This window comes from Kitasatospora sp. NPDC091207 (assembly GCF_044768625.1).
GTDB lineage: Bacteria > Actinomycetota > Actinomycetes > Streptomycetales > Streptomycetaceae > Kitasatospora.
This window is the reverse complement of the sequence record NZ_JBIVVS010000003.1, coordinates 146224-203894: the sequence shown is the minus strand read 5'-3', so window position 1 is coordinate 203894 and position 57671 is coordinate 146224. Positions and strand designations below refer to the sequence as shown.

General features: G+C 74.7%; 48 protein-coding genes (1 of these 48 running past the window's edge). 20 read left to right on the top strand and 28 right to left on the bottom strand.

Going from position 1 to position 57671, the window contains the following annotated elements; translation table 11 throughout:
• The 4 genes from ACIQTO_RS08545 to ACIQTO_RS08530 all read right to left on the bottom strand — a co-directional run.
• Nucleotides 1–650, bottom strand: the 5' portion of a protein-coding gene (locus ACIQTO_RS08545; RefSeq protein WP_402384689.1) for a PDZ domain-containing protein. It extends 433 nt beyond the left edge of the window; 650 of the gene's 1083 nt are visible here — the first part of the coding sequence; the start codon lies at nt 648–650; its stop codon lies beyond the left edge, outside the window.
• A gap of 42 nt (nt 651–692) precedes the next feature.
• Nucleotides 693–881: a hypothetical protein gene (locus ACIQTO_RS08540; RefSeq protein ID WP_380582055.1), complete on the bottom strand. Its 189-nt coding sequence runs from the start codon at nt 879–881 to the stop codon at nt 693–695.
• 184 nt (nt 882–1065) lie between these two features.
• Entirely contained in the window at nt 1066–1506 is a 441-nt protein-coding gene (locus ACIQTO_RS08535) for a molybdenum cofactor biosynthesis protein MoaE (RefSeq protein WP_402384686.1), read from the bottom strand.
• 179 nt (nt 1507–1685) lie between these two features.
• Complete coding sequence (locus ACIQTO_RS08530) at nt 1686–2834, bottom strand: NAD-dependent epimerase/dehydratase family protein (protein WP_402384683.1); 1149 nt, start codon at nt 2832–2834, stop codon at nt 1686–1688.
• Between the two features lie 207 nt (nt 2835–3041).
• Between ACIQTO_RS08530 and ACIQTO_RS08525 the strand changes: the two genes are divergently transcribed.
• Both ACIQTO_RS08525 and ACIQTO_RS08520 read left to right on the top strand, forming a co-directional pair.
• The gene (locus ACIQTO_RS08525) at nt 3042–4637 is read left to right on the top strand and encodes a zinc-dependent metalloprotease (protein WP_402384680.1); all 1596 of its coding nucleotides are present in this window, start codon (nt 3042–3044) and stop codon (nt 4635–4637) included.
• A complete protein-coding gene (locus ACIQTO_RS08520) occupies nt 4634–5221 on the top strand; it encodes an NUDIX hydrolase (protein ID WP_402384677.1) in 588 nt (195 codons plus the stop codon). The genes ACIQTO_RS08525 and ACIQTO_RS08520 overlap by 4 nt, the downstream gene beginning before the upstream one ends.
• Nucleotides 5222–5306: 85 nt before the next feature.
• Here ACIQTO_RS08520 and ACIQTO_RS08515 read toward each other — a convergent pair whose 3' ends face one another.
• Entirely contained in the window at nt 5307–5888 is a 582-nt protein-coding gene (locus ACIQTO_RS08515; protein ID WP_402385229.1) for a M48 family metallopeptidase, read from the bottom strand.
• A 402-nt stretch (nt 5889–6290) separates the two neighbouring features.
• On the opposite strand from ACIQTO_RS08515, the gene ACIQTO_RS08510 reads away from it, so the two are divergent.
• Together ACIQTO_RS08510 and ACIQTO_RS08505 are read left to right on the top strand one after the other, a co-directional pair.
• On the top strand, nt 6291–7376 hold the full coding sequence (locus tag ACIQTO_RS08510; RefSeq protein ID WP_402384675.1) for a ThiF family adenylyltransferase: 1086 nt from the start codon (nt 6291–6293) through the stop codon (nt 7374–7376).
• A gap of 162 nt (nt 7377–7538) precedes the next feature.
• Entirely contained in the window at nt 7539–8912 is a 1374-nt protein-coding gene (locus ACIQTO_RS08505; protein ID WP_402384672.1) for an ABC1 kinase family protein, read from the top strand.
• A gap of 82 nt (nt 8913–8994) precedes the next feature.
• Here ACIQTO_RS08505 and ACIQTO_RS08500 read toward each other — a convergent pair whose 3' ends face one another.
• The 4 genes from ACIQTO_RS08500 to ACIQTO_RS08485 form a co-directional block, all read right to left on the bottom strand.
• Complete coding sequence (locus ACIQTO_RS08500) at nt 8995–9393, bottom strand: hypothetical protein (protein WP_380582071.1); 399 nt, start codon at nt 9391–9393, stop codon at nt 8995–8997.
• The gene (locus ACIQTO_RS08495; RefSeq protein ID WP_360633045.1) at nt 9390–9707 is read right to left on the bottom strand and encodes a WhiB family transcriptional regulator; all 318 of its coding nucleotides are present in this window, start codon (nt 9705–9707) and stop codon (nt 9390–9392) included. The genes ACIQTO_RS08500 and ACIQTO_RS08495 overlap by 4 nt, the downstream gene beginning before the upstream one ends.
• A 219-nt stretch (nt 9708–9926) precedes the next feature.
• Entirely contained in the window at nt 9927–10406 is a 480-nt protein-coding gene (locus ACIQTO_RS08490) for a hypothetical protein (RefSeq protein WP_402384669.1), read from the bottom strand.
• A 291-nt stretch (nt 10407–10697) separates the two neighbouring features.
• A complete protein-coding gene (locus ACIQTO_RS08485) occupies nt 10698–12932 on the bottom strand; it encodes an ATP-dependent DNA helicase UvrD2 (protein ID WP_402384667.1) in 2235 nt (744 codons plus the stop codon).
• A gap of 189 nt (nt 12933–13121) precedes the next feature.
• Between ACIQTO_RS08485 and ACIQTO_RS08480 the strand changes: the two genes are divergently transcribed.
• Nucleotides 13122–13379: a mycoredoxin gene (locus ACIQTO_RS08480; protein ID WP_402384665.1), complete on the top strand. Its 258-nt coding sequence runs from the start codon at nt 13122–13124 to the stop codon at nt 13377–13379.
• Nucleotides 13380–13412: 33 nt separating this feature from the next.
• Here the strand turns inward: ACIQTO_RS08480 and ACIQTO_RS08475 are convergent, their stop codons facing one another.
• The 6 genes from ACIQTO_RS08475 to ACIQTO_RS08450 all read right to left on the bottom strand — a co-directional run bounded on the left by ACIQTO_RS08475 (nt 13413) and on the right by ACIQTO_RS08450 (nt 21491).
• Entirely contained in the window at nt 13413–14276 is an 864-nt protein-coding gene (locus tag ACIQTO_RS08475) for a GntR family transcriptional regulator (protein ID WP_402384662.1), read from the bottom strand.
• 276 nt (nt 14277–14552) lie between these two features.
• Nucleotides 14553–15494, bottom strand: coding sequence for an NAD(+) diphosphatase (nudC, locus tag ACIQTO_RS08470; protein WP_402384659.1), 942 nt, complete (start codon nt 15492–15494; stop codon nt 14553–14555).
• Between the two features lie 81 nt (nt 15495–15575).
• Nucleotides 15576–16988: a dipeptidase gene (locus ACIQTO_RS08465; protein WP_402384656.1), complete on the bottom strand. Its 1413-nt coding sequence runs from the start codon at nt 16986–16988 to the stop codon at nt 15576–15578.
• Nucleotides 16989–17123: 135 nt separating this feature from the next.
• A complete protein-coding gene (locus ACIQTO_RS08460) occupies nt 17124–20012 on the bottom strand; it encodes an FtsX-like permease family protein (RefSeq protein WP_402384653.1) in 2889 nt (962 codons plus the stop codon).
• Nucleotides 20009–20782, bottom strand: coding sequence for an ABC transporter ATP-binding protein (locus ACIQTO_RS08455; protein ID WP_402384650.1), 774 nt, complete (start codon nt 20780–20782; stop codon nt 20009–20011). Before ACIQTO_RS08455 ends, ACIQTO_RS08460 begins: the two co-directional genes overlap by 4 nt.
• A 70-nt stretch (nt 20783–20852) precedes the next feature.
• Nucleotides 20853–21491 (bottom strand): PadR family transcriptional regulator, encoded by a 639-nt coding sequence (locus ACIQTO_RS08450; RefSeq protein WP_402384647.1) that lies wholly within the window; start codon nt 21489–21491, stop codon nt 20853–20855.
• Nucleotides 21492–21569: 78 nt separating this feature from the next.
• Between ACIQTO_RS08450 and ACIQTO_RS08445 the strand changes: the two genes are divergently transcribed.
• Entirely contained in the window at nt 21570–22541 is a 972-nt protein-coding gene (locus tag ACIQTO_RS08445) for an endonuclease/exonuclease/phosphatase family protein (protein WP_402384644.1), read from the top strand.
• A 47-nt stretch (nt 22542–22588) separates the two neighbouring features.
• Here ACIQTO_RS08445 and ACIQTO_RS08440 read toward each other — a convergent pair whose 3' ends face one another.
• The 4 genes from ACIQTO_RS08440 to ACIQTO_RS08425 form a co-directional block, all read right to left on the bottom strand.
• A complete protein-coding gene (locus tag ACIQTO_RS08440) occupies nt 22589–23779 on the bottom strand; it encodes a PP2C family protein-serine/threonine phosphatase (protein WP_402384641.1) in 1191 nt (396 codons plus the stop codon).
• 191 nt (nt 23780–23970) lie between these two features.
• Complete coding sequence (locus ACIQTO_RS08435) at nt 23971–27198, bottom strand: UvrD-helicase domain-containing protein (protein ID WP_402384639.1); 3228 nt, start codon at nt 27196–27198, stop codon at nt 23971–23973.
• 77 nt (nt 27199–27275) lie between these two features.
• The gene (locus ACIQTO_RS08430; RefSeq protein WP_402384636.1) at nt 27276–30593 is read right to left on the bottom strand and encodes an ATP-dependent helicase; all 3318 of its coding nucleotides are present in this window, start codon (nt 30591–30593) and stop codon (nt 27276–27278) included.
• Between the two features lie 114 nt (nt 30594–30707).
• Nucleotides 30708–31052 carry an MGMT family protein gene (locus ACIQTO_RS08425; RefSeq protein WP_380580262.1) on the bottom strand — a complete coding sequence of 115 codons (345 nt, stop codon included), beginning with the start codon at nt 31050–31052 and terminating at the stop codon, nt 30708–30710.
• Between the two features lie 134 nt (nt 31053–31186).
• Here ACIQTO_RS08425 and ACIQTO_RS08420 point away from each other — a divergent pair, with 134 nt between their 5' ends.
• Nucleotides 31187–33976: a flippase-like domain-containing protein gene (locus tag ACIQTO_RS08420; protein WP_402384633.1), complete on the top strand. Its 2790-nt coding sequence runs from the start codon at nt 31187–31189 to the stop codon at nt 33974–33976.
• A 60-nt stretch (nt 33977–34036) separates the two neighbouring features.
• Here ACIQTO_RS08420 and moeZ read toward each other — a convergent pair whose 3' ends face one another.
• From moeZ to ACIQTO_RS08395, 5 genes are all read right to left on the bottom strand, one after another.
• Nucleotides 34037–35215, bottom strand: coding sequence for an adenylyltransferase/sulfurtransferase MoeZ (moeZ, locus tag ACIQTO_RS08415; protein ID WP_402384630.1), 1179 nt, complete (start codon nt 35213–35215; stop codon nt 34037–34039).
• A gap of 251 nt (nt 35216–35466) precedes the next feature.
• Nucleotides 35467–36501: an NAD-dependent epimerase/dehydratase family protein gene (locus ACIQTO_RS08410; RefSeq protein WP_402384627.1), complete on the bottom strand. Its 1035-nt coding sequence runs from the start codon at nt 36499–36501 to the stop codon at nt 35467–35469.
• A gap of 122 nt (nt 36502–36623) precedes the next feature.
• Nucleotides 36624–37811 (bottom strand): hypothetical protein, encoded by a 1188-nt coding sequence (locus tag ACIQTO_RS08405; RefSeq protein ID WP_402384625.1) that lies wholly within the window; start codon nt 37809–37811, stop codon nt 36624–36626.
• Entirely contained in the window at nt 37811–39436 is a 1626-nt protein-coding gene (locus ACIQTO_RS08400) for a DUF3492 domain-containing protein (RefSeq protein WP_402384622.1), read from the bottom strand. Before ACIQTO_RS08400 ends, ACIQTO_RS08405 begins: the two co-directional genes overlap by 1 nt.
• Nucleotides 39437–39822: 386 nt before the next feature.
• A complete protein-coding gene (locus ACIQTO_RS08395; RefSeq protein ID WP_402384619.1) occupies nt 39823–40746 on the bottom strand; it encodes an alpha/beta fold hydrolase in 924 nt (307 codons plus the stop codon).
• Between the two features lie 208 nt (nt 40747–40954).
• Between ACIQTO_RS08395 and ACIQTO_RS08390 the strand changes: the two genes are divergently transcribed.
• The 3 genes from ACIQTO_RS08390 (at nt 40955) to ACIQTO_RS08380 (ending at nt 42422) form a co-directional block, all read left to right on the top strand.
• Nucleotides 40955–41617 carry a TetR/AcrR family transcriptional regulator gene (locus tag ACIQTO_RS08390; protein ID WP_402384616.1) on the top strand — a complete coding sequence of 221 codons (663 nt, stop codon included), beginning with the start codon at nt 40955–40957 and terminating at the stop codon, nt 41615–41617.
• Nucleotides 41618–41748: 131 nt separating this feature from the next.
• Nucleotides 41749–41976: a DUF3107 domain-containing protein gene (locus tag ACIQTO_RS08385; RefSeq protein WP_380580247.1), complete on the top strand. Its 228-nt coding sequence runs from the start codon at nt 41749–41751 to the stop codon at nt 41974–41976.
• A gap of 128 nt (nt 41977–42104) precedes the next feature.
• Nucleotides 42105–42422 (top strand): hypothetical protein, encoded by a 318-nt coding sequence (locus ACIQTO_RS08380; protein WP_402384613.1) that lies wholly within the window; start codon nt 42105–42107, stop codon nt 42420–42422.
• A 24-nt stretch (nt 42423–42446) separates the two neighbouring features.
• Here the strand turns inward: ACIQTO_RS08380 and ACIQTO_RS08375 are convergent, their stop codons facing one another.
• Nucleotides 42447–43175 (bottom strand): ferritin-like fold-containing protein, encoded by a 729-nt coding sequence (locus ACIQTO_RS08375; protein WP_402384610.1) that lies wholly within the window; start codon nt 43173–43175, stop codon nt 42447–42449.
• 496 nt (nt 43176–43671) lie between these two features.
• Between ACIQTO_RS08375 and ACIQTO_RS08370 the strand changes: the two genes are divergently transcribed.
• The 5 genes from ACIQTO_RS08370 (at nt 43672) to ACIQTO_RS08350 (ending at nt 49094) form a co-directional block, all read left to right on the top strand.
• On the top strand, nt 43672–45642 hold the full coding sequence (locus tag ACIQTO_RS08370) for a DEAD/DEAH box helicase (RefSeq protein ID WP_402384607.1): 1971 nt from the start codon (nt 43672–43674) through the stop codon (nt 45640–45642).
• 131 nt (nt 45643–45773) lie between these two features.
• Nucleotides 45774–46661 carry an alpha/beta fold hydrolase gene (locus ACIQTO_RS08365; protein WP_402384604.1) on the top strand — a complete coding sequence of 296 codons (888 nt, stop codon included), beginning with the start codon at nt 45774–45776 and terminating at the stop codon, nt 46659–46661.
• A gap of 404 nt (nt 46662–47065) precedes the next feature.
• On the top strand, nt 47066–47212 hold the full coding sequence (locus ACIQTO_RS08360) for a hypothetical protein (RefSeq protein ID WP_360632886.1): 147 nt from the start codon (nt 47066–47068) through the stop codon (nt 47210–47212).
• 319 nt (nt 47213–47531) lie between these two features.
• Nucleotides 47532–48170: a DUF6758 family protein gene (locus ACIQTO_RS08355; RefSeq protein WP_387885107.1), complete on the top strand. Its 639-nt coding sequence runs from the start codon at nt 47532–47534 to the stop codon at nt 48168–48170.
• 63 nt (nt 48171–48233) lie between these two features.
• On the top strand, nt 48234–49094 hold the full coding sequence (locus ACIQTO_RS08350; protein WP_402384601.1) for a PHP domain-containing protein: 861 nt from the start codon (nt 48234–48236) through the stop codon (nt 49092–49094).
• A 100-nt stretch (nt 49095–49194) separates the two neighbouring features.
• On the opposite strand, the gene ACIQTO_RS08345 is transcribed toward ACIQTO_RS08350, so the two are convergent.
• The gene (locus ACIQTO_RS08345) at nt 49195–49842 is read right to left on the bottom strand and encodes a suppressor of fused domain protein (RefSeq protein WP_402384598.1); all 648 of its coding nucleotides are present in this window, start codon (nt 49840–49842) and stop codon (nt 49195–49197) included.
• A gap of 453 nt (nt 49843–50295) precedes the next feature.
• Between ACIQTO_RS08345 and corA the strand changes: the two genes are divergently transcribed.
• On the top strand, nt 50296–51420 hold the full coding sequence (gene corA, locus ACIQTO_RS08340; protein WP_402384595.1) for a magnesium/cobalt transporter CorA: 1125 nt from the start codon (nt 50296–50298) through the stop codon (nt 51418–51420).
• Nucleotides 51421–51427: 7 nt separating this feature from the next.
• Here corA and ACIQTO_RS08335 read toward each other — a convergent pair whose 3' ends face one another.
• Nucleotides 51428–52360, bottom strand: coding sequence for a DMT family transporter (locus ACIQTO_RS08335; protein WP_402384592.1), 933 nt, complete (start codon nt 52358–52360; stop codon nt 51428–51430).
• Nucleotides 52361–52484: 124 nt separating this feature from the next.
• On the opposite strand from ACIQTO_RS08335, the gene ACIQTO_RS08330 reads away from it, so the two are divergent.
• The 4 genes from ACIQTO_RS08330 (at nt 52485) to ACIQTO_RS08315 (ending at nt 56340) form a co-directional block, all read left to right on the top strand.
• Nucleotides 52485–53045, top strand: coding sequence for a hypothetical protein (locus ACIQTO_RS08330; RefSeq protein ID WP_402384590.1), 561 nt, complete (start codon nt 52485–52487; stop codon nt 53043–53045).
• Nucleotides 53046–53196: 151 nt separating this feature from the next.
• The gene (locus tag ACIQTO_RS08325) at nt 53197–54480 is read left to right on the top strand and encodes a magnesium transporter MgtE N-terminal domain-containing protein (RefSeq protein WP_402384587.1); all 1284 of its coding nucleotides are present in this window, start codon (nt 53197–53199) and stop codon (nt 54478–54480) included.
• A gap of 49 nt (nt 54481–54529) precedes the next feature.
• Nucleotides 54530–55123, top strand: coding sequence for a DUF1003 domain-containing protein (locus ACIQTO_RS08320; protein ID WP_402385226.1), 594 nt, complete (start codon nt 54530–54532; stop codon nt 55121–55123).
• Nucleotides 55124–55179: 56 nt separating this feature from the next.
• On the top strand, nt 55180–56340 hold the full coding sequence (locus ACIQTO_RS08315; RefSeq protein WP_402384585.1) for an Mrp/NBP35 family ATP-binding protein: 1161 nt from the start codon (nt 55180–55182) through the stop codon (nt 56338–56340).
• Between the two features lie 75 nt (nt 56341–56415).
• On the opposite strand, the gene ACIQTO_RS08310 is transcribed toward ACIQTO_RS08315, so the two are convergent.
• Nucleotides 56416–57090: a hypothetical protein gene (locus ACIQTO_RS08310; RefSeq protein WP_402384582.1), complete on the bottom strand. Its 675-nt coding sequence runs from the start codon at nt 57088–57090 to the stop codon at nt 56416–56418.
• Nucleotides 57091–57671: the final 581 nt, after the last annotated feature.

The following is a 57671-nucleotide window of genomic DNA, read 5'->3' as shown; positions in this document are numbered from 1 at the left end:
GGCACGGCGATGTCGGTACGGACCGCCGCCGGGTCCGCCTTGCCGCCGTCCTTGATCATCGGCACCACGGTGAAGACGGCCGTCTCCCCGGGCTGGTGCTTGGTGACGGCCTTCGCCACGCTCTCCGCGTCGGTGACCGGGGTGCCGTCGACCGCGATGATCCGGTCGCCGGCGTGCAGCTTGCCCTCCGCCGGGGCGCCGGCCGTGACCGACTGGACGATCAGCTCGTTCCCGATCGGGATGCCGAGCTGGTTCAGCGCCGCCGTCCGCGCGTGGTCCTCGGAGAGCGCGAACTCCTCGGCGTTCTGCCGCTTGGCGTCGGCGTCCGTCTGACCCTTCGGGTAGACGTTGTCGTGCGGCACCACCAGCACGTCGTCCCGGAGCCAGCCGACCACCGCGTTGACCAGGCTGGGCTCGTACTTGGCGCCGGTGACCTGGACGGTGGTCATGTTGAGGTGCCCGCTCACCGGGTACGACTCGTGGCCGGTGATGGTGATCACCGGCGTGCCCGTCTTGTCCTGCACCCCGAGCGTGTTGTACGTCGGCCCCGGGCTCATCTCCGTGTACGGCACCTTCATCAGCACCGACGCGCAGAGCAGCGCTATGAGCAGCAGGGTGGCGGCGAGCATCGTCGCAGAGCGGCGTGGCATGCCTCGACAGTACGGGACGCGGCCGACGGAACGCCCGCCGGGCTACCGGCCGGGATCCTCGCCCGGACCGGTGCCGGTGGTGGTGCGTTCCATCGCGGCCATGAAGCGCCGGTGCTCGGCGAGGGAGGCGGGGTCACCGGTGGCCCTGGGGGCCCGCTGGGCCCAGCCCGCCCACACGGCGGCGAGCAGTGCGGCGACTACCGGAATGATCAACCAGGCGAGCGCAGCCATGTCAGTACTCCCAGCTCGTCGTGTCTATGAGCAGATTAACCACCCCGGCGGACAACGCGGGTGGCGCCGTCCGGGTTACGGCACGGCCGATCGGCTCACTGCCAGGGAGTATCCGGCGCACCGCCCAGGACCCGTTCGGGTGAGGGTCCGGCGCGCCTGCGCGGCAGCGGCGGGGAGGAGTGGGTCAGCAGCCGCCGGCTCCGACCCACTCCTCCTCACCGTCGGAGAACACCTGGTGCTTCCAGATCGGCACCTCGTGCTTGAGGTCGTCGATCAACCGGCGGGCGGCGGCGAACGCCTCGCCCCGGTGGGCGCAGGAGACGGCGACGATGACGGCCTTGTCGGTGATCTCCAGCCGGCCGACCCGGTGCACCGCGGCGAGCGCCCGGACCGGGAACTCCGCGACGATCTTCTCCGCGATCCGGCGCATCTCCTGCTCGGCCGTGGGGTGGCAGCTGTACTCCAGCGCGGCGACCGACTTGCCGCCGTCATGGTCCCGGACCGTACCGACGAAGACGGTCGTACCGCCGGCGGCGTCGTCGCCGACCGCCGCGTAGACCTCGTCGAGCGAGAGCGGGGTGTCGCGGACGGCGAGCAGGCGGATGGGGTCGTGGTTCTCGGACATGACCCCATGATTCCCCATCGCGGGCGACTTCGGGCAAGAGGCTTCCGTATCACGATTGGGGAATTTCGCATCGTGAGAAGCGGGGCCTCAGTGGGCACGCCCAGGGGCACGCGGGACCGGCCGGCGGGACCGGTGGACTCCCGGGCCGGCCGGTCCCGCCGACCGCGGCCGGCGCAGGATCAGAAGCGGCGCCGCTTGCGCGCGCGCCGGACCAGCGCGGCCGTACCGACCAGCGCCACCGTCGCCCCGGCCGCGCCCAGACTGGTGGCGGCCTCCTTGCCGCCGAGCCGCCGCCCGGCCACCGCGTGCTTGCCCGCCACCTGCGCCAGCAGCTCCGCCAGCACCTGCTCGTTGGTGAACGCCGGACGCCAGCCCGCCTCGTGCAGCCGGCTGCCGGAGACCACCCACGGGTACATCGTGTACGCGAGGTCCCCGGCCGGGGCCGGGGTCAGCCCGAGCCGGTGCAGCCGGGCGGCGGTGCCCAGCGCCAGCGAGGCCGGCAGCTCCATCCGCCGGATGCCCGACAGCCGCTCCACGTCCTCCTGCTCCAGCCAGCCGTCGCAGCCGACCGTGACCTCGCCCTCGACCAGCCCCAGCGCGGCGTACTCCAGCGCCGCCGCCAGGTCGTCCACGTGACAGAACTGCCAGCACGGCCGGGACCCGGCCACCACCAGCAGCCGGGGCGCCTCGAAGTGCCGGGTCAGCACGGTGTCGACACCCGGCCCGACCACCACGGCCGGCCGCAGCACGGTCACCTGCAGCCCGGGGTGGGCCCGCGGCGCCCGCCGGGCCAGCCGCTCGATCTCCAACAGGTCCCCGACCAGCGAGGCCTCCTCGGTGGCCCGCAGCTCGGAGTCCTCGGCCAGCGGCACCTCGTTGTCGGCGAGCGCGCCGTAGACCATCGCGGAGGTGCAGAGCACCACCCGGTGCACCCCCGCCGCCGCGGCGGCGGTCAGCACGGTCTGCGCGCCGCGCACGTTGTAGGCGCTGCGGGCCCGCGGGTCGGACTCCATCCCGAGGTCCATCGCCAGGTGGACGACCACGTCCACGCCGGCCAGCCGCTCGGCGACCGCCGGGTCACGGACGTCCAGGACGCGCCACTGCACGCCCGGCACCTCACCCCGCCGGTCGTCCACGGCGAGGACCTTCCTCACCCCCGGCGAGGCGACCAGCCGGGCGGCGACGCGCTCGCCGAGCACGCCGGCCGCGCCGGTGACGGCCACGGTCAGCGGCCTTCCGCCGTAGGCTGGAGGCGGCGACGCCGTGATGTCCGGGGCGTCCTCTTCTCCGGTCAGCCCAGAGCGAACGTCCGAAGGCGGGGAACTCACCGGCCATCCTCCACGGTTAGCTTATGTGCGTACGTACGTGTGTCAGTACGTCCATCCTGCCCGAGGCGGAGGCCCGGCGGTGCACCCGGCGCGGGCCAGCCGCGCGGGAGCCGCCCACCGGCCGCGAGTCCCCCACTCCGCCGACCGCCCCGGGCGGGCCGAAATTCCGCCACCACCCGCATGACGGCCGACCGGATCGAGGACCCCGTGAGCGACCTTCCCTTCGGATTCGGCGTTCCGCCAGAGGAGCCCGAGGACGGCAAGGCCAAGCCCGAGGACGGCAAGGGCCGGCCCGGCGACGAGCAGAAGAAGAAGGACCAGGGCGGCGCGGAGAGCGGCCCCCAGCCGTTCGGCTTCGGCGGGAACCCGTTCGGCGCGCTCTTCGGTATGGGCATGCCCGGCGCTCCCGGCGCCCCCGGGACCCCGGGCGGGCCGGGCGGTGGCGACAACCCGTTCGCCGCGATGTTCGGCGGCCTCAACCCCAACGACCTCGGCGCCGCCTTCCAGCAGCTCGGCCAGATGCTCTCCTTCGAGGGCGGCCCGGTGAACTGGGACCTCGCCAAGGACATCGCCCGCCAGACCGTGGTCGCCGAGCCCGCCGAGGGCAAGTCCAAGGACCGGTCGGTCAACGCCTCCGAGCGCTCCGCCGTCGCCGAGGCCGTCCGGCTCGCCGACCTCTGGCTGGACGGCGCCACCGAGTTCCCCTCCGGGGCCGGCACCGCCGTCGCCTGGAGCCGGGCCGAGTGGATCGAGGCCACCCTGCCGGTCTGGAAGGACCTCGTCGACCCGGTCGCCGAACGGGTCGGCACCGCCATGGGCGGCGTCCTGCCCGAGGAGATGCAGGCCATGGCGGGCCCGCTGATGGGCATGATGCGCTCGATGGGCGGCGCCATGTTCGGCAGCCAGATCGGCCAGGCGCTCGGCGCGCTCGCCGCCGAGGTGGTCGGCTCCACCGACGTCGGCCTGCCGCTCGCCCCGGCCGGCAAGGCCGCCCTGCTGCCGCAGAACATCGCCGAGTTCGGCGAGGGCCTGAACGTGCCCGCCGAGGAGGTCCGGCTCTACCTCGCCCTGCGCGAAGCCGCCCACCAGCGTCTCTTCGCCCATGTGCCGTGGCTGCGCGCCCACCTGTTCGGCGCCGTCGAGGCCTATGCGCGCGGCATCAAGGTCGACACCTCCCGGATGGAGGAGCTCGTCGGCCAGCTCGACCCGAGCAACCCCGAGGCGCTCCAGGAGGCGCTGGCCGGCGGCCTGCTCCAGCCCGAGGACACCCCCGAGCAGAAGGCCGCGCTCGCCCGTCTGGAGACGGCGCTGGCGCTGGTCGAGGGCTGGGTCGACGCCGTCGTGCACGCCGCCGCCGAGCCGCACCTGCCGCAGGCCGGCGCACTGCGCGAGACGGTCCGCCGCCGCCGCGCGGCCGGCGGCCCCGCCGAGCAGACCTTCGCCACCCTGGTCGGCCTGGAGCTGCGCCCGCGCCGGCTGCGCGACGCCGCCCGGCTCTGGGCGCTGCTCGCCGACGCCCGGGGCATCGAGGGCCGCGACGACCTCTGGCAGCACCCCGACATGCTCCCCACCGCCGCCGACCTGGACGACCCGGACGCCTTCGTGCACCGGGACAGCGCCGACGGCCTGGAGGGCGGTCTCGACTTCTCCGCGATCGACAAGCTGCTCGGCGAGGCCGCCGCGGGCGGGGCGTCCGCGAAGCCCGACCTGGCGAAGCCCGCCCCGGAGCAGCCCTCCTCCGAGAAGCCCGCCTCCGAGACGAAGGACGAGGACGAGGACGGAAAGGGCGAGCCCACCGCATGACGCCCACCGAGACGGGCGCGTCCGCCCTGCACGCGGACGCCGTCCGCGCCCTGAGCGGCTGGCGGCCCGCCGACCCGGGCCAGGAGAAGCTGCGCCGCGCCTACCTGGACCACCTGGCCGGGCAGCCCGAGGGGCTGTTCCGCTCCTGCGTGCCGGCCCACATCACGGCCAGCGCGGCCGTGGTCGACCCGGCCGCCGGGCGGGTGCTGCTCACCCTGCACCCCAAGGTCGGCCGCTGGCTGCAGATGGGCGGGCACTGCGAGCCGGACGACCGCGACCTGGCCTCCGCCGCGCTGCGCGAGGCCACCGAGGAGTCGGGCATCCCGGACCTCGTCCTGCTGGCCGCCGACGGCGTGCCCACCCCGGCCAAGCTGGACCGGCACCGGGTCCGCTGCACGGGCAAGGACCGGCCGGAGAACACCCACCTGGACGTCCAGTACATCGCGGTGGCCCCGCCGGGCGCGCGGGCCCTGATCAGCGAGGAGTCGCTGGACCTGCGCTGGTTCGACTTCGACCGGCTGCCCGAGCTGACCGACGACTCGGTGCGCGACCTGGTGGCGCGCGCCCGGGAGCTGACCGGCTGAAGCGCGGCGGATATGAGGGGGCGCGGGCCACTGTGGCCCGCGCCCCCTCATATCCGCCCTTCGCCGTAACGGCCGCGCGCTCCGGTCAGCCGCAGGAGCCGGCCGGGTCGGCCTCCGGCGGGCCCGCGTGCCGGGCACCCGGGATGTGCGGCAGCCGGGCCGCCGAGACGACGCCCTCCAGATAGCCGCGTGCCCGCTCCGTCCGCGGATACGCCTCCAGCAGTGCCCAGAACGAAGGTCCGTGGTCCGGCACCAGCAGGTGGGCCAACTCGTGCAGCAGCACGTAGTCGACGACGTACTCCGGCATGCCCTGCAGCCGGTGCGAGAGCCGGATCGTCCGCTCGCTGGGGGTGCAGGAGCCCCAGCGCGAGTTCTGGTTGGTGACCCAGCGGACCTGGACCGGCCGGGCGCGGTCGCCCAGGTAGGCGGCGGACAGCTCACGCGCCCGGGCCGCCAGCGCGTCGTCGCCGAGCACCCGGCGGCTCTCCTGGGCGGCGAGCTTCTCCAGCATCTGCGCGACCCAGCGCTGCTCCTCGGCGTGCGACATCCGGGCCGGGATCAGCACGACCGTGCGGTCGCCCTCACGGTAGGCCGAGACGGTGCGGCTGCGCCGGGCACTGCGGCGGACCTCCACCCGGGAGCGGTCGAACGGCAGCTCGACGTGGATCTCGGGTGGCGGAGGGGGCTGCGGCGGCGCCGAGCCGGGCTGTTGATCCGGGCGCCCGCGCGTGCTCGGCGTCGCGACCTGAGACCCGGACGCTGCACGGGCACGCCGACGCGACGCCGGGGGATGGGAGTCCCGTTCGGCTGCCATGGCACACGACGTTACCCGGTACCGCTGACAGAAGTCCGCTGCCATGGCCGAAATCTTTCGTGGAGTGATCGGGAACGAAAGGCCGACGGAAGGTGTCCGGAATCCGACCTCGGACCGGACGACAAGTTATCCCCAGGGTGTACGAACGGATCATTCGATCATGTGCCCGCACCTGTGGACAACGCGGAGCACGCGGTCGCGCCGATCGGGCAGGCTGGCGTCGGCCGTCCGGAAACGATCGGAAGGAAGACCGCCGTGCTCCTCCAGCTGAAGCCCGCTCTCTCCCGCAGCTGGCGGGACTCCGAGACCCTGCAGTTCGGCACCGTCCGCCAGTACGCCGGGGTGCTCGAACGCGCCGACCGGACCCGCTGCGACTTCCTCGGCCTGCTCGACGGGACGCGGGACCGGCCCGCGCTGCTGGACGCCGGGGAGCGGGCCGGCCTCGGGCGCGAGCCGACCGGCGCGCTGCTGGACGAACTGGAGCGGGCCGGGCTGCTCGACGACGCCGACGCCGCGGGCAGCGCGCTGGCCCGCTTCCCGCAGCCGCACCGGGAGCTGCTCGGCCCGGACCTCGCCTCGCTGTCCCTGGTGCACTCCGGCCCCGGCGCCGCCCCCGCCGTCCTGGCCCGCCGCGCCGACCGCCGGATCGAGGTGCGCGGCGCCGGCCGGATCGGGGCCGCGCTCGCCGCCGTCCTGGCGGCGGGCGGCACGGGGGCGGTCACGGTGACCGACACCGGCCGGGTCCGGCCCGAGGACTGCTCGCCCGCCGGCCTGCCGCCCGGCGAGGTCGGACGGCTGCGGTCCACCGCCGCCCGCGAGGCCGTCCACCGGGCCTCGGCCCGCCGCCCTGCCCCGGACACCCGGCGCCGGCCGGGGCAGGACCCCGACCTGGTGGTGCTGGCCCCCCGGGACGGCAGCGGCGCCTTCGCCGGCGGCGCGGCCGAGGCCAGGGAGCTGCTCCGGGCCGGGGTGCCGCACCTCTACGTCGGGGTGGTGGAGGAGTTCGGGGTGGTCGGGCCGCTCGTCCTCCCGGGGGTCTCGGCCTGCGGCCACTGCCTGGTCCTGGCCCGCGAGGACGAGGATCCGGCCTGGCCGCGGATCCTGGCCCAGCTCGCCGACGAAGGCCCCGGCCGGGCCCGCACCCCCGCCTGCGACACCGGCCTGGCGACGGCGGTGGCGGGCCTCGCCGCCCTGCACGCCCAGGTCTACCTGGACGGCGGCCGCCCGCCGAGCGTCGACGGCTGGTGCGAGCTCTCCGCCGTCGACGGCATGCCCCGCCGGCTGCGGCTGAGGGGTCACCCCGACTGCGGCTGTCTCTGGCAACCGCAGTCGCCGGGCTGACCCGCGCCGCCCGGCCCGGTGCCGCCCGGCCCGGCCGCGCCGGACCGGCGTGCGACAGGTGGGAAAAGGGGGCCGGGACCGGGGCGGCGAACGGGCACAATGGCGTAGTGATGGTCGGCCCCCGGTCGTGGGGTGCCGGGGGCGTGTGGAGTGGAGGCCCGGGTGAGCGATCTACCGCGCAAGGCAATGACCCGCACGGCACGGCTCGCCGCCCTGCCGCTGGGAATCGCCGGCCGGGCCACCCTCGGGCTGGGGAAGCGGATCGGCGGGCGGTCGGCCGAGGTGGTGACGGCCGAGCTCCAGCAGGCCACCGCCGACCAGCTCTTCAAGGTCCTGGGCGAGCTCAAGGGCGGGGCGATGAAGTTCGGGCAGGTGCTGTCCGTCTTCGAGGCCGCGCTGCCCGAAGAGGTCGCCGGCCCCTACCGGGCGGCACTGACCAAACTGCAGGACGCCGCCCCGCCGATGCCCGCCGCCAAGGTCCACACGGCGCTCGTCGAACGGCTCGGCGAGAACTGGCGGGAGCTGTTCCGGGAGTTCGACGACCGGCCGGCCGCCGCCGCCTCGATCGGCCAGGTGCACCGGGCCGTCTGGCACGACGGCCGCGAGGTGGCCGTCAAGGTCCAGTACCCGGGCGCGGGGGACGCGCTGCTGGCGGACCTCTCCCAGCTGAGCCGGGTGGCCTGGCTGCTCGGCCCGCTGATCCCCGGCCTCGACATCAAGCCGCTGATCACCGAGTTGCGCGAGCGGGTCGCGGAGGAGCTGGACTACGAGCTGGAGGCGCAGGCCCAGCGCCGGCACGCCGAGGAGTTCGTGGGCGACCCGGACATCCTGGTGCCCGGCGTGGTCGCGCAGGCCGACCAGGTGCTGGTCACCGAGTGGATGGGCGGCACCCCGCTGGCCGAGGTGATCACGGGCGGCACCCAGGAGGAGCGTGACCGGGCCGGGCACCTGCTGGCCCGGTTCCTGTTCGCCGGCCCGTCCCGGACCGGCCTGCTGCACGCCGACCCGCACCCGGGCAACTTCCGGCTGCTCAAGGACGACGGGCCGGTGGCCGGCTGGCGGCTCGGGGTGCTGGACTTCGGCACCGTCGACCGGCTGCCGGGCGGGTTGCCCGCGCCGATCGGGGCGTCCCTGCGGATGGCGCTGGCCGGCGACGCCGCGGGCGTCCTGGACATGCTGCGCGAGGAGGGCTTCGTCAAGCCCTCGATCGAGCTGGACCCGGACGCGGTGCTGGACTACCTGGTGCCGATCATCGAGCCGGCCGCGGTGGACTCCTTCCACTTCACCCGGGCCTGGATGCGGGCCCAGGCCGCGCGGATCGCCGATCCGCGGTCGCCCGCCTACAACCTGGGCAAGCAGCTCAACCTGCCGCCGGCGTACCTGCTGATCCACCGGGTCACGCTGAGCACCATCGGGGTGCTCTGCCAGCTGGGCGCCAACGCCCCCTTGCGGGCGGAGATGCTGCGTTGGCTCCCGGAGTTCGAGGAGCGTCCCCCCGCCCCGCCGAAGAAGCGGGCAGCCGCGAAGCGGCCCTGACGGGCCCGGCAACGGCCGCAGGCCGCTCCCCGGCACGGGGGGCGGCCTGCGGCACGACGGGGGTGAATCCGGACCGGCGCGCTTACATCAACGCGACGGCGAGGGCCTTGCGGGCCCGCAGCGAGGCCCGTTCGGCCTTCAGCTTGAGCCGGCGGGCCCGGGCGACCCGGGTGACGAGCCGTTCGTGCTCGGCCTCCTGCAAGCGGTCTTGCATATGGGCACGGGCCAGGGATTCGTGGAGGAGTTGCATTTCGAGGGTCCTGTTCTGGATCTGAAGTTCAGTGGTCTGCTCGGCGCGGACGGTCGGGTCAATGGCGGCGGCGGTCATGTCGTGGTCCTGCTCGTGGTGCGACGTGGGGAAGTGGACGGTGCGGGCTGCGTCGGCCTTGGCGGCGGCGATTCGCACGGAGCGGCGAAGGGCGCTGTCCAGCGGGGGCTGCTCTCCCCGGCGGACGGCCTTGGCTCCGAGCGCCGGGTTCACGCCGCGACCTCGGTCTTGCGCGGACGGCCACGCGGCCGCTTGCGGGCCACGACGACACCCTGGACGAAGAGCTCGCCACCCCAGACACCCCACGGCTCGCGCCGCTCCAGCGCGCCGGTCAGACAGGCGTCCTTGACCGGGCAGGTACCACAGAGGGACTTCGCGTACTCGACGTCGGCGGGCGTCTCGGCGAAGAAGACCTCCGGGTCGAAGGCGCGGCACGGGATGGGGAGACCGAGCGCCTCGGCCTGGTCGATGGTGGTGATCTGCATCAGGGAAACCTCCGGAGGGTCGGCCTGGTCGGCCGGGGTGATCTGGCTTGTCTGCGGTACGGACGGGATGGGCGGTGTGATGACCGTGGACACTGTGGGCGTCTTCCTCGTCTTTTCAGTGGGTCCGGCTCAGTTGACTGGTGGGGCTGAGCCGGAGGCCCCAAGGGGCCTGGGTGGTCTTGCGTACCGGACAAAACAGAAGGGCCGCGGATCCCGGTGTGACGGGTTCCGCGGCCCTGGAGGTGCCGACCTGAAGCTTCCTCAGGTTCGTTCTCTCCAGGGTTCAGGCCCGCGGAAGGCCCGCATCCGGACGGCCGTGGCGCCGGTAAAGGCGGCCATGGCCTGCTTGTTGATCTGCTGCTCGTTCTGCTTCTGGGCGTTTCCGGCACCGATGACCCGCGCATAGCCGCCATGCATGGCGGCGGCTACGGCCGCCTTCGGTGCCTGGGTCGGTCGCTCATCGCGCGGGGAGCGCGACGTGCTCACGGAGGCCCAGCCACGGGACAGACCGGTCTCGACAGAGGTGCCGTCAATACCGCCCGTAATATCCGCGCCGCAGAGGCCAGTGTGTCCAAGACCACTGACAACGGGGACGACGGAAGCGGTGACGACGGAGGCACCCATGGCTTCGAGACCCAGACCGGTTCCGCCCAGCTCGGCGAGAGCCCTCAGTCGGGCGGCACGCAGGGAAGCGACGACGACGGTCTGGCCAGTCAGTTTGGTGATCATGATGGTTTCCACTGCCTTCGCCTCCTCTCGGCGTCTCGCGGGGCCTGGTCTCCCGGGCTCCGAACTGTTCGGATGTCTGTCTCGGTGGTGCGGGTGGAGCTGGTGGGGCGGAGAAGCAGCTGTCGGGCCCAGGAGGACATGGCACAGGCGTCACCCCGTGCGTTCGTGTCCCCTTGACCGCTCCGGCAGGCTATTGCGCTCCCGGTACGGCGCGCAAACTATTTTTCCGGCGAGTTTCCCGACGGGTTCCGAAGTGTCCCCGGGCACCGACTCCGGCTGCCCCGGAGACCGCCCGGGATCGGCTCAGGCCGGTTCGCCCGGATCGCCGTCCTCGACGTCGACCGGATCCTCCGCAGGCTCCTCCCCCGCACACAACGAGAGCACGGCGGCCCCGTACTTGTCCAGCTTCATGGCGCCGACCCCCGAGATGACCGCCAGGTCCTGCCGGGTCGCCGGGACGTCCTCGGCGATCGCCATCAGCGTCGCGTCGGTGAACACGACGTAGGCCGGGGCGCCCTGCTTCTTCGCCTGCCCGGCCCGCCACTCGCGCAGCCGCTCGTACAGTGCCTCGTCCATCGTGGAGGGGCAGCTCTCGCAGCGGCGCAGCTTGCGCTCGACCGCCTCGGTGAGCACCCGCTCGCAGACCCGGCAGCGGACCGGGCCGCGCGGCGCCCGGCGCCCGGCGGAGCGCTCACCGGGCTCGGCCCCGCCGCGCCCGCCCCGGCCTCCGGCGCGCGCGCCCGGTGCGCCGGAGCCCGGCCGCAGTCCGTCCAGGAACCGGGTCGGCTTGCGGCTGGCCCGGCCCCCCGGGGCGCGGGAGAGCGACCAGGAGAGCGAGAGGTGCTTGCGGGCCCGGGTGACGCCGACGTAGAGCAGCCGGCGCTCCTCCTCGATCTGCTCGTCCGTCTTGGCGTAGATGATCGGCATGGTGCCCTCGGTGAGGCCGACCAGGAAGACGGCGTCCCACTCCAGGCCCTTGGCGGCGTGCAGCGAGGCCAGGGTGACGCCCTCGACGGCGGGCGCGTGCTGGGCGGCGGCCCGGCCGTCCAGCTCGGCGACGTAGGCGGCCAGGTCGGCCGGCTCGCCGGCCGCCGTGCGGGTGCGCTCGAAGTCCTCGGCGAGCCGGACCAGCGCGGCCAGCGACTCCCAGCGCTCGCGGACCGCGCCGGAGCCGGCCGGCGGTTCGGCCGTGAAGCCCCGGGTCGCCAGCACCGCGCGCACCTGGGGGGCGAGGCCGGGGGTGCCGTCGGTGAGCGGGTCGGAGGCGGCCCGGGCGGCGCCGCGCAGCAGCACCCCGGCGTCCCGGACCTCGGGCCGCTCGAAGAACCGCTCGGCGCCCTTGAGCTGGTAGGAGACGCCGAGGTCGGCGAGCGCCTGCTCGTAGACCTCGGACTGGCCGTTGGTGCGGAACAGCACGGCGACCTCGCTGGCCCGCACCCCGGTCGCCAGCAGCTCCTGGATCCGGCGGGCGGTGGTCTCGGCCTCGGTCGGCTCGTCCTCGTACTCGGTGTAGACCGGCTCGGGGCCGGCCTCGCGCTGCGAGATCAGCTCCAGCCGGTGCCGGGCCGCCTGGCCGCGGGCCTGGGCGAGCAGCCCGTTGGCGAGGTGGACGACCTGCGGGGTGGAGCGGTAGTCGCGGACCAGCTTGACCACCGTCGCCCCGGGGTGGCGGGTGCGGAAGTTCAGCAGGTAGTCGGGGGTGGCGCCGGTGAACGAGTAGATGGTCTGGCTGGCGTCGCCGACCACGCACAGGCTGCCGGCGGCGGGGCCGGTCCACTGGTCGAGCAGCCGCTGCTGGAGCGGCGAGACGTCCTGGTACTCGTCGACGGTGAAGTGCCGGTACTGGGCCCGGACCTGGTCGGCGATGTCCGGGCGGTCCTCCAGGATCGCGGCGGTCAGCAGCAGGACGTCCTCGAAGTCGATGACGCCGCGCCGGCTCTTGGTCTCCTCGTACACCCGGTACACCTGGGCGGTCTCGGCCGGGTCGCGCGGGGCCTCGCGGCTCGACTTCTGCACCGCGGCCGGGTAGTCGTCCGGGCCGATCTGGGAGACCTTGGCCCACTCGATCTCGGCGGTGAGGTCGCGCAGCTCGGTGCGCTGGACCCGCAGCCCGCAGCGCGCCGCGGACTCGGCGACCAGCTGGACCTTGCGCTCCACCAGCTGCGGCACCGCGCCGCCCACGGCGCGCGGCCAGAAGTACTGGAGCTGGCGCAGCGCGGCGGAGTGGAAGGTCCGGGCCTGGACGCCCTCGGCGCCGAGCTGGCGCAGCCGCCCGCGCATCTCGCCCGCCGCGCGGGCGGTGAAGGTGACGGCGAGGACCTGCGCGGGCTGGTAGACCCCGCTGCGCACGCCGTAGGCGATCCGGTGGGTGATGGCCCGCGTCTTGCCGGTGCCGGCGCCGGCGAGCACGCAGACGGGCCCCTGCAGGGCGGTGGCGACGGCCCGCTGCTCGGGGTCGAGCCCGGCGAGCACCGCGTCGGGGCCGGACGCGGCGCGGTAGTCGTCGAACGGGCTGTCGCTCAAGAGGTCTTCCTGCATGCGTTCCATCCTCTCAGCCCGGTGGGACAACCGGGGCGGGCTTGTCCACAGGGCCGGTGCGATCGCAGGATGAGCGGTGCGCGCTCGGGCGTGCGAGGTCGATCTCACGCCGGGCGCACGTGGAATGACCGATGCGTGACGGACGTTCCTCTCTCAGACCGCACGCCCTCTTCCCGAAGGAGCCCCTCGATGTCCGGCAGCGTGACGATGTACAGCACGACCTGGTGTGGGTACTGCAACCGGCTCAAGGGCCAGCTGACCCGTGAGGGCATCGGCTACACCGAGATCAACATCGAGGAGGACCCGAACTCGGCGTCCTTCGTCGAGTCCGTCAACGACGGCAACCAGATCGTGCCGACCGTCCTGGTGACGCCGGAGCGCGGCGGCGAGCAGATCGTGATGACCAACCCGAGCCTGATGCAGGTCAAGAAGGCCCTGGCGGCCTGATCCGCGCGGGCCGCGGGCCCGGGCCGGCGCGCCTCAGGGGGCGTCGGCCCGGGCCGGGTCCACCGGGGCCGCGGGGGCGGGCAGCAGGGCCCGGGCGGCGAGGTCGCCGACGCCGTAGACGAGCCGGCTGCGGTCGGCGGAGTAGCGGGTCTCGATGACCCGGACCGGACCGCGCCGGTCGTACGTCACCCGGGTCTGGACCATCAGCGGCACCCCGGGGCCGCCCTGGAACCACTGCGCCTCCTCGGGGCCGGGCATCCGGGCCACCAGGTGGTCCACGGCGCCGATCTCGGTGCGGCCGAGCAGGGCGAGCACCGCCTCGTCGCCGCCGTCGATCTGGTCGGGTTCCATCAGCGGGGTGCCCGCCGCGAGGCCGGCCCGGTAGTGGCTCTCCTCGATCGAGTACGGCTCGCGGTCCAGCAGCCGCAGCTGGCGGCGGACCACGATGGCCTCACCGGGCCGCAGTCCGAGCCGCTCGGCGATGTCCACCCGGGCCCGCACGATCATCATCTCGAAGTCGACGGTGAGCTCCCGGCCGGCGTCGGCGGCCTCACCGAGGTAGACGGCGGTGGGCACGGCGAGGCAGTCCCGCGGCCCGGCGAGGGGATCGCGGGACAGCGGGCTCGCCGGGGTCGGGCCGTAGGCGCGGTGGTCCAGGACGGGGTGCTCCCGGAGGTAGGTGCCCTTGCCCTGGAGGCGGACCAGCCGGCCCTCGTTGACCAGGACGTCGACGGCCAGCCGGACGGTGTTGCGCGCGACCCCGTACTGGCGCTCCAGTTCGCTCTCGACCGGCAGGGCGGCCTGGGCGGTGAACTCGCCCTCGGCGATCCGGCGGCGCAGATCGGCGGCGAGGCGCTGGTATTTGGGGGATTGGGCGGTGCCCCGTGGGATTGTCACCCGAGTGAATGTAGCGAGGGCGGTGACCCGGTTTCAGGCGATTCCGACAATGTCGCCCCGGATCGGCGACACCGGGCGCGGAGCGGGCGCCCCACCCGGGCCGGGAGGCGCGGGAAGCGGCCCCTCCGGATACGAACATCAGCGCGCCCGACCAGCGGGAAATCGGTTCCGGCCACCCGTTCGGCCGCGCCGGGCACCTGGATGACCGGCGCGACAAGGGCACGAAACGAAATTGGGGGCGCACAGCAATAAGCTGCACGCCCCCAATTGCCGGAATTACCAGCGCGCGGCCGAGGGCAGCGGCTCTCCGTACCAGAGTTCGACCAGGTGACGGGCGATCGAAATCCCGGACGGCGGCAGGATCTCGCCCGCCGCCATGCCGGCCCGCAGCTCCTCCCGGGAGAACCAGCGCGCCTCGGCCAGCTCCTCGCCGTCCACGGTGATCGCCGTCCCGGCCGGATCGGCCTTGCCCAGGAAGCCCAGCATCAGGCTGGACGGGAACGGCCACGGCTGGCTGGCCACGTAGCCGACCTCGGCGACCCGCACCCCGGCCTCCTCGAAGACCTCGCGGACCACCGCCTGCTCGATCGACTCCCCCGGCTCGACGAACCCGGCCAGGGTCGACCAGCGGCCCTCCGGCCAGAGCGCCTGCCGGCCGAGCAGGCAGCGGTCCTGCTCGTCGGTGATCATCATGATCACCGCCGGGTCGGTGCGCGGGTAGTGCTCGGCCGCGCAGGAGGTGCAGCGCCGGACGTGGCCGGCGCCGGCCTTCTCGGTCGGGTGCCCGCAGCGCGAGCAGAAGCTGTGCAGCCGGTGCCAGTGCTCCAGCGCCACGGCGTGCACCAGCAGTCCGGCGTCCCGGTCGGAGAGCATCGCCCCGACCTCGCGCAGCCCGGCCGGGCGGGCGTCGCCGTCGAGCCGCCCGGGCAGGCTCTCGCCGGCCAGCGCGAAGTACGACACCCCGTCCTCGTCGGTGCCGAGGAAGTAGCGGTCCCCGGTCTGCGGCGCCTCGAAGGAGGGCAGCAGGACCAGTTCGGTGCCCTGCCCGGTGTCCACCACGAAGGCCTCGCCGCCGGCGATCGGCAGCACCTTGGTGGCCGGGTGGCTCCAGGCGGCCGCCAGCCAGGGCTCGTCGAACCGGTGCTGGGCCGCCCGGTCCACCCCGGCCCGGGCCAGTGCCAGGTGCAGCGGGCGTTCGGTCTCAGGCACGGTGCTCACTTCGTTCCATCCCCACGTGATGAATCATCCGGATGAGTGGTCTGTCTGCCAGAACGGGCCGCGGGAAACGCCCCGCGGCCGTCACGCTGCCCCGTCGCCCGGCCGCCAGTTCTCGGCCAGGTCGGCCCAGAGGTAGGCGGTCGTCTCCACGCCCTTGGCCAGCAGGTCGAGTTCGACCTTCTCGTCGACCGAGTGCCAGCCGTCCGAGGGCACCGAGACGCCGAGGAAGAGCACCGGCGCGCCGAGCACGTCCTGGAGCTCGGCGGCCGGACCGGAACCACCCTCCCGGGTGAAGAGGATCCGCTGCCCGAAGGCCCGCTCCATCGCCCGGACGGTGGACCGCAGCGCCGGGTGGTCCAGCGGGGTCAGGCACGGCCGGGTGGCGCCCGGGAACTCCAGCTCGTACCGGATGCCCTCGGGCACCCGCTCCGCCACCCAGGACCGGACGGCCTCCCGGACCCGCTCCACCTCCTGGCCGGCCACCAGCCGGAAGGACAGCTTGAGGTGGGCCGAGGACGGCACGATGGTCTTGCCACCGGGGCCGGTGTAGCCGCCCCAGATGCCGTTCACCTCGGCGGTCGGCCGGGCCCAGACCCGCTCCAGGGTGGAGTAGCCGGCCTCGCCGAGGGTGCCGTGCGACTTGGCGACCTTCAGCCACTGCCCCTCGTCGAAGGGCAGCTCCGCGAAGAGCTCGCGCTCGCGCGCGGTCAGCTCGACCACCCCGTCGTAGAAGCCCGGGACGGCCACCCGGCGGTCCTCGTCGTGCAGCGCGGCGGCCAGCTCGGCCGCGACCGCCGCCGGGTTGGGGACGGCGCCGCCGAAGGAACCGGAGTGGATGTCGCTGTCCGGGCCGTGGAGGTCGATCTGGGCGTCGGCCAGGCCCCGCATGCCGGTGCAGACCGTCGGCGTGGTCTCGGACCACATCCCGGTGTCCGAGATGATCACCACGTCGGCGGCCAGCCGGCCGGCCTCCCGGCGGACCAGGGCCGGGAAGTGCGGCGAGCCGGACTCCTCCTCGCCCTCGACCAGCAGCTTGAGGTTGACGGCCGGCGCCGTGCGCCCGGTGGCGGCCAGGTGGGCGCGGACGCCGAGCGTGTGGAAGAACACCTGCCCCTTGTCGTCGGCGGCCCCGCGCGCGAACAGCTGCCGGCCGACCACGGTCGGCTCGAACGGCTCCGTCGCCCAGCCGTCCTCCTTGGCGGCGGGCTGCACGTCGTGGTGACCGTAGACCAGCACGGTCGGCGCGGACGAGTCCCCGGAGGGCCACTCGGCGAACACCGCCGGCAGACCGTCCGTCTCCCAGACCTCCACCACCGGGAACCCGGTCCCGCGCAGGTTCGCGGCCAGCCACTCGGCGGAGCGGCGGACGTCGCCGGCCCGTTCCGGGTCGGCGGAGACCGAGGGGATGCGGAGCCAGTCGGAGAGGTCGGCCAGGAACTCGGCCTGGTGCCGGTCGATGAAGGAGCGGACGACGCTGTCCGGGGTTCTCGTCATACCGACGACTTTAGTTCGCCCGTGCGGGTGCCCGCCCCGGCCGTCCGGCCACCGGGCGCCGCGGGGCCTGTAACGTCCGTCACCCCCGGCCGCACGGGGCGGCGGCCGGGGGTGACGGGACACGGGAACGCGCGGTCAGCCGGAGCGGCGCAGCAGCGAGATCCGCGAGCGGGTGAGCAGCGCGGCCAGCCCCACCGCGAGCAGCGGCAGCACGACCACGGTCACGCCGACGTTGAGCCACGGGAAGACGATCACGGTGTGGTCGGCCACCTCGTCGGCGGGCATGCCCGGGGAGGACATCGCGACGCCCTCCACCTTGCGCAGGGCCACCGCCGGCACCACCCCGGCGACCACCCCGAGCAGGGTGCCCATCGCGGCGATCACCCCGCACTGGAAGCCGGAGAGGCTGCGGCGGATCCGCGGCGCGGCGCCGACCGCCGCCAGGGTGGTCAGGTCGCGCTGCGAGTCGGCGGCGGCGAGGCCGGTGGCGATGCCGGCCGCGCCCAGCGCGACCAGGGCGGCGAAGCCCGTCAGACCGAGGGTGATCAGGTCCCCGTTGGACCGGTAGCCGCGCTCGACCCCGAAGTGGGTGCCGTCGGCGAGCTTCTCGACCGCCCCCATCGCCTTCTGCTCGGCACCGTCGGACGGCGCCTTGACCGGCAGCCAGACCGAGCCGGCGTCGCTGACGGCCAGCCCGAGCCGGCGGACGGTCTCCGGGCTGATCACGGCCTGGCCCCCGGTCGGGGCGGAGGCGGCGACCAGCACCGCGTCGACCCCGATCTCGCGCTTCGGCGCGTCGTGCACCGGCGGGGCGTTGAGCTGGTCCGACTGCGGGGCGGCCGGCTCGGTCACGCTCACGATGAGCTTGCCGTCCTTGACGTACCGCGGGTCGAAGACGACGGCCTTGCCGGCGGCCAGCGCCTGGCCGCCGGCCGGGTCGGTCACCCCGAACAGGTTGTGCAGCAGGGTGGCGTCCCCGGCGGCCAGCGTGCTGAACGGGTTCATCCGGTAGGCGCGGGACTCCTTGCAGCGCTCGTCCTGCGTACGGAGCCGCTTCGCCTCCGCCGCGGGGATGGAATCGCTGCTGTCGTCGAACAGCGGGCAGCGCCGTTCCTTCGGCAGCGCGGTGGTGACGTAGCCGCAGTTGCCGCGGACCGGGTCGCAGTCCGCCTGGAGGCCGACCTTCTGCACGTCGGCGCGGGGGCCGAGGTCGGGGATGTTGCCCTCGACGGCGCCGCGCAGCTGGGGCAGCAGCTTGCCGTCCGCGGCCGAACCCCAGCCGCTGCTCAGCGTGACCGCGCCGGCCGGCGCGGAGGCGATGTACTCCTGGCGGTTCTGCTCCTCACTGCTGGCGGTGTAGATGCCGACCGCGACGGATCCGGCGACGGCGGCCATCACCGCCGCGACGGCGGGGGCGGTGCGGCCGCGGTGGCGGACCGAGTCGCGCAGCGCCAGACGGGGGCCGAGCGGCAGCCAGCGGCCGATCCGGCCGAACAGGCCGACCAGGTAGGGCGTCAGGGCGACCATGCCGAGTTCGGCGACGACCGAGCCACCGAGTACGGCCATGCTGCGGTTGCCGAAGCCGCTGGTCGCGCCGAGCAGGGCGAGCGCGGCACCGCCGGCCAGCATCAGCAGGCCGAGCAGGGCGAGCTTGCGGCTCGGCGGCTTGAGCGAGTCACGGCCGGTGAGCGCGGCGACGACGTCCTGCCGGGAGGCCTGGACGGCCGGGACGACGGCCGCGAGGAGGCCGGTGACCAGGCCGATGGCGAGGACCCCGAGCAGGTCGACCGGCTGGAGGTCGAAGTGGCCGAACCGCTCTCCCGAGTAGTTCTCGGCCTTGGTGCGCAGCACCGCGACCAGACCGACGCCGAGCGCCAGGCCCAGGGCCGCGCCGGTCACGCCGAGGACGACACCGCCGCCGAGGACGACCGCGCGGACGTCGGCCCGGTTACCGCCGCCGGCGGCGAGCAGACCGAGCTGGCGGCGCGAGCGCCTGGCCCCGACGGCGAAGGCGGGGCCCGCGAGCAGCACGATCTCCAGCAGCGCCATGCCGACGACGGTGGCCAGGATGACCACGGAGGTCTTGTCGAGGTACCTGGGCCCGCCGGTCTCCGGCCCCTTCTTGGCGTAGAGCGGCACCTCGGAGCGGGCCGGCGGGTCGAGCAGCACGCCGCGGGAGGCGACGGTGAAGCCGTACTTGTTGAACTCGGTCACCTTGGGCCAGTCCAGGGCGGCCCCGGCCGGGAGCTCGACCAGCCAGCGGCCGCTCTCCCCCCTCGACGAGCGGCCGAAGGCCTGGTCGGCGCCGGGCAGCTTCAGCAGCGGGTCGGCCAGCATGCCGGGCCGGGCGATGAGCCCGGCGGTCCGCAGGTCACCGGGGTACTCGGCGACGGCCGTGATGGTGAAGGGGGTGGCCTCCAGACCGCGCACGGAGGTGCGGTCGCCGAGCTTGAGGCCGGAGCGGTCGAGGAAGTCCCGGGTGGCGGCGACCTCGTGGCCGGCGCTCGGGGCGCGGCCGCCGACCACGTTGATCCGGCCCTTCCAGACCGGGTCGTTGAGGTCGGCCTCGACGGTCTGCACGCTGAGCAGGCCTTCGGCGGTGCTGGTGGGGGTGTACGGGCCCTGTCGCACCGGCACGAGCGTGGCGCCGGCCGGGAGCAGCTGCTTGACCAGTTCGGCGGGCTCGGTGTCGAGACTGCGGCGCTGCTCGGGCGTGTACTGCGGCCGGCCGTTCTCCACCTTGGCCTCGTCGGCGCCGGTGAGGTCGAAGGGCTGGTCGGGGTCGGGTGCCTGCAGGATGACCGAGCCGCGGTCGATGAGCTGGATCTCGGCGTCGGACTGGCCCATGGTGCGGACGACCCGCTCGACGGGGTCGAGTTCGGCGCTGCGGAAGACCACGTCGGCGCCGGCGACGCCGAGCACGGGCAGCGCGACCATGGCGACCACGAGGGCGCTGCGGCCCTTGGCGCGCAGGGCGTCTCGGCGGGCGATCCGCAGGGCGACCCGCCAGGCGCTGAGCCTCACTCCGCCACCGGGCCCTTCGCGTTGGTGGCCGCGGAGACGAGCAGGCTGCCGGCGTCCTGGCTGACGCTCTCGTCGACCATCCGGCCGTCGCGGAGGAAGACGACGCGGTCGGCCCAGGCGGCGTGCCGGGGTTCGTGGGTGACCATCATCGCGGCCGCGCCGGCGTCGCAGCGGGCGCGCAGCACGGCGAGGACGGATTCGCCGGTGGTGGAGTCGAGGGCGCCGGTGGGCTCGTCGGCGAGGACGAGGCGGCGCTCCCCGATCAGCGCGCGGGCGATGGCGACGCGCTGCTGCTGGCCGCCGGACATGTCGTCGGGGAAGCGGTCGGCGAGCTCGGGGATGCCGAGCTCCTCCAGCGCGGCCAGCGCCTCGCGGCGGGCGGCGCGGCCGGAGACGCCGTCCAGCTCACGCGGCAGCGAGATGTTCTCGGCGGCGGTGAGGGCCGGTATCAGGTTGTAGTCCTGGAACACGTAGCCGACCGAGCGGCGGCGGACCTCGGCCAGCTTCTTGCGGCTGAGCCCGCCGAGCGCGACGCCCTCGACCAGGACCTGGCCGGTGCTCGGGGTGTCCAGGCCGCCGGCGAGCGTCAAGAGGGTCGACTTGCCGGACCCGGACGGGCCCATCACGGCGACGAACTCACCGGGGTGCACCTTGAGGTCCACCCCGCGCAGCGCCTGCACCTCGGCCGCGCCCTGGCCGTGCACCCGGGTGATGTTGTCCAGGTGCAGTACCGGTTCGGTACCGCGCCTGATCGGATCGGTGTGGGACACACTTCCCCCTGCTGTTCTGGGCCCGGGGTCGCGGTGGCGGCCGGGCGGTGGTTCTTGAGGTCGTACGGGTTCAGGCCTTGGTGCGGCGCCGCCCGGGCCGGGCGGCCTCGGGCTCGGCCCGGCGGGCCTCGGCGGCCCGGGCCTGTTCGATCTCGGCGTGCTGGGCGAGCCGGGTCTCGCAGTGGTCGAGCCAGCGGATCTCGGCCTCGGTCTGGAAGATCAGCTGTTCGAGGACGAGCAGCCAGGCGAGGTCGGCGCCGGGGCCGGCCGGCTGGCCGGAGCCGCCGGGGCGGGACTCACCGGTCAGCGCGCGGGCCTTGAGCCGGGTGTAGTCCTGGAGCGCCTTGACGCTGTGCCGGCGCTGGCCCTGGACGACCGCAGGCACGTTCACCCCCGGGACGGTGACCGCCATGGCGAGCTTGATCGCCAGCTCGTCGCGCGGCGGGTTGGTCCGGGGCACCGGGGTGTCGAACCAGGCCCGCAGTTCGGTCCGGCCGGCCTCGGTGACGGCGTAGAACTGGTGCCCCTCCGCGTCCTCCCCCGCGGGCTCGACCAGGCCGTCGCGCTCCAGGCGGGACAGCGTGGTGTAGACCTGGCCGACGTTGAGCGGCCAGGTGGCGCCGGTGCGCGCCTCGAACTCGGTGCGCAGCTGGTAGCCGTAGCGGGGGCCCTGGTCGAGCAGGGCGAGCAGACCGTGACGGATGGACATACCGAGTATGTATACCCGGTATGCCCGGTGGGCTCAAGCCGCGCCCCCTCCGCCGGGGAGCGGGTACCGTCGTGCGGTGTGAGCCAGTTGCGCATCGCCACCTTCAATCTGTTGCACGGTCAGCCGCTCGCCCCGGACGGCGCCCCGCGGCCCTATCCCGCCGACGCCGGCGGGCCGTTGGCGGAGGCGGTGGCCGCGCTGGACGCCGACGTGCTCGCGCTCCAGGAGGTGGACCGCCACCAGGCCCGCTCCGGCGGCACCGACCAGGCCGCCGTCGCCGCCAAGGCGATGGGCGCCGCGGACTGGCGGTTCGCCGCCGCGCTGCACGGGCGGCCGGCACCGGTGGCGGGCTGGGTGCCGGAGCCCTCGGCACCCGCCGGCCTGCGGGTCTACGGGCCGAACGAGGTCGGCGACGACGCGCCGCCCTCGTACGGCACCGCGCTGCTGACCCGGCTGCCGGTGCGGCACTGGCGGGCCCGGCGGTTCGCCCCGGCCCCGTTCGGACTGCCGCTGCGGGTGGCCGGCCGGCGCGGGCTCACGCCCGTCCCGGACGAGCCGCGGGCCGCGCTGGCGGCCGTCCTGGAGGGCGAGCACGGGCCGTTCACCGTGGTGGCCGCGCACCTGTCCTTCGTGCCGGGCTGGAACATGGCGCAGCTGGCGGGGATCCGGCGCTGGATCGCCGACCTGCCCCGGCCCTACCTGGTCCTGGGGGACTTCAACCTGATCGGCGCGGTGCCCCGGACGGTGCTGGGCGGGGCCACCGCGCTGGACCGGACCGCGCCCCGGGCGCGGGTCCGTGACCTGCGGGCGGCCCGGCGGGCCCGGCCCGCGCTGATCGAGCCGCGCCGGCGGCGGGTGCGGGAGCCCCGGGCCCGGCTCCAGGGCTGGTACGACCTGGCGCGCACGCCCACCTACCCCGCGCACCGGCCGGCCGTGCAGTTCGACCACGTGCTGGCGGTGGGCGTGCCGCGCACCGCCGTCGGCCCGGCGGCCGCCCCGCGGACCGGGGTCTCGGACCACCGCCCGCTGGTGGTGGAGGTCGGCCTCTAGGCTCCGGCCCGACGGCCCCAACCGGGCCGCCGGGCCACGGGCGGCGGTCAGCTCCGGGGCTGCGCCACCAGCCCGTTCTGGTGCGGCACGTGCGGCCCCGGCCCGAGCGGGTCGTACTGGAGCAGCAGCATCGCCGCGTCGTCGCCGAGCTGGCGGCCGACGTGACGGACCACGTCCTCGTGCAGGCGCTGCAGGACGTCCGCCGGGCGGCCGGCCGAACAGTGCGGCAACCGCTCGGCGAGCGGGTAGAACACACCGGCCCGGTCCCGGGCCTCGATGACACCGTCGGTGAAGAGCAGGACGCGGTCCCCCTCCCGCAGCGGGACCTCGTGCACCGGCGGCCGGACGTCGACCGGGTCGAGGACGCCGAGCGGGGGCACCGTCTCGGCGAGCTCCAGCGGCCGGACCGGCTCGCTCCCGCGCAGCAGCAGCGGCGAGGGGTGACCGCAGTTGACGATCTCGGCGACGCCGTCGGGCCGGACCCCGATCAGCACCAGGGTGACGAACTCCTCCTCCACGCCGGGGTGGTCGTTCTCGTGCAGGGCCCGGTCGAGGCTGACCGCGAGCCACCCGGCCACCCGGTCCAGCGCGGGCTCCTGGTGGGCGGCCTCGCGGAAGGCGCCGAGCACGGCGGCGGCGGTCTCCACCGCGCCGAGCCCCTTGCCGCGGACGTCGCCGACCACGGCCCGGACCCCGTGCCGGGTGTTGACCACCTCGTAGAGGTCGCCGCCGATCCGGGCGTGCGCGGCGGCGGCCTCGTAGTGGACGGCGGCCCGGACGGTGCCGACCCGCTCGGGAACGGGACGCAGCAGCACCCGGCGGGCGATCGAGGCGACCAGCTGGGCGTCGGCGAGCGCCTTCTCCTGCCGCAGCCTCAGGGTGGCGCTGACCCAGCCGATCGCGGCGACCAGCACGACGGCGAAGACGGTGGCGCTGTGCACGGACTCGCCGAGCGAGTCGCTGTAGGCGGCCATCAGGAAGGCCACCGCCTCGGTGCAGAGGCCGATGGCGAGCGGGTACCAGGTGCGGCGGCTGACCACGGCGGCCAGCGCGGGGACGGCGGTGAGGGCCGGCTCGACCGTCACCTCGGTGTTGCTGACGTAGTCGAGGGCGACGACCAGCGCCATGCCGATGAACGGCAGCGCGAGCGCCGTCCTCGGCCAGGTGCCGGTCGCGCCCGGAACGGCCCCCGGGGTCGGCCCGGCGAACCGCTCTCTGATCCATCCGGTCGCGCTCAACTTCGGTCTCTCCAGCAGAAGACGCCGGTGCCCGGGGACACCTGCGGTGATGACTGAGGGTTAGGGAATGCGGGCCTCGCTGGCGGCCGGAGCACGGGGGTTGACCGGTTACCGACCCCACAATAGGCACGAACCGTGCACTACGCACAGGTTTCGCCCGCTGCCGTGATGACTTGAATGCTCTCCGTGACTCATTCTTCACTGTTCCCGATCAGGAGCCGTTCCAACTCTTTTCGGTCGGGAAGTCCTGCGGGTTGTTCGATCCGACCACTGCGGACATACAGGAACGACGCCGTGACCTGCTCCGGCGGAACGCCCAACTGTTCGGCCCAGGCCACCCGGTAGACCGCGAGCTGGAGCGGGTCCGCGGTCTCCTCGCGCTGCGTCTTCCAGTCCACCACTTCGTAGCGTGACGCGCCGCCCGGTCCTGACCGGCCGTCACCCTCGCGGTAGACCGCATCGATCCGGCCGCGCACCACCCGGCCCGCGAGCACCAGCTGGAACGGCGCCTCGACCCGGTAGGGCGTCCGGTTCGCGTACGGCGTGCGCAGGAACGCCTCCTTGAGCCGCTCCAAGTCCCGCTCGTCCTCGATGCCGTCGTCGTCCGCCCCCGGCAGCGCGCCCGGCTCGATCAGCAGCAACGGCTCGATCCGGGACTGCACCCAGGCATGGAAGCGGGTGCCCCGGCGGGCGGCCGGCTGCGGCGGGCGGGGCATCGGACGGGCCAGGTCGTGCGCGAAGCCGTCCGGATCGGCGGCCAGCCGCTGCAGCTGGGTGGCGGAGAGCGCGGCGGGCAGCGGCACCTCCCGCACGCTGCGCCGGGACCGCTCCAACTCACCGACCAGCGCGGTGAGGTCACGGTCCCAGGACTCCACCTGGCGGCGGTCCTCGGCGGCCATCGGCTCCGGCTCGGCGGCGGGCTGTCCGGCGAGGCGGCGGTGCACCACCTCGGCGACCCGGCGGCGGGCGTGCTGGGCCGCCGGGTCCAGCGGCAGCGGCCAGGGCCGCTCGACCGGCGCGGCCAGCGCCGGGTTCTCGGCCCCCTTCGGCGGCTGCTCGGCCCAGTGCTCCAGCTCGCCCGCGCCGGGCTGCTCGCAGTGCGCCCGCAGCGCCTCCAGGAAGTCGGACGGACCGCGCACGGTCTTCTGGCTGGGCCCCCACCAGTGCCCGGAGGCCAGCAGCAGCGAACGCGGCCGGGTGAAGGCGACATAGCCGAGGCGCAGCTCCTCGGTGCCCGAGTGCTCGGAGAGCGCCGCCTTGAAGGCGGCCATGGACTTGCCGTTCCACCCCCCGCGCACGTCGGGCAGGGTGGCCGCGTCGCCGCGCAGGGCGTGCGGGAGCACCCGCTTGGTGCTGGTCCAGCGCTCGCGCGCGGTCGAGGACGGGAAGGCGCCCTTGACCAGACCGGGCACCGCCACGACGTCCCACTCCAGGCCCTTGGACTTGTGCGCGGTGAGCACCTTCACGGTGTCCTCCCCGCCGGGCAGGCTGCTGTCCAGGCCCCGCTCGTACTCCTGGGCGGCGCGCAGGAAGCCGAGGAAGGCCGACAGGCCCGGGTCGCCGTCCAGGTCCGCGAAGCCGGCCGCGACGTCCAGGAAGGCGTGCAGGGTCTCCCGGCGGCGGGCGGCCAGCGCCTGCGGGGAGGCGGCGAGTTCGACCTCCAGGCCGGTGACGGCGAGGACCCGGTGCAGCACGTCCATCAGCGGCTCGGCGAGCGAGCGGCGCAGCTCGCGCAGCTCCCGGGCGAGCCGGGCGAACCGCAGCCGGGCCTCGGCGGAGAACAGCGCTTCGTCGGCCTGTTCGCCGTCACCGCCGAACCCGGAGTCCAGGAAGGTCTCCAGCGCGTCGGCCAGCGAGACCACCTCGGTCGGGTCCGCCTCGGCGACGGCGGCGGCCAGCGCCTCGACGCCCTCGGGCCGGGCGGTGCGGACCAGTTCGGCGGCGCGCCGGCCCAGCAGCGCGAGGTCCCGCGGGCCGATCCGCCAGCGCGGACCGATCAGCAGCCGGACCAGCGCCGCGTTGGCGGTCGGGTCCTGCAGCACCTCGCAGGTCGCCACCAGATCGGCCACCTCCGGCAGTTGCAGCAGCCCGCCGAGGCCGACCACCTCGACCGGCACCTCCCGGGCGACCAGCGCCGCGTGGATGTCGGGGAAGGCCGCGCCGCCCCGGCAGAGCACGGCGATCCGGCCGGGGGCGGTGCCGGTGCGGACCAGGTGGGCGACCGAGTCGGCCAGCCAGTCGATCTCCTCCGCGTGGGTGGGCAGCAGCGCGGCCCGGACGTAGCCCTCCTGCTCGGCGCCGGGGGCGGGGCGCAGCGCCTCGACGCCCTCGTGCATCGCGCGCAGCGGCTCGGCCAGCCCGTTGGCGAAGGCGAGCAGCCGCCCTCCGCTGCGGCGGTTCTCGCTGAGCGAGTAGCGGGCCGCCTCGGAGCCGTCGGCCTTGGGGAAGTGCCGGGGGAAGTCGTCCAGGTTGGCGACCGAGGCGCCACGCCAGCCGTAGATCGCCTGGCAGGGGTCGCCGACCGCGGTGACCGGGTGCCCGGCGCCCCGCCCCCCGGGGCCGGCGCCGTACAGGCCGGCCAGCATCAGCCGCTGCGCCACCGAGGTGTCCTGGTACTCGTCGAGCAGCACCACCCGGAACTGGCCGCGGAGCAGTTCGCCGACCTCGGGGCGCTCCTGCGCGAGCCGGGCGGCGGCGGCTATCTGGTCGCCGAAGTCCATCAGCCCGGCCGCGGCCTTGCGCCGCCGGTACTCCTCGACCAGGCGCAGCAGCTCCAGCCGGGCGCGGGCGGTGACCGGCACGGCCCGCAGGTCGTCGTTGGTGAGCTTCGCGGTGGCGAGGGTGTCCAGCAGCTCCTCGTCGAAGGCGCGCAGCCGCTCCGGTTCGACCAGGTGCTCGGCCAGCTCGCCGTCCAGCGCGATCAGGTCGGCGACCAGGTTGGCGAAGGTCCCGGTGAGGGCCGGGAAGGGACCGCGCGCGGTGCGCAGCACCTTGGCGGCGAGCTGGAAGCGGGTGGCGTCGGCGAGCAGCCGCACGTCCGGCTCGATCCCGATCCGCAGGCCGTGCTCCTTGAGCAGGCGGCCGGCGAAGGCGTGGTAGGTGGAGATCTCCGGCTCGCCGAGCGGCTCCTCGTCCGGTTCGGCGACCCCGGCCCGCAGGAGCGCCGAGCGGACGCGTTCGGCGAGCTCGCCGGCGGCCTTGTTGGTGAAGGTGAGGCCGAGCACCTCCTCCGGCCGGACGGCGCCGGACCCGACCAGCCAGACCACCCGGGCGGCCATCACCGTGGTCTTGCCGGAGCCCGCCCCGGCCACGATCACGGCCGGCTCCAGCGGGGCGCCGACGGCCGCCATCTGCTCCCGGTTGAACGGGATGCCCAGCAGCTCCTTGAGCTGGTCGGGGTGGCTGAGCGCGGCGGTCACCCCGCAACGTTAACGGGCACCGCCGACAGTCCGGGCCCGTCGCCCGGCCCACTGTGGGAACCCCCACACGCCCGCGCTCACTCCACCACCTGCGCGCCGTCACGCTGGGCCGAACAGCTGCGACGGAACGAACAGCGGTCGCAGCCGCCGCCGGTCCGCGGCACGAAGCGCTCGGCGAGCACCCGCCCGGCGGCGTCGGCCAGCAGGTTCTCGATCCACGGCTCACCGTCCGGCGGGTCCTGCCGCTGCACCTTGGGCGAGTCCGGGACGGCCTTGTCGGGCTTGCGCAGCTGCACCAGCTCGGCGCCGCCCGGGTCGGGGGCGTGACCGTCGAAGCCGGGCAGCTCGTTGAGCGCCCCGGCCCGGACGGCGAGCTGGTAGACCGCGAGCTGCTTGTGCTCGGGCAGCGACTTGTCGGTCGGCGCCTCCTTTCCGGTCTTGAAGTCGACCACGTAGGCCCGCCCGGCCGCGTCCTTCTCCACCCGGTCCATCGAGCCGCGGATCCGCACCGAGACGCCGCCGGCGTCCAGCGTGACGTCGAAGCCGTGCTCGGTGGCGACCACGTCACGGCCGCGCTGCAGCACGTGCCAGTTGAGGAAGCGCTCCAGGGCCGCCCGGGCCTCGGTCTTCTCCTGCTGGGACTTCCAGGGCGCGTCGAAGGCCAGCGCGTCCCAGACCGTGTCCAGGCGCTCCATCAGCACGGCGAGGTCGGCGGGGGTGCGGCCGGAGCCGACCTCGTCGGCCAGGGCGTGCACCACGTTGCCGAAGCCCTGGGCGGCCGAACCGGCGCTGCGCGCCTTGACCTCCTTGTCCAGGAACCACTGCAGCGAGCAGTTCTCCAGCTGCTCCAGCCCGCTGCCGGAGAGCCGGACCGGCAGGTCGGCGCTGCGCAGCGGCCCGGGGGCGGCGGTGGCGTCGTCCAGCCCCCACCAGCGGTCGGGGTGGGCGGCCGGCACCAGCGGCAGCCCGTCCTCGTCGGCGGCCAGCGCCAGGGTGGCGAGCCGCTCGGCGGCGGCGCGGCGCAGCTCGGGCGACCGGGCCGGGTCGACGGTGACCGCCCGCAGCTCGGCGACCAGCGCGGGGACGGAGAGCGGGCGGCGCGGGCGGTGGGTGACGTCCTCGACGGTGACCGGCGGGGTGCGGCGCACCACCCTGCCGGTCCTCGGGTCGACGTCCTCGCGGTACAGCTCGCGCAGGAAGCGGGACGGCTCGTCGCCGTCGTCGGCGGGGGCCTTGACGGCGGTGACGATCAGCCGCTCCTTGGCGCGGGTGGCGGCGACGTAGAAGAGCCGGCGCTCCTCACCCAGCAGGGCGGCCGGGGACAGCGGCTCGGCCAGGCCGTCCCGGCCGATCCGGTCGGCCTCCAGCAGCGAGCCGCGGCGGCGCAGGTCCGGCCAGAGGCCGTCCTGGACGCCGGCCACCACGACCACCCGCCACTCCAGGCCCTTGGACCGGTGCGCGGTCATCAGCCGGACGGCGTCCGGGCGGACGGCCCGCACGGTGAGGGTGTCGGCGGCGATGTCCTGGGCCTCCAGCTCGGCCAGCAGGTCCAGGGCGCTGCGGTGACCGGTGACCTGCTCCTCGGCGCGGGCGGCGGTCTCGAACAGGGCGCAGAGCGCGTCGAGGTCCCGGTCGGCGTTGCGGCCGGCGGCGCCGCCGCGCAGCGCGGCCCGCTCCAGGCGCTCGCGCCAGCGCCGGCTGCCGTCCCAGAGCTCCCAGAGCGCGTCCTCCGCGGTGCAGCCGCCGGCCAGGCGCTCGCGGACCTTGCGCAGCAGGGTGCCGAGGTCACGGGCGCGCCGGGCGTGCGAGGGGTCGAGGGCGATCAGCCGCTCCGGTTCGGCGAGGGCCTCCCGGATCAGCTCCTCGGCCGGGCGCGGCACGGCGGCGGTCCCCCCCTCGGCCCGCAGCGCGGCCCGCTCCTCCTCGCGCAGGGCGCGGCCGAGGCGGCGCAGGTCGGAGCCGTCCAGGCCGCCGAGCGGGCCGGTGAGCAGGGTGTGGGCGAGTTCGGTGGTGAGCGGGTCGGCGGCGGTCGCGCGGTCGTGCTTGTCCCGGGCGGCCTGCTCGGCGCAGACCCGGAGGGCGACCAGCAGCTGGGCCACCGCGGGCTCCTCGCGCAGCGGCAGGTCGTCGCCGTCGATCTCCAGCGGGACGCCGGCCGCGCCGAGCGCCCGCCGCACGCCGGGGATGGACCGGCCGCCGGCCCGGACCAGCACGGCCATCTCGCCCCACGGCACCCCGTCCTCCAGATGGGCGCGGCGCAGCAGGTCGGCGATCGAGTCCAGCTCGGTGCCCGGGGTCGGGTAGGTGTACACCTCGACCCGGCCGCCCTCGCGGGAGGGCAGCAGGGCCCGGTGCTGGGCGAGCTTGTCGGCCGGCAGCCGGCCCATCGGCATCCGCCGGGCCAGCTCGCGGGAGGCGGCGAGCAGGACGGCGCCGGAGCGGCGGGAGACCCGCAGCACCTTGACCTCGGCCGGACCGCCGCCGGCCTGCCGGAAGGTCTGCGGGAAGTCCAGGATGCCGTTGATGTCGGCGCCGCGGAACGCGTAGATCGACTGGTCCGGGTCGCCGACGGCGACCAGCTCCCGCCCGCCGCCGGCCAGCTGGCGCAGCAGCCGGACCTGCGAGGGGTCGGTGTCCTGGTACTCGTCGACGAAGACCACCTCGTAGCGCTGCCGCAGCCCCTCGCCCACCTCGGGGCGCTCGGCGAGCAGCACCGCGCGATGGACCAGCTCGGCGTAGTCGAGCACCCCGCGCAGGTCCAGGACGTCCAGGTAGTCGGCCAGGAAGTGGGCGGCGGCCGCCCAGTCGGGGCGCTGCACGCCCTCGGCGAAGCGCCGCAGCTCGGCCTCGCCGAGGCCCAGCTCCCGGCTGCGGGCGAGCACCGCGCGGACTTCGTCGGCGAAGCCCCGGGTGGTCAGGCAGGCCCGCAGGTCGAGCGGCCAGCCGATCCGGCCCCGGCCGTGGCGGGCGTCCTCGGCGCCGCCGGCCAGCAGCTCGCGGACCATGACGTCCTGCTCGGGACCGGAGAGCAGCCGCAGCGGCTCGGCGTAGTCCCGCGGGTCCTGGTGGGCCCGGAGCAGGGCGTAGCAGAAGGAGTGGAAGGTGGTGGCCTGCGGGGCGGGGGCCGAGGCCCCGAGCCGGCCGGACATCCGGTCGCGCAGCTCCATCGCGGCCTTGCGGCTGAAGGTCAGCACCAGGATCCGCTCGGGATCGGTGCCGCGCTCGATCCGCCGGGCGACGGCCTCCACCAGCGTGGTGGTCTTGCCCGTCCCGGGGCCGGCGAGCACCAGCAGCGGGCCGCCCGCGTGCTCCACCACGGCACGCTGGTACTCGTCCAGCACGGGCGGGGCGGGGAGCGCGAGGGGGCTGCGCACCAAACGGTAGGGGGAGCTCACGGACGTCCTGGGGGTCGTGCTTCGGGCAACGGCGGACGGGCCCGCGGCGGGGCCCGTCCTCTGTCGAGCCTACGATCCTGCCCCGTCATTCCCGTCCGCGCACCCGGTTCGGCGCTACCGGCCGTCCCAGCGGGCCCGCTTCAGGTCGACCCGGGGCGGGTCGGCGAGCTCGCGCAGCGGGGTGCCCTCCTCGCCGTACCGGGCGAGGGCGCGCTGCTCGTGCCCGGGCAGGAACCGGCCGTCCGCGCGGATCACCCGCCACCAGGGCACCGAGCCGCCGTAGAGGGCCATCACCCGGCCGACCTGCCGGGGGCCGCCCTGGCCGAGGTACTCGGCAACGTCCCCGTAGGTCATCACCCGCCCGGGTGGAATCCGCTCGGTCAGGTCGAGAACCAGTTCGGCGAAGGGCGGCAGCCCGCCCGGTCCGGCGTCGTCGGTAGCGTCCGTCACCTGCGGCATTCTTCCGCACGGGGCCCGGCCCGGGGTCCGGTACGAACGATCCGCCGCGCCCGATCCGGCCCCTGTCCAGCACGGGACGCCGAGGCATGCCACCATCTTCGGGGCGGTGAGTGGTGATACGAGGACAAGACCAGATGACCGGGACGGCTGACGTGGGTGTGGACGAGGACTCCGACGAGTCCTCCGACACCATGCCCGCGAGCCCGGGCGGCGGGCCCTCCGCCACGCCGTCGCCGGAAGTCTCCCTGATCAAGGACCGGACGATCAAGACCCCGCAGCCGACCGACCCCGCGGCCGAGGCGGCCGGACCCGCGACCGGGCCCGCCCCGGCCGGCGTCCCGGCCCCGCAGCCCGAGCCGTCCCCCGCGACCGGGCCCGCCCCGGCGGCCGAGCCGTTCCTGGTCCCCGAGGGGGACGCGGAGCACGAGGCCCACGAGTCGCTGGACGACACCCCGCACCTGGACGTCGACGAGCCGCTGCTCGCCGCCCGCGCGCACCGCCCGTCGGACCTGATCCGCTTCCTGGCCGGCGTCCTCGGCATAGTCTCGGTGTTCGTCCTGGCCGGTGTGGCGACCTCGACCACCACCGGCATCGAGCTGGACATCGCCTCCAACGCGCCGCGCTTCTCCCCGGTGCTCTCCACCATCACCGGCCTGGTCTCCAGCGTCGCGGTGCTCGCCGTCCCGCTCGCCTTCGCGGTCGAGCGGCTGATCAAACGCGACGGCCTGCGGGTCGCCGACGGCGTCCTCGCCTCGGTGCTCGCCTACGGCGTCTCGCTGGGCATCGACTGGTGGGTCGCCGAGGGCGCCTCGGAACACATCCGGGACGCCCTCACCCGGCTGCCGCTGGACAGCAACGGCACCCTCACCGACCCGGTGCACGGCTATCTGGCACCGGTGATCGCCTATATGACCGCGGTCGGCATGTCGAGCCGGCCGCGCTGGCGGGTCGCCCTCTGGGTGGTGGTGGTCTTCAGCGGGCTCACCGAGCTGCTCGGCGGCTACACCACCCCGCTGTCGCTGCTGCTCACCGTGCTGATCGGCTGGTCCGTCGCGTACGGCACGCTGTACGCGATCGGCTCACCGAACATCCGGCCCACCGGCCAGCACCTGATGATCGGCCTGCGCAAGGTCGGCTTCACCCCGGCCAGCGCCCACCGCGCCCCCGACGCCCCCGGCGGCACCCGCCGCTACTACGTCGCCCAGCAGAGCGGCCCGCCGCTGGACGTCCACATCATCGACCGCGAGCAGCAGGCCTCCGGCTTCTTCTACCGCGCCTGGCGGCGGCTGCGGCTGCGCTCGGTGGCCGTCCGCCGCAGCCCGCAGTCGCTGCGCCAGGCGCTGGAGCAGGAGGCGCTGATCGCCTACGCGGCGGCCGCCTCGGGCGCCCGCTCCCCACAGCTGGTGGCCACCTCGGAGCTGGGACCGGACGCCGCGATCCTGGTCTACGAGAACGTCGAGGGCCGCATCCTGGACGACCTCACGGACGCGGAGACCACCGACCAGGTGATGGCCTCGCTCTGGGAGTCCGTCGCCGCCCTGCACGAGCGCCGGATCGCCCACCGCCGGCTCACCGGCGAGTCGCTGCTGGTCGTCGACGAGAAGGCGGCCTGCCTGGTCAACCTCTCCGGCGGTGACATCGCCGCCACCGATCTGACCCTGCGCATCGACGTCGCCCAGCTGCTCACCACCTTCGCCCTGCGGATCGGCCCGGAGCGGGCGGTCGCCACCGCCAACGCCGTCCTCGGCGCCGACCGGGTCGCGCAGGCGCTGCCGCTGCTGCAGCCGGTCGGGATGAGCCGCTCCACCAGGGTCGACCTGAAGAAGCTCACCAAGGAGCGGAAGACCGCGGCCCGGGCCCGGGCGCTGCAGCAGGTCGCGGCCGGCGAGCGCACCCAGCAGCAGGCCGAGGAGGACATCGCGGTGGCCGGCGAGGACCTGCTCAGCCGGATCCGCGGCCAGATCCTCCAGATCGCCCCCGAGGCGCCGACCGAGACGGCCAAGCTGGAGCGGCTGAAGCCGAAGACCCTGATCATGGTCATCGCGCTCACCTTCGCCGCCTACCTGGCGCTGACCACCATCAAGCCGGCCCAGCTCAAGCTCTCCCAGATGGACTGGGCCTGGGCCGCCGTGGCGCTCGCGGCCGCCGCCTTCAGCTACGTCGCCGCCTCGATGAGCCTGACCGGCTTCGTCCCGGAGAAGCTGCCCTTCCGGCGCACGGTCGCCGCCCAGCTGGCCGGTTCCTTCGTGAAGCTGGTCGCGCCGGCCGCGATCGGCGGCATCGCGCTGAACACCCGCTACCTGCAGAAGACCGGCATCCGCTCCGGACAGGCGGTCGCCTCGGTCGGCGCCTCCCAGCTGGCGGGCCTGGCCGGGCACCTGCTGCTGCTGTTCAGCTTCGGTCTGATCACCGGCAGCCAGACCAACGGGGACCTCTCCGCCTCCCGCGCGGTGATCATCGGCGTGCTGACCGCCGCCGTGCTCGCCCTGGTGGTGGCGGCCGTCTCGCCGTTGCGGCGGTTCGTGCTGAACCGGCTGCGGTCGCTGTTCTTCGGCGTGGTGCCCCGGATGCTCGACCTGATGCAGACGCCCAGCAAGCTCGTCACCGGCTTCGGCGGCATCCTGCTGCTGACGCTCTCCTTCACCGCGTGCCTCGACGCCTCGGTGCAGGCCTTCGGCGGCAGCATCAGCTTCTCGGCGGTCGCGGTGGTCTTCCTGACCGCCAACGCGGCCGGCTCGGCCATCCCCACCCCCGGCGGCATCGGCCCGGTCGAGGTCGCGCTGATCGGTGCGCTCACCGTCGCCGACGTGCCCCCGACGATCGCCACGCCGGCGGTGTTCCTCTACCGGGCGCTCACCTTCTGGCTGCCGGTGCTGCCCGGCTGGATCTCCTACAACGTGCTCCAGCGCAAGGGCGCGCTGTAGGCCCCGCGGACACGTGAAGGGCCCGCCGGATCGCTCCGGCGGGCCCTTCACGCGCGTCTGCTAGTAGGTCGGCTTGTGCGGCTCGACCTGGTTCACCCAGCCCAGCACGCCGCCGCCGAGGTGGACGGCGTTGGAGAACCCGGCCGACTTCACCACGGCCAGCACCTCGGCCGAGCGGACGCCCGACTTGCAGTGCAGCACGATCTTCTTGTCCTGCGGCAGCGACTCCAGCGCGTTGCCCATCAGGAACTCGTTCTTCGGGATCAGCACCGCGCCGGGGATGTTGACGATCTCGTACTCACCGGGCTCGCGGACGTCGATCAGGAAGATGTCCTCCTTGTCGTCCTGCCACTGCTTGAGCTGCTTCGAGGTGATCGTCGAACCGGCGGCGGCGGCCTGCGCCTCCTCCGACACGACGCCGCAGAAGGCCTCGTAGTCGATCAGCTCGGTGACCGTCGGGTTCTCGCCGCAGAGGGCGCAGTTCGGGTCCTTGCGGACCTTCACCTGGCGGTAGGTCATCTCCAGGGCGTCGTAGATCATCAGCCGGCCGACCAGCGGCTCGCCGACCCCGGCCAGCAGCTTGATCGCCTCGGTGACCTGGATCGAGCCGATGGACGCGCAGAGCACGCCCAGCACGCCGCCCTCGGCGCAGGACGGGACCATGCCGGCCGGCGGGGCCTCCGGGTAGAGGCAGCGGTAGCACGGGCCGTGCTCGGCCCAGAACACGCTGGCCTGGCCGTCGAAGCGGTAGATCGAGCCCCACACGTACGGCTTGCCGAGCAGCACCGCGGCGTCGTTCACCAGGTACCGGGTGGCGAAGTTGTCGGTGCCGTCGACGATCAGGTCGTAGCCGGAGAAGATCTCCATCACGTTGTCGTTGTCGAGGCGCTCCTCGTGGAGGATCACGTTGACGTAGGGGTTGATCTCCTTGACCGACTCCCGCGCCGACTCACCCTTGGACCGGCCGATGTCCGACTGGCCGTGGATGATCTGCCGCTGCAGGTTGGACTCGTCCACCACGTCGAACTCGACGATGCCGAGCGTGCCCACGCCGGCCGCGGCGAGGTACATCAGCGCCGGCGAGCCCAGGCCGCCGGCGCCGACGCACAGCACCTTGGCGTTCTTCAGCCGCTTCTGCCCGGCCATGCCCACGTCGGGGATGATCAGGTGGCGGGAGTACCTGCGGACCTCGTCGACGGTGAGCTCGGCGGCCGGCTCGACCAGGGGTGGCAGCGACACGGGGACTCCGATGGTCGTCAGTTCAGGTGGCCAGGGCCAACCTCGGTGGCTTTTGCTCTGCCACCGAGGTGGCTCAGCTACGCCAACAGTGTCATGCCGCCCCGGTATTCCGAGACAGCTCGTCCGACTGGCGAGACACCCGGCGTCGGATGCTGGAACCGCCCGCCGGAGCGTTCCGGCGGGCGGTCGGCGGCGCCGCGGCCCGTGGCGCCCGGGGCCGTCGGGCCCCCGGGCACCGTGACCGGCGGGGGTCAGACCCGGCAGGCCGTCTCCAGCCAGACGTCACCCAGCGACTCCTCCAACGGCACCTGTGTCCGCCAGCCGAGACGGTCCCGGGCCGTCCGCACGTCCGCCTGGCGCCACGGCACCGGCTCGCCCGCCGGTCCCCGCCCCTCGGCCGGCCGCGACTCCGCGGCCCGGTGGCCCGGGTGGTACGGGGTCACGTGCCGCTCGCCGTGCCGCTCGCCGTGCTGCGACCCGTGCCGGTCGGGGTGCTCACCCGGCCCGCCGGCCTGCGCGGGCAGCAGGACCGGCCGGTTCTCCTCCACGATCGACCCCTCGAAGCCGGACGCCCGGACCAGCAGCTGGGCCGCCTCCCGGGCCCGGACGGCGTGCCCGCTGCCGATGTTGATCACCCCGGTGGCCGCCGACACCGCCGCCGCCTGGATCGCCCGGGCGACGTCCCGGACATCGACGAAATCCCGGTATCCGGACAGGTCCGGCATCCGCACCTGCGACTCCTCGCGCTCCAGCGCCCGGCGCAGCCCCTCGGCGAGCCGCCCGAACAGCGAGGCCGTCGGCGCCCCCGGCCCCACCACGTCGAACACCCGCAGCACCGTCGCGTCCAGCCCGGAGGCCAGCACCAGTTCGGTCCCGGCGAGCTTGGACACCCCGTACGGGCCGACCGGGCGCGGCTCCGCGCCCTCCGACACCGGGACCCCGCCCGGCACCGGCCCGTACTCGGCCGCCGATCCGACGTGCACCAGCCGGGCCGGCTCCCGGCTGCGCCGGATCGCCTCGCAGACCGTGGCGACGGCCAGCGTGTTCGCCCGGATCAGCGTCCGCGAGCTGCCGTAGGTGGCGCCCGCGCAGTTGATCACCACCTGGGGCGCGACCGCGTCCAGGAAGCGGGCGAGTGCGCCCGGACTGCCGGTGGTCAGGTCGAAGCGGATGTCGGCCGAGTCACGCCGGCCGAGCACCGTCACCTGCAACTCCTGGTCCACGAGCAGACGATCGGTGACCCGACGGCCGATAAAGCCGTCGGCGCCCAGCAGCAGCACCCTCATCGGGGGTGTCCTTCCACGAAGCGAGGTCGGGTTCGACCTGGCGGACAGAGTGAACAACGGGGAGGTGGAGCGGTTCGGTGGGGCCGGGCCCGGGTACGGCCGACGGCCCGGCCCCGGCGGGCTCAGCGGTGCGCGTCGGCCCGGCCGAGCACCGGCCAGGCGTACGCCAGCAGGGCGAGCGCGACGGCGCCGCCGCCGAGCAGCCAGGCCGTCGGCGCGGAGCGGCCCAGCACGAGCGGCGCCGCGACGGCGGCCGGGCCGGCGAGCGCGCCCAGTGCGGCGGCGCCGGTCCGGCCGGACCGGGCCAGCAGCGCGGGCAGCACCAGCAGTAGCCCCAGCACGCCCTGCGCCGCCCACTGGCCGGGTTCGGCCCGCTCGGCCGCCACGTGCAGCAGGCCGCCGCCGCGGTCCGGTCCGGGGCGGGGTGCCAGGGCCGTCAGCACGGCGAGGGCGGCGAAGGTCAGGACGGCCAGGACGGCCAGATGCAGGGCGACGGCCACCGGCAGGACCGGCCGCATCCGGGACCGGAAGTCGGCGAGGGTGCCCGCCACCCGCAGATGGCCGCGGGCGATGTGCCGGAACCACCGCGCCGCCCACTCGGCCGACCCGGCCGACAGCGCCGCGGCCAGCACCAGCGCGGCCGTCCCCCGGCCGTCACCGGCACCGGACGGCCCGAACCCGGCCCCGACCCCGGCCAGCGGGAGCAGCAGCAGGGCGGCCACTCCACACCCGTGGGCGAGCGCGGCCGGCCGGAGCCGCCCGGCGGACGGCCCCGGCCCCGGCGTCTCCGTCTCCGTCTCCGTCTCCGGCCACGCTCCGGCCACGGCTGCCCGGACCGGCCACCCGGTCGCGTCCACGGCCCGGCCGCCCCGCCCCGGGACGGACACCGCCGGGATCAGCACGAGCGGGACGGCGGCCGGCAGCAGCACCGACCAGCGGCCCGCCGACCCGACGGCCGCCGCCACCGGCAGCACCGCCGACGCCGCCCGGAGCGCCGCACCGCACCGCCGCTGCCGTTCTCCGCCCGGCCCGGCCGCCCGGTCCGGGGGCGGGCGGCGCGGCACCCGGGCGTACAGCTCCTCCGCGAGCGAGAACAGGTCGGCGTGCCGGCAGCGCGCGGCCGTCCGCGCTCCGTGCCCGGCCTCCTCCAGCCCGGCGGCGATCTCCAGCGGATCGACGGCCCGCTCACAGAGCTCCCGGTACTCGGCCATCACCTCGCGGACCGGGTCGCCGAAGACCCCGGACAGCCCGGCGGCCGGGCCACCGCCGGTGACCGGCCCGGTCCCGGTGGCCGGGGCGCCGCCGGCCATCAGACCGCCTCCGCGAGGGCGCCGGTCCGCTCGGACGCCTCGTCCTCGTCCTCGCCGCCCTCACCGCCCTCGCCGGCCGGCTGCCCGGCGCTCCCACCGCCCCGGCGGTCGGCCAGCCAGTACTCGGCGGGCCGGGCGAACGGGCGCGGCTGCTCGCCGACAGCCCCACCGGCCTTCACGACCGCCGGGAAGGCCGGCCACTGGGAGACCAGCTCCAGGTAGATCTCCCGGAACGCACCGACCACCGGTTCCACGGCGAAGCGTTCCTGCGCCCGTAGCCGGCCCGCCGACCCGAGTCTGGCCCGCCGCTCGGCATCGCACAGCAGCGCCAGACAGGCACCCGCCAGCGCCCGCGGGTCGCGCGGCGGTACCAGCAACCCGGTCGGCCCCACCACCTCCCGGGCCACCCCGACGTCCGTCGAGACCACCGCCCGGCCGCTCAGCATCGCGTCCGCCAGCAGGCCGGGGCCGCGCTGCGAGAGCGCCGAGAAGACGACCACCGTGCCGCTCTCCCAGGCCGCCGCCACCGAGCCGGGCCGGCCGGCGAACTCCACCTCCCGGGCCACCCCCAGCCGGTCGGCCACCGCCTCGCAGTGCGCCCGGTAGCCCGGGACGGCCTCCTCGCCGTGGATCACCAGCCGGGCCGCCGGCAGCGCGGCCCGGACCCGCGCGAAGGCGTGCAGCACCAGCTCGGTGTCCCGGCCCGGCTCCAGCGCGCCCGCCCAGACCAGGGTGGGCGCGGCCGGCTCCGGCCCGGCCGCCGCCCGGGCCACCGCCGGCGTGCCCTCGTGGACCACCCTGGTCCGTGCCGGATCGGCGCCGCAGCGACGCTGCCACTGCTGGTCGTGGGCGCTGCCGGGGGTCAGTATCGCGGCCTGCCGGTACGTCTCCTCGGTGAGCGCACGGAAGAAGGAGAGCAGCAGCGCCCGGACCGGCCAGCGGTAGGGGGCCTCGCGGTAGCCGAGGTACTGCTCGCGCAGGTGCAGGCCGTGCTCGGTGACCACGAACGGCACCCCGTGCAACCGCTTGGCCACCAGCGCCGGCAGCGCCGCCGGGCCGCCGCCCACCACATGGCAGAGGTCGGCCGAACCGAGGCCCCCCGGTCCGGTGCCGTACCAGGGCGCGGAGAGCGGGCGCAGGCAGTGCTCCAGCAGGTCCGCCGCGACCAGCACGTCGCGGACCAGCGGCTGCCCGGCCGAGGTGTCCGCCCCGGGGGAGCGCCAGACCCGTTCCAGCGTGCGGCGGGCGTGCGCGGAGGCCAGGAACGCGGACAGCGCGCCGTCCTCGCGGGCGAGGGCCGCCAGCCGGTAGAGCCCCGTCCCGAACGAGGCCCGCCCGCCCGGCATCACCAGCGCCCGGACCAGCTCCTCGTACGCCCGGGCGTACTGCCGCCCGCGCAGCGCGCCCGGCTGCCGGCCGGCCGGTCTGCGGCCCCACAGCGCCAGTTCGTGCACCCCGAGCCAACGGCCCCGCGGGCTCTCGGCGACGCCCGAACCGGCCGCCCCGGCCAGCACGTACAGCTCGAAGTCGTGCTCGGCCAGACCCTCCACCAGCCGGGCGCACCAGCCGCCGGCACCACGCCGGGGGCGCGGACGGGCACTCTCGGTGAGCAGTGCAACGCGCACGGGGGACCTCCAGAGCAGAGCGGATCGACGGATGGCGGGAGCGGTTCGATCGGCACCCGGGCGCCCCGCGCAGGCGCGGGAACGGCCCGGGGTGGAGGAGTCCGGCCGGCCGCAGGCGCCGCGCCCCGGACCGGCGGTCGCACCGGGCGCCGGCCCCCTGCGTGCGGCTGCCCGCCGGTCCCTCTGCTCCGGCGGCCGCCGCTCCCCCACACCTGTTCGGTCCGACAGCAGAAAGGTAGGACCGGGCCCCGGTGATCCATCGGTCACATGCCTGGTTGCCACCTGAACGAGTGAACCGGCGTGACTTCGCCCCGGACCGGGCCGTTACCGCCCGCCCGCCCCGGCATCCCGCCCGGGCCGCCGCCCGGACCCGCGCCGCGCCCCGCTCAGTCCCGTGCCAGCAGCTCCCGCACCGCCCGGGCCACCGGCTCCGGGTGCTCCATCATCGCCACGTGCCCGGACTCCGGCAGTACCAGCAGCCGGGCGTCCCCGAACGCCGTGCAGGCCCGCCGCGCCGAGCGGTACGAGACCAGCTTGTCGCGCAGCCCGTACACCAGCAGCGTCGGCGCCCTCACCTGCTCCGCCTGCCGCCAGAGCGCCTGGTCGCCCCGCTCGGTGTACGCCGAGACGATCCCGCGCGCCGAGCCGGTCAGCGCCCGCATCGCGTGCGGCACCTCGATCCGGCGCCGGTACTCGGCCACCGCCTCCGCCCGGGCCACCGGGGAGAGGCTCAGCGGGTCGCCGTAGACCAGCCGCAGCAGACCCTCGGTGGCGTCCTCCGGGCCGCGGCCGTTCGACGGCAGCCGGCGCAGCAGGGCGGGCAGGCCGGGCACCGCGAGCAGCCCGGTCGGCCAGGCGGTGCGCTGCGGCGGCAGCTCGGGCAGCGCGGGCGAGATCAGCGTGAGACTGCGCACCAGGTCGGGGCGGAGCGCGGCGAGCCGGACGGAGACCGCGCCGCCGAGCGAGTTGCCGAACAGGTGGACCGGGCCGCGGCCGGTCGTCTCCAGGTAGCCGATCACCGCGCGCACGTGGCCGGACACCGAGAGGTCACCGTCGGCGGGCAGGGCCGAGTGCCCGAAGCCCGGCAGGTCCAGGGCCTCGCCGTCGACGAGACCGGCCAGCCGGTCCATCAGCGCCGTCCAGTTGGCCGCCGAGCCGCCGAGCCCGTGGACGAACAGGGCCGGCTCCCGGCCCTCGGCGGCCCGGCCGTCGGGCCGGTGCACCGCCAGTGCCGCACCGGGGACCTCGACCGTGCGGAAGGCCGCGGGTGCCGCTGTCTCCGGGCGAATCTGCTGCTCAGCGCTGCTCATGGTGGACGATGGTAGTGAGCCCCCGGTGCCCCGGGGCCGTCCCGGCTCCTGTCGGACCACTGCCGTTGCCGGTGGTCAGCGCCGTATTGTGGGCTCCTGACAAGGGGGCTCGGTTCTTTTCTCACGCTCGCCAGGCGCGAACGCGGTTACCGAAAAGTAGAATCGGCCATCTTGCCAGCCCCGAACAACCCGTGAAGTGAGGAGCGCCGTGACGGCCATCCAGGAGGCGCAGGAGCGCCCGCGCGGTGCCCGCCTGCCGCGAAGCGCCCGCCGTGAACAACTGCTCGGTGCCGCCCAGGAGGTGTTTGTCGCGCAGGGCTACCACGCGGCCGCCATGGACGACATCGCGGACCGCGCCGGGGTCAGCAAGCCGGTGCTGTACCAGCACTTCCCCGGGAAGCTGGAGCTCTACCTGGCGCTGCTGGACAAGCACTGCGACGCCTTGGTCGAGTCGACCCGTGAGGCGCTCGCGGCGACCACCGACAACAGGCACCGGGTGGCCGCGACGATGGAGGCGTACTTCAACTACGTCTCCAGCGAGTCCGGTGCGTTCCGGCTGGTCTTCGAGTCGGACCTGACCAACGAGCCGGCCGTCCGCGAGCGCGTGGAGCGGGCCTCGGACGCCAGCGCGACCCTGGTCAGCAAGGTCATCCAGGAGGACACCGACCTCCCCGAGGCCGAGTCCAAGCTGCTCGCCGCCGGCGTCTGCGGCCTGGCCCAGATCACCGCCCGCTACTGGCTCTCCCAGGGCCTGGAGATCCCCCGCGACGAAGCCGTCCGGCTGGTCGCCAGCCTGGCCTGGCGCGGTCTGAAGGGCTTCCCGATGCACCCCACCAACGAGTCCGGCGAGGCGCAGGCCGCCGACCAGTGATCCGTCGACCTTCGCCTGGGCACTGATCCGGTGCTCTATGGTGAAGCCGTACGGCGCGATCACCGCGAACGCTTGTCCCAGGCGGTCCGGTGGCCGCGCATGGCTGGCTGCAACCCGGAGGGACGGAAGTCGTGGAGGTCAAGATCGGCGTGCAGAACGCGCCGCGCGAGATCGTGATCGAGAGCGCGCAGACTGCCGATGAGGTCGAGAGCGCGATCGCCAAGGCGCTGGAGGGCACCTCGAAGCTCTTCTCGCTGACCGACGAGCACGGCCGCCGCGTCATCGTCCCGGCCGAGCGCCTGGCGTACGTGGAGATCGGCGAGCAGGCTGCCCGCAAGGTCGGGTTCGGCACGCTCTGAGCTGCTTCGCGGTGCCCCGTTCCCTCCCGCGGGGAACGGGGCACCGCTGCGTGTACGGCCGGGTGGACCGGGGTACGGCGACAAGTGCGGCCGCCCGGAGGCCGCGCTCGCGAACCGGGGAGGCACCCTTGCTGGTCGAGTCGATCGCCTTCGCCCTCGTCGGCCTGATCGTCGGGGCCGCCGCGCTGCTGGCGCTGCCCACCTACTTCCCGGCGGGCCGCGGGCCGACGCTCGGCACGGCACTGGTGTCGGCCCTGCTCAGCGGGGTGATCACGCACTTCACGCTGGACGGCCGGTACCCGGCGGCCAGCATCGGCATCGCGGCGGTCGCCTCGGCCCTGCTCACCTCGGTGCTGGCCCGGCCCGACCTCGCGGCCGGGCGCCAGCCCGCCCACCGGCCCCGCCCGCACCGGGCGGGCACGCACCGCCGGCAGCGGCACGCCTGAGCCGCGCGGGCCCGGGAGCACCCGTCAGGAGGCGAGCCCCAGCGCGGCCATCCGCTTGGTGTGCGCCTCGGTGATCCGGTTGAACATCTTGCCGACCTCGACCAGGTCGAAGCCCTGCACCTGGACGCCGCCGACCAGCAGGTTGGAGAGCGCGTCGCGCTCGGCGACCACCCGCTGGGCCTGGCTCAGCGCCTCGCCCATCAGCCGCCGGCCCCAGAGCGCCAGCCGGCCGCCCGACCGCGGGTCGGCCTCGATGGCCTGCCGCACCTTGTCGACGGCGAACTGGGCGTGCCCGGTGTCCGACATCACGCCGAGGACCAGGTCACGGGTGTCGTCGTCCAGCCGGACGGCGACCTCGCGGTAGAAGTCGGTCGCGATCGCGTCACCGACATAGGCCTTGACCAGGCCCTCCAGCCAGTCCGAGGGGGCCGTCATCCGGTGGAACAGCTCCAGCGGCTCGACGAACGGCCGCATCGCCTCCTCCGGGTCCGCGCCCACCTCGGTGAGCCGGTCGTGCAGGCGCTGGTAGTGCTGGAACTCCGCGGAGGCCATCCGGGCCAGCGCGGCCTTGTCGGCGAGGCCCGGCGCGAGCTTCGCGTCCTCGGCGAGCCGCTCGAAGGCACTCAGCTCGCCGTACGCGAGGGCGCCGAGCAGGTCCAGCACGGCCGCCCGGTAGCCCGGGTCGGCCGAGCAGCTCGCCCAGTCGCCGATCGAGCCGGCCGCGCCGTCCTGCGTCTCACCTTGGGTCTCCATGACCTGCCACCTTAGTCGGGCGCGGCCGTCCGCACACGCGTGGTGCCGGTCCCGGGCCGCTCCCCCGGCCGGGCACCCGGGGCGGCCGGCCGGGGGCCCGTGACGGTCCCGCGGGAGCGATGTCAGACGCGTCACGTGTTCGAGTCGTCGCGTGACTGTATGGTGGTGGGGAGGTCCGTAGTGCTCGCACGGTGTCACCGCCGTCTCGGTGCGCCGGGCAAGCCCGCTCCGTAGCGGCACCGTCCGGCAGGACGTGTCCGCACCGGCAGCCGGGCACTCACGTACGCGGATGCCCGGTCGGAGAGCCGATCGGCTCCGACCATGGCTTGGACTTCAAGCCTTGGCACCGCATCAGTGGCCGAGCGAGGGCCGCCGAGACCGCGCCGCACGGCGAACGGTCCCGCGCAGGTCCCTCAAGGGAATCCTCCCCGACGCCGCCGAGACCGCGCCCCTCACCGGGCCCGCGGACCGGCCGGCCGCAGGGACCGGCGCGGTTGTGCGTCCGCGCAGCTGTCACAGGGCCGTCCAGGCCCGTAACGCAGCCGCGCGGCTGCCCGCCCGCCGCTCGTTCTCGGCCCCTCCACACGGAAGAGGCAGCACCCTGTCCACCACCGCTGAACCCATCAAGACCACCTTCCGGGACCTGGGGATCCTCCCGGAGACCGCCGAGGCCCTGGAGGCCGTCGGCATCATCCACCCCTTCCCCATCCAGGAGATGACCCTCCCGGTCGCGCTGACCGGCCACGACGTCATCGGCCAGGCCAAGACCGGCACCGGCAAGACCCTCGGTTTCGGCCTCCCGCTGATCGAGCGGGTCATCGTCCGCGCCGACGTCGACGCCGGCCGGGCCACCGAGGAGCAGCTCTCCGAGGCCCCGCAGGCACTGATCGTCGTCCCGACCCGCGAGCTCTGCACCCAGGTCACCAACGACCTGCAGACCGCCGGCAAGGTCCGCGACGTGCGCGTGCTCGCCGTCTACGGCGGCCGGGCCTACGAGCCGCAGGTCGAGGCGCTGAAGAAGGGCGTCGACATCGTGGTCGGCACCCCGGGCCGCCTGCTGGACCTGGCCGGGCAGAAGAAGCTGAACCTCTCCGAGGTCCGCTCGCTCGTCCTGGACGAGGCCGACGAGATGCTCGACCTGGGCTTCCTGCCCGACGTCGAGAAGATCCTCACCATGCTGCCCGCCAAGCGGCAGACCCTGCTGTTCTCGGCCACCATGCCGGGCCAGGTCATCAGCCTCGCCCGCCGGTACATGAACCAGCCGACCCACATCCGCGCGGCCGCGCCGGACGACACCGGCACCACCGTCGCCAACACCGAGCAGCACATCTTCCGTGCGCACTCGCTGGACAAGGTCGAGCTCGTCTCGCGCATCCTGCAGGCCGACGGCCGCGGGCTGGCGATGATCTTCTGCCGCACCAAGCGCACCGCCGCCGACGTCTCGGACCAGCTGACCCAGCGCGGCTTCGCGGCCGGCGCGGTCCACGGCGACCTCGGCCAGGGCGCCCGCGAGCAGGCCCTGCGGGCCTTCCGCAACGGCAAGGTCGACGTCCTGGTCTGCACCGACGTCGCGGCCCGCGGCATCGACGTCGAGGGCGTGACGCACGTCATCAACTACCAGTGCCCCGAGGACGAGAAGACCTACCTGCACCGGATCGGCCGCACCGGCCGCGCCGGCGCGTCGGGCACCGCCGTCACCCTGGTCGACTGGGACGACATCCCGCGCTGGCAGCTGATCAACAAGGCGCTGGACCTGTCGTTCAACGCCCCGGAGGAGACCTACTCCACCTCGCCGCACCTGTTCGAGCTGCTGAAGATCGCCAAGGGCACCACCGGTGTGCTGCCGCGTTCGGAGCGGACCCGGGCCGGGCTCGGCGCGGAGGAGGTCGAGGACCTCGGCGAGACCGGCGGTCGCGGTGCGCGCTCCGCTCCCGGTCGCCCCGCCCGGGGCGGACGGGCCGGCGCCGGCCGCACCGCCGAGCCGGCCGCCGAGCCGGTCGAGGAGAAGCCGGCCCGCCGCACCCGCGAGCGCCGCCGCACCCGCGGCGGCTCCACGGTCGCGGGGGACGCGCTGCTCGACGCGCCCGCCGAGGCCGTCGCCGCGGTCGACGCCCCGGCGGCTCCGGCCGTCGAGGGTGCCGAGGGCGAGGGCGCGGCCCCGCGCCGTCGCCGTCGCCGCCCGCGCAGCACCGCCGCCGGCGAGACCGCCGTCGCCGCGGTGGCCGGGGCACCCGCCGCGGTCGCCGAGGCGGCCGCTCCGGCCGCCGTCGCGGAGCAGGCCCCGGCGCCGTCCGAGGAGAAGCCGGCCGTGAAGCGGACCCGCTCGCGGGCCAAGGCGAAGGCCGAGCCCGCCGCCGAGGCCGCCCCGGCGCCCGAGGCCGGCGCGGACGCCCCGGCCGAGGCCCCGGCCCCGCGCCGTCGGACCCGCACCCGCCGCCCGGCCGCCGAGGCGACGCCGGAGAGCTGATCCCGGCACCGCGCCACCCGGAGGGGGCGGCCCCGTCCAGCACAGGACGGGGCCGCCCCCTCCGGCGTGTCCGCCCGGCTACGCTCGGGGGTTACCGGCCAGTCGCCCCGCCGCACCGCAGGAGATCGCCCATGAGCACGCCGCCGTTCCTCACCCTCCCCCGCTGTGCCCGCGCGCTGCGGGTGGCGACCGCGCGCGGGGAGTTCGCCGCGCTGCGGGCCGAGCCGACGGGTGCGGTGCGCGGGACGGCCCTGCTGGTCCCCGGGTTCACCGGCAGCAAGGAGGACTTCATCGCGCTGCTGGAGCCGCTGGCCGCGGCCGGCTACCGGGTGACCGCGGTCGACCAGCGCGGCCAGTACGAGAGCGGCGGGCCCGACGACCCGGCCGCCTACGCCGTCGAGGCCCTGGGCGCGGACGTCCGGGCGCTCTCCGCGGCGCTCGCCGGGGACGCCACGCCGCTGCACCTGCTCGGCCACTCCTTCGGCGGCCAGGTGGCCCGGGAGGCCGTCCTCGCGGCCACCGCCGAGGGCCCGCTGCCGTGGAGCTCGCTGACCCTGATGTCCACCGGGCCGGCCTCGATCGAGCCCGGCGAGGCGGAGCGGACCAAGCTGCTGATCGACGTGCTGCCGTCGATGAGCCTGGAGGAGATCTGGCAGGTGCTCCAGCAGATGGAGCAGCAGGCGGAGCAGACCGGCGGCGACCGGGCGCGCCGCCCGTCGCCCGAGGTCGCCGCGTTCCTGCACCGCCGCTGGGTGGCCAACGTGCCGCAGGCGCTCGCCACCACCGGTGCCCATCTGATCGCCGCCCCCGACCGGGTGGACGAGCTGGCCGCGACCGCGCCGGCACTGCCGGCCCTGGTGCTCTCCGGGGTCCGGGACTACGCCTGGCCGGTGCCGGAGCAGACCCGGATGGCCGAGCGGCTGGGCGCCCGCCGCGTGGTGATCGAGGACGCCGGGCACTCCCCCAACGCCGAGCGGCCGGCCGCCACCGCCGAGGCCCTGCTGGACTTCTGGGGCTGAGCCGGGCGCCGCGCCTCCGGGACGCCCCCGCCCCGGGGGTACGGCGGCCCGGCCTGCCCCCGTACCCCCGGACACCCGCTCCGTGACCGGGCTCCCGCCCGCCGCGGCGGAAAGTGTGCGGGACAAAAATCGTTAGTTGCGGTAATATTTGATTCTGTCCGGGAATCATCGTCGCTGTCGACGCTGTCGACAATCCGCCGAAACCTGGACTTCACGGACGGGCAACGGCCCGGTAGCAGCACCACGACACAGTGGTTCACGAGGTACCAGACGCACTTGGCATTGCAGGGGGAGCCCCTTTGCCTCAGCAGATCGTCGACCGTTCGAACCGACAGACCGAGAAAGAGCTGATACCCACTCAGCCACGACCGCCCCGCCCGACGGGGCCAGAGAAGGAGAGGCCCATGCGCTTCGAGATCCTCCGACTGGACGACGCCCACGGCACCGCCACCGACCGCGTGATCGCCGACGCCGAAACCGTCCGCGAACTCGTCCAGGCCGCCGCCCGCACCGGCGAGCGCCTGCTCATCCGTCCGTGCCCGACCGTCTGACCCAGCGCGGCGCCTCCGACCGGGAGCCCTCACCCGCCGCCGAAGAGCCGGGAGCGTCCGATCCCGACGTTCCGATACCCGACTGACGCCCTGTCACCGCGATCGCCGTTGACGGGGCGTCAGTGCGTCCGGGGCCGGCCCCCGCACGGCGGCGCCGACGTTTGCCGCCGCCCGCCGCTGGACATCCCCTAGCGGGAACCGCCCGCAGCGCGCCCCACCCGGCGCCGGACGGGCGTCCGCCACCGACAGGTGCCGCCGCGCCCTCCGTACGGGTGATCGTCCTTGACGCGGCGGTCCGGAGGGAGGAGCGTTGTCGGCTATGAGGGGCGAGCCTAGCTGCCCGAGGTGCGCCGGTCGGGTCCGCGCCCCCGGTCTGTTCTCCGACACCTGGCAGTGCGACCGGCACGGAGCGGTACACCCGATGCAGCCGGTGCTGCCCCCGAGCGTGGAAGCGCTCGGCGTCGCCGTCGCCCGTTCCCAGGTCCCGGTCTGGCTGCCCTGGCCGCTTCCGGTCGGCTGGCTCTACACCGGTATCGCGCACGTCGGCGACGATGTCTCGGGCGCCCGGGCGACCGCCGTCGCCTGCTCCGGACCGGCGCCGCTGGGCGGCTTCGGGGAGCTGGTGCTGGTCGCCGAGGAGCTCGGCGTCGGGCTCGGCGCGCGGTACGCGGGCCTGTCCGGCCCCGACCCGGGTGAGTCCGTCTCGCTCTACAAACCCGCCGACGCCAAGCTGATGGCGGCCGGGCGGCCCACTCCGATGTTCCACGTGCCGGACGCGCCGGCCGACCGCGCGGTGTTCGTGGGCGAGGCCCGCGGTCTCTGGCTGTGGGCGGTGGCCTGGCCGGAACAGTCGGCCCTGGTGATGTACGACGAGCTGGTCCTCACCGACCTGCGCGAGGCCGGCGCCGAGTTGGACCTGCTGCCCTGCGGCGCGCTCTCCCCCCAACTGCTCGGCTGACGGCCCCGCGGACGCCCGCACTATCCTGGGCGGCACCCGCCGCCCACCCCAGGAGCCGACTCCGTGCGCATCGACCTGCACGCCCACAGCAACGCGTCCGACGGCACCGACAGCCCGGCCGAGCTGGTCGCGGCGGCGGTCGCCGCGGGCCTGGACGTGGTGGCGCTCACCGACCACGACACGGTGGGCGGCCACGCCGAGGCCGCCGAGGCGGTCCGCGCGCTGCCGGCCGGCACCCGGCTGACCCTCGTCCCGGGCGCCGAGCTGTCCTGCGCCGTGGACGGCATCAGCCTGCACCTGCTGGCCTACCTGTTCGACCCGGCCGAGCCGGCCTTCGCGCGCGAGCGCGAGCTGGTGCGCACCGACCGGTTCCGGCGCGGGCGGGCGGTCGTCGAGCGCTGCCGCGCGCTGGGCGCCGACATCAGCTGGGAGCAGGTCCAGCGGATCGCGGGGACCGGCTCGGTCGGCCGGCCGCACATCGCCAGCGCCCTGGTCGAGGCGGGCGTGGTGGCCACCGTCTCCGACGCCTTCACCGCGGACTGGCTGGCCAACGGCGGGCGGGCGGACGTGCGCAAGCACGAGACGGACCCGGCCGAGGCCGTCCGGCTGGTCCGGGCGGCGGGCGGGGTGCCGGTCTTCGCCCACCCGGGCGCGGTCAAGCGCGGCCGGACCGTCTCCGACCAGGTGATCGCGGACCTCGCGACGGCCGGACTCGCGGCACTGGAGGTCGACCACACCGACCACGACGAGCCCACCCGGGCCCGGCTGCGCGGGCTGGCCGCCGACCTCGGACTGCTGACCACCGGCTCCAGCGACTACCACGGCGGGCGCAAGACCGTCCGGCTCGGCGAGCACACCACGGACCCCGCCGTCTACGAGGCGCTGCTGGCCCAGGCCACCGGCGCGAAGCCGATCGAGGGCTGAGCCCGCCCCACCGGACACGCGGGCGTGCGGGAGCGTACGGCCGGGCAGCGCGGTGACGCGCGCCCCTCGGGGCGCCGTCGGCCGGACCGGGAACCGGGCGTCAGTCCAGCGGAACCCCGCGGCGGTCGGCGTCCCGCAGATCGGTGCCGTGCTTCAGCCAGCGCTCCTCCAGCGCGGCCGCGCCGTGCACCCGCTTCCAGCCGGCCTCGTTGGGCGTCATCGGCAGCAGCGGCAGGAAGCGCACCGGGTCGGCCGGCTCGTCCAGCTCCAGATCGGCCACCAGACCGCCCGGCTCGGCGGCCAGCACCGAGGTGAACGGGGCGCCGTCCCAGAGCGGGGCACCGAGGTCAAGCGACCCGCCGGGGGCCAGCACCAAGCCCTCCACCTGCGGCGTCGCGGCGAAGGTGGCCAGGGTGCGGAGCACGCTGTCGCGGGCCCCACGGACCGTCAGCACCAGTTCGGCGCGCGGGCCGCGGACCTGGTCGGCGACCGGCGCGGTCGGGTCCGCCATCGGCGCGGCGGCCATCCCGAGCGTGGCGTAGCGGACCAGGCCGTCGGCGTCCGGGCCGAAGCGCAGCACCTCGATCCGGTCCGCGCCGAGGAAGGTGACCGCGGCCCGGCCGCCCGGTTCGCCGAAGGTGGTCAGCAGCCGGGCCTCGACGGCGGCCAGCACCGCCTCCCGGGAGAGGCCGGCCGGGTCGTGGGAGCCGTCGGAAGGGTCGCCGAAGAGCGGGAAGTCGTGCGCCATGCCGGTGAGCGTAACCGGTGCGGCCGCGGCGCCGGCAGGGCCACCAGGAGAACACCGCAGCGACGATGCCCGGTCAGATGTTAGTGTGAGCGACTGGCCACCGGGGATCCTCTCTCCGGGGCAGCGGCGTGAAGGAGGTGGTTGCGGTGGATACCAGCCGACCATGCAGTACCGGCAGCTCTACCCGGCCCGGACGCCTTCCCCGTACCCCTCGCCTCGCAGGCTGAAACAGCGGCACCAGTAGCCGGCACAGCAGCCACGTCCACCGAGACGATCGAGGCGGAGTCGGCCCGGCCGGGAGAGCACCCTCACCGACGTCCGGTCGTTCCAGCGCGAGCCCCAGCAAGGCCGAGGACCGACCGCAGGCGTCATTCCACCGGTGTTCCATGCCGTCGCACCACGGCCACCCGTCACCGCGCCGCCGTGCGGCGGTTCCTGCCCAGGGAGCCTGCCATGTCGATGATCAACAGCCTGCGCGCAGCCGTCCGCACCAACCGCCGCCGTTCCGCGGCCGGCCTGTTCGACTCGATCCACCCGGGCCAGTCCACCTCCGCGGTGGTGGACTGCGCCGTGTACCAGTCCGGCAAGCGGCACGGCGAGAGCTGCAGCCCGCGCGAGGCGGCCCGCCGCGTGAAGGCCTCGCAGCAACTCCCCGACGGCGCCGGATCGTTCAGCTGGATCGGACTGCACGAGCCGACCGAGGCCGAGTTCGAGGGGATCGCGCAGCGCTTCGGCCTGCACCCGCTGGCGGTCGAGGACGCCGTCCACGCGCACCAGCGGCCCAAGGTCGAGCGGTACGACGACGTCCTGTTCGCCGTCTTCAAGACGATCCGCTACGTCGAGCACGACCAGCTCACCCCGACCAGCGAAGTGGTCGAGACGGGCGAACTGATGGTCTTCGCCGGGCGGGACTTCGTCATCACCGTCCGGCACGGCGGGCACAGTTCGCTGCAGGAGCTGCGGCAGCGACTGGAGGCCGACTCGGACGGCGCCGGGCTGCTGACCAAGGGCCCCTCCGCCGTCCTGCACGCCATCGCCGACCACGTGGTGGACAACTACCTGCTGGTCGCCGACCGGCTGCAGACGGACGTCGACGAGATCGAGTTCGACGTGTTCTCCAACAAGGGCGGCCGGGGCACCGACGTCGGCCGGGTCTACCAGCTCAAGCGCGAGGTCCTGGAGTTCAAGCGGGCGGTGACGCCGCTGCTGCGGCCCATGCAGCAGCTCTCCGAGCCGCTGCAGCGACTGGTCGACCCGGACATCCAGAAGTACTTCCGGGACGTCGCCGACCACCTCGCGCGGGTCACCGAGCAGGTGCACGGCTTCGACGAACTGCTGAACTCGCTGCTCCAGGCCAACCTGGCGCAGGTCTCGGTCGCGCAGAACGAGGACATGCGCAAGATCACCGCCTGGGCGGCGATCTTCGCCGTGCCCACCATGATCACCGGTGTCTACGGCATGAACTTCGACTACATGCCGGAGCTGCACCACAAGTACGGCTATCCGATGGTGCTCGGCAGCGTCGTCCTGATCTGCGTCGGGATGTACCGCGGCTTCCGCCGCAACGGCTGGCTGTAGCCGGCCGCTACCGCCGGCCGCCCCGGGCCACCAGGACCAGGCCCAGCAGGATCAGCACCACCGCCGGGTAGGCGGCCACCGGGGGCCACTGGCCGAGCCAGAGCGCCGCGATCAGCGCGGCGCCCGGGGTCTCCAGCAGGATCGCGGTGGAGGTGAGGGACGGGCCGAGGGTGCGCACCACCCGGTTGCTGAGCGAGTGGCCGAGCAGCTGGGCCGTGACCATCAGCAGCACGATCTGCCACCAGACGGCGGCCGGCCACCCGGACATCGACGTCCCGGCGGCCAGGCAGACCACCAGCAGGACGACCGCCGTGGTGGCGTAGCAGACCAGGGTGTAGGCCGTGGTGCTGACGGTCCGGCGGACCTCGGCCCCCAGCAGCATGTAGCCGGCCGCGGCGAGGCCCGCGCCGAGCGCCAGCGCGTCGCCCAGCAGGGCGCGCGGCGAGAGCGTGAGGTCGACCCCGGTGAGCACCAGCACACCGGCGAAGGCCACCGTCATGCCGGTCCAGACCGCGCGGGGCGCCCGCACCCCGCGCAGCCGCATCAGCAGGATGGTCCAGAGCGGAGTGGTGGTCACCAGCGCCGTCGCCGAGGCCACCGAGGTCATCCGCAGGCTCGGCATCCAGAGCGCGAAGTGCACGGCGAGCAGCACACCGGCCGCCACCGCCAGCAGCAGCGCCCGGCGGCCGATCCCGCGGAGCTCGGCCCGGTGCCGCAGCAGCGCGTACGGACCCAGCACGCCGACCGACATGACGTTGCGCCAGAAGGCGATCGCCAGGGCGGGTGCGGCGGTGGCGCTGATCAGCGGCGCGGAGAGCGAGATGCCGGAGACCGAGACGGCGAGCAGCAGCAGGTCGAGCCTGGGGAGCGGAGACGTCGGCGCCGCCGCGGAGGCGACGGACGCGGTGGACGGGGCTGCGGTCTCGGGCCGGGCGGGCACGGTGCTCCTCGGGCTCGGGGTGGGAGTCGGGCGGCTCCCAAGGTAAGGCCCGTGCGGCTGCCACGGAACTGTCGCCCGACGCGTGAGACGCCCCCCGGACACCGCAGGCCGTACGCTGTCCGCCATGGACCGTACGCCCGCCGCAGCCGCCACCGCCGACGACTTCCTCGACCGGGCCCTGTTGGAGGAGGCCGCGAAGAAGTCCGGCCTGCTCTGGGTGCGCGCGGACGGCCAGGAGCACAGCCGGCCGCTCTGGCACGCCTGGCACGACGGCGCGGTGGTCGTGGTCGGCGACGGCGGCGAGCAGCCGCTGCACGGTCTGACCGCCGGCGCGGGCGCGGTGGTGACGGTCCGCAGCAAGGACAAGGGCGGCCGGCTGACCGGCTGGACGGCCCGGGTCGTCGAACCGGCGCCGGAGAGCGAGGCCTGGCTCGGCGCCGTCGAGGAACTCAAGGGCAAGCGGCTGAACGCGCCCGACACCGACACCATCACCGACCGCTGGGCCCGCGAGTGCCGGGTGCTCCGGCTGGAGCCGGCCGGTACCGGCCCGGACCTGCTCACCGAGCGCCCGGACGCCATGCCCGACGGGTCCCACGCCGCCGCGCCGATGCCCACCTCCGCCACCACCCGCCGGCAGATCCCGGCCGGCCTCCCGAAGCTGCTGTTCAAGCGCCGCAAGGGCTGAGCCCGCGGCGTCGTCCCGGGCGGGCCCCGGTCCGCGACCGGCCGCGGAAGCCACCTCGTGGCTCGTCGGGCCGGGTGCGGGAGGCGCGGGTAGCCTTGGCCGCGGGGCGTGCCCGACGTCCCTCCGGGCGTCGGACGAGGCGAGGGAGTCCATGGCAGGGGCAGGCAGCCGGGTCTTCATCTCGCACCTCTCCGGCATCGCCGTGTTCGATCCGAACGGCGACCAGGTCGGCCGGGTCCGCGACGTGGTGGTCACGCTCCGGCTCGGTGGCCGGCCACCCCGGGTGCTCGGACTGGTGGTCGAGGTGATCGGCCGCCGCCGGATCTTCCTGCCGATGACCAGGGTGACCAGCCTGGAGTCCGGCCAGGTGCTCACCACCGGCGTGATCAACATGCGCCGTTTCGAACAGCGCCCGTCCGAGACCCTCGTCCTCGGTGAGCTGCTGGACCGCACCGTCACCTGGACCAAGACCGACCAGGACGTCACCGTCCTGGACGTCGCGATGGTGCAGACCCGGCTGCGCGAGTGGGAGATCAGCAAGGTGTTCGTCCAGGTCGGCCGGGTCGGCCGGCTGCGCAAGGGCAAGGGCGAGTCGCTCACCCTGGCCTGGAAGGACGTCACCGGCTTCGCCCTCCCCGAGGAGGGCCAGGGCGCCGCCAACCTGCTCGCCACCTTCGACCAGCTGCGCCCCGCCGACCTCGCCAACGTCATGCACCACCTCTCCGCCAAGCGCCGCGCCGAAGTGGCCGCCGCGCTCGACGACGAGCGGCTCGCCGACGTCCTGGAGGAGCTGCCCGAGGACGACCAGGTCGAGATCATCGGCAAGCTGAAGGACGAGCGGGCCGCCGACGTCCTGGAGGCGATGGACCCGGACGACGCCGCCGACCTGCTCTCCGAACTGCCCGGCGACGAGGCCGAGCGGCTGCTCCAACTGATGGAGCCGGACGAGGCCGAACCGGTCCGCCGGCTGCTGACCTACGAGGAGGACACCGCCGGCGGTCTGATGACCACCGAGCCGATCGTGCTGGAGCCGGACGCCACGGTGGCCGAGGCCCTGGCCCGCGTCCGGATCTCCGACAACAAGCCGGCGCTGGCCGCCCAGGTCTTCGTCTGCCGCCCGCCGAACGAGACGCCGACCGGCAAGTACCTGGGCACCGTGCACTTCCAGCGGCTGCTGCGCGAACCCCCGTACACCCTGGTCGGCTCGCTGGTGGACGACGACCTCGACCCGCTGCCGCCGGACACCCCGCTGCCGCTGATCACCAGCTACCTGGCGACGTACAACATGGTCGCCGCGCCCGTGGTCGACGAGGCGGACCACCTGGTCGGCGCGGTGACCGTCGACGACGTGCTCGACCACCTGCTGCCGGAGGACTGGCGCGAGGCCGCGCTGCACGGACTGGACGACGAGCGAGAGGTGACCGGTGGACGCTGACCGCAAGGGCCGACGGGACGACAGCCCCCGCCAGCGCCTGCAGGGCGAACTGCGCCAACTGCGGCAGCTGCGCGAACTGCGCGCCCGCGAGGGTGCCCGGGACCGGCGCAGCGAGCCCTCGACCGGCGTCCCCACCCGCTCCCGGCTCGACCAGCCGCGCACCACCCGCCCCGGCCTGATCAGCCTGCCGACGTACGACCCGGAGGCCTTCGGCAAGCTCTCCGAACGGATCGCGCGCTTCCTCGGCACCGGCCGGTTCATCGTCTGGATGACGGTCGTGGTGGTCGTCTGGGTGGGCTGGAACACCGTGCTGCCGGACCAGGTCCACTTCGACGACTACCCGTTCATCTTCCTCACCCTGATGCTCTCGCTGCAGGCCTCGTACGCGGCGCCGCTGATCCTGCTGGCGCAGAACCGGCAGGACGACCGGGACCGCGTCAACATGGAGCAGGACCGCGCCCGCAGCGACCGGAACATCGCCGACACGGAGTACCTGACCCGGGAGGTCGCGGCGCTGCGCCAGGGCCTCGGCGAGGTCGCCACCAGGGCCTTCATCGCCTCCGAGCTGGGCGGCGTCCGGTCCGAACTGCAGTCCCTGCTCAGGGAGATCGACGAGCGCCGGGAGAGCGCGGACAGTCTGTGACCGGCAGCACGCTACCGACGGGTCAAGTGGTATGCCCGGCGCCGTACCATCAAGGCATGGCCAACGAGACAGAGGTCGCGGCCGGCGTCACGGAGGAGTCCGTACGCCAGGCGCTGGCGACCGTGAACGACCCGGAGATCAACCGCCCGATCACCGAGATCGGCATGGTGAAATCGGTCGGGATCGCCGAGAGCGGCGAGGTCCGCGTCGCGGTCTACCTCACCGTCTCCGGCTGCCCGATGCGCGACACCATCGTCACCCGGGTCCGCGAAGCGGTCGGCAAGGTCCCCGGGGTGACCGGCGTCGAGGTCGAGCTCGACGTGATGAGCGACGAGCAGCGCAAGGAACTCTCCCAACTGCTGCGCGGCGGCGCCCCGGAGCGCGAGATCCCGTTCGCCAAGCCCGGCACGCTGACCCGCGTCTACGCGGTCGCCTCCGGCAAGGGCGGCGTCGGCAAGTCCTCCGTGACGGTGAACCTGGCGGCCGCGATGGCCGCGGACGGCCTGAAGGTCGCCGTGGTGGACGCCGACATCTACGGCCACAGCGTGCCGCGGATGCTGGGTGTCGAGGGCCGGCCCACCCAGGTCCAGGACATGATCATGCCGCCGCAGGCGAACGGCGTGAAGGTCATCTCGATCGGCATGTTCACCCCCGGCAACGCCCCGGTGGTCTGGCGCGGCCCGATGCTGCACCGCGCGCTGCAGCAGTTCCTCGCCGACGTGTACTGGGGCGACCTCGACGTCCTGCTGCTGGACCTGCCGCCCGGCACCGGCGACATCGCGATCTCGGTCGCGCAGCTGGTCCCGAACGCGGAGATCCTGATCGTCACCACCCCGCAGATGGCCGCCGCCGAGGTGGCCGAGCGGGCCGGCACCATCGCGGTGCAGACGCACCAGAAGATCGTCGGCGTGATCGAGAACATGTCCGGCATGCCCTGCCCGCACTGCGACGAGATGATCGACGTGTTCGGCACCGGCGGTGGCCAGATCGTCGCGGACGCGCTCACCCGCACCGTCGGCGCCAATGTGCCGCTGCTCGGCTCGATCCCGATCGACGTCCGGCTGCGCGAGGGCGGCGACGACGGCCGCCCGGTCGTGCTCGCCGCGCCCGACTCCCCCGCCGGCACCGCCCTGCGCTCCGTCGCGGGCAAGCTCGGCGGCCGCCAGCGCGGCCTCTCCGGCCTCTCCCTCGGGCTCACGCCGAAGAACAAGTTCTAAGATCCATCCGCGAAGGGCCGGGCGGCTGCCCGGCCCTTCGTGCTGCCCCGGCTCGTGCTGTCCCGGCTCACGGGGCTACGGGCGGGTGTAGGCCGCCAGGTCGGGAACGGTGGAGAAGCCGGTGCCGTAGGCGCTGACGCCCCGGCCGTAGGCACCCAGGAGGACGCCGGGGGCCTCGCCCGCGAGGACCCAGCCGTACTCGGACTCGCGGTAGCGGAAGGGCTGCGGCAGACCGTTCACCGGGAGGCTGAGGGTGGACCAGCCGGGGCCGGCCAGGTCGTCGGCGAGGTCCCAGGCGAGGGTGCTCTGCTGGTCCAGCCAGTCCTGGCGCAGCGCGCGGTCCAGCTGGCCCGGCCAGGTGGAGGCGAGGAGGCCGGAACCGGCCAGCCAGGCGGCGGAGGAGGCCGAGGTCGCCTCCAGCGTGCCGGTGTTGTCGGCACTGCGGCGGCTGCCCCGGCGGGCCACCGTGACGACGACGGCGAACTTGCGCACGTCGCGCGGCTCGTACTGCCGGGCGGGCTCCTCACCGTGGCCGAGGGTGCCGTAGTCCACGGTGCCGGTCGCCCCGGCCCGCGGGCCGCCGGCGCCGGCCTGCATCAGGTAGCGGCGGCCGGTCCAGCCGTCGTCCAGTCCGTACCAGGGGAAGTCCGCCGACAGGTAGGGGACCAGTGGGTCCGCCGGGCGGGCCTGTCCGCCGACCGTCGGGCCGTCGGTCGTCGCCGTTCCCACCGCATGACTCGTCGCGTCCATCCCCGGACCTCCTCAACCCAGATTCCCTGCCGTGGCGCGCTCCCATCGTGGCGTACCGCGGCGTCCCCACTGTGTGCCTTCGGTCCGGAAGCGACCGGAAGTGACCGACAGCACAGCGGGAACAATCAGCACAATAGCGGCGCGCACGGCACCGCCCCGCTCAGCCGTGCGGCCGGGCGGGGCGGTGGCGCCGTCGTGCGGGTCCGAGCGGCCGGAGCGAGCGGGCGGATCACAGCGACCCGGAAGCGAGCGGGCGACAACACCGCCCCGAGCCGAAGGGCCGCGCCGGTGCCGAAAGGGAGAGCGCGAGGACGCCCCGAGGGACGAGGAGCGTTGAAACGCCGACCGTCGGCACCGGATCACAGCGACCCGGAAGCGAGCGGGCGACAACACCGCCCCGAGCCGAAGGGCCGCGCCGGTGCCGAAAGGGAGAGCGCGAGGACGCCCCGAGGGACGAGGAGCGTTGGAACGCCGACCGTCGGCACCGGATCACAGCGGCCCGGAAGCGAGCGGGCGACAACACCGCCCCGAGCCGAAGGGCCGCGCCGGTGCCGAAAGGGAGAGCGCGAGGACGCCCCGAG

What these genes read in the sequence shown, in the direction of transcription:
- ACIQTO_RS08345 (WP_402384598.1), bottom strand. Translation starts at nt 49,842, where the DNA reads ATGGCGCACGACTTCCCGCTCTTCGGCGACCCTTCCGACGGCTCCCAC.
- ACIQTO_RS08375 (WP_402384610.1), bottom strand. Translation starts at nt 43,175, where the DNA reads ATGGAGACCCAAGGTGAGACGCAGGACGGCGCGGCCGGCTCGATCGGC.
- ACIQTO_RS08450 (WP_402384647.1), bottom strand. Translation starts at nt 21,491, where the DNA reads ATGTCCATCCGTCACGGTCTGCTCGCCCTGCTCGACCAGGGCCCCCGC.
- ACIQTO_RS08420 (WP_402384633.1), top strand. Translation starts at nt 31,187, where the DNA reads ATGACCGGGACGGCTGACGTGGGTGTGGACGAGGACTCCGACGAGTCC.
- ACIQTO_RS08535 (WP_402384686.1), bottom strand. Translation starts at nt 1,506, where the DNA reads ATGTCCGAGAACCACGACCCCATCCGCCTGCTCGCCGTCCGCGACACC.
- ACIQTO_RS08410 (WP_402384627.1), bottom strand. Translation starts at nt 36,501, where the DNA reads ATGAGGGTGCTGCTGCTGGGCGCCGACGGCTTTATCGGCCGTCGGGTC.
- ACIQTO_RS08325 (WP_402384587.1), top strand. Translation starts at nt 53,197, where the DNA reads ATGGCAGGGGCAGGCAGCCGGGTCTTCATCTCGCACCTCTCCGGCATC.
- ACIQTO_RS08365 (WP_402384604.1), top strand. Translation starts at nt 45,774, where the DNA reads ATGAGCACGCCGCCGTTCCTCACCCTCCCCCGCTGTGCCCGCGCGCTG.
- ACIQTO_RS08405 (WP_402384625.1), bottom strand. Translation starts at nt 37,811, where the DNA reads ATGGCCGGCGGCGCCCCGGCCACCGGGACCGGGCCGGTCACCGGCGGT.
- ACIQTO_RS08520 (WP_402384677.1), top strand. Translation starts at nt 4,634, where the DNA reads ATGACGCCCACCGAGACGGGCGCGTCCGCCCTGCACGCGGACGCCGTC.
- ACIQTO_RS08310 (WP_402384582.1), bottom strand. Translation starts at nt 57,090, where the DNA reads ATGGACGCGACGAGTCATGCGGTGGGAACGGCGACGACCGACGGCCCG.
- ACIQTO_RS08485 (WP_402384667.1), bottom strand. Translation starts at nt 12,932, where the DNA reads ATGCAGGAAGACCTCTTGAGCGACAGCCCGTTCGACGACTACCGCGCC.
- ACIQTO_RS08540 (WP_380582055.1), bottom strand. Translation starts at nt 881, where the DNA reads ATGGCTGCGCTCGCCTGGTTGATCATTCCGGTAGTCGCCGCACTGCTC.
- ACIQTO_RS08425 (WP_380580262.1), bottom strand. Translation starts at nt 31,052, where the DNA reads ATGCCGCAGGTGACGGACGCTACCGACGACGCCGGACCGGGCGGGCTG.
- ACIQTO_RS08465 (WP_402384656.1), bottom strand. Translation starts at nt 16,988, where the DNA reads ATGACGAGAACCCCGGACAGCGTCGTCCGCTCCTTCATCGACCGGCAC.
- ACIQTO_RS08360 (WP_360632886.1), top strand. Translation starts at nt 47,066, where the DNA reads ATGCGCTTCGAGATCCTCCGACTGGACGACGCCCACGGCACCGCCACC.
- ACIQTO_RS08315 (WP_402384585.1), top strand. Translation starts at nt 55,180, where the DNA reads ATGGCCAACGAGACAGAGGTCGCGGCCGGCGTCACGGAGGAGTCCGTA.
- corA (WP_402384595.1), top strand. Translation starts at nt 50,296, where the DNA reads ATGTCGATGATCAACAGCCTGCGCGCAGCCGTCCGCACCAACCGCCGC.
- ACIQTO_RS08395 (WP_402384619.1), bottom strand. Translation starts at nt 40,746, where the DNA reads ATGAGCAGCGCTGAGCAGCAGATTCGCCCGGAGACAGCGGCACCCGCG.
- ACIQTO_RS08330 (WP_402384590.1), top strand. Translation starts at nt 52,485, where the DNA reads ATGGACCGTACGCCCGCCGCAGCCGCCACCGCCGACGACTTCCTCGAC.
- ACIQTO_RS08480 (WP_402384665.1), top strand. Translation starts at nt 13,122, where the DNA reads ATGTCCGGCAGCGTGACGATGTACAGCACGACCTGGTGTGGGTACTGC.
- ACIQTO_RS08355 (WP_387885107.1), top strand. Translation starts at nt 47,532, where the DNA reads ATGAGGGGCGAGCCTAGCTGCCCGAGGTGCGCCGGTCGGGTCCGCGCC.